Raw genomic sequence first — 53802 nt, forward strand, 5'->3', positions numbered from 1 at the left:
CCCACCGCCTTCCACATTCACCGGGGCAAGGCCGGCACGAACGGCCCCGTCGTCATCGACCTGCTGTCCAACGGCACCACCCGCGGCAACACAGCCTGATCCCCTTCGCGCGAAGCGCGCCTCTGCGAAGACCGCGCCCTTTGGGGGTCGAAGGGGGCGAAAGCCCCCTGGGAAGCACTGCCTGGAACCCCGAGCGCGAAGCGCCCAGGAGTGGAAGATGTCGCCTTCAGCGGCCCTGGTTGGCGACGGCCTCGATGGCGGCCTTGGCGGCGTCCGGGTCCAGGTATTCGCCGCCCGGCCGCTGAGGCTGGAAGTCGGAGTCGAGCTCGTACAGCAGCGGAATCCCCGTCGGGATGTTGAGGCCCGCGATCTCCTCGTCACCGACCCCGTCCAGGTGCTTGACCAGGGCCCGCAGGGAGTTGCCGTGGGCGGCCACCAGGACCGTGCGGTCGGCCGACAGGTCGGGGACGATCGAGTCGTACCAGTACGGGAGCATGCGGTCGACCACGTCCTTCAGGCATTCCGTACGGGGCATCAACTCCGGGGGAAGCAGGGCGTAGCGGGGGTCGCCGGCCTGGGAGAACTCGTCGTCGTCCGCGATCGGGGGCGGCGGCACGTCGTACGAGCGGCGCCACAGCATGAACTGCTCGTCGCCGAACTCCTCGCGCGTCTGGGCCTTGTTCTTGCCCTGGAGGGCGCCGTAGTGGCGCTCGTTGAGGCGCCAGCTCCGCTTCACCGGCAGCCAGAGCAGGTCGGCCTCCGCCAGCGCCAGCTGGGCCGTCTGGATGGCCCGGGTCAGCAGGCTGGTGTGGACGATGTCCGGGCGCAGTCCGGCGTCCTGGAGGAGCTTCCCGCCGCGGCGGGCCTCGTCCTCACCCTTGGCCGAGAGGCTCACGTCCACCCAGCCGGTGAACAGGCCCTTCGCGTTCCAGTCACTCTCGCCGTGCCTAAGCAGCACCAAAGTCGCCATATCGCCAATCCTATGGTCAGGGATTACCGGTCCGGGTCGGCGAAGCGGGCGAACGCCTGGAGGTTGGCCAGCGACTCCCCGCGCTTGGCCCGCCATTCCCACTCGCGCCTGATCGATGAGGCGAACCCCAGCTCAAGCGCCCGGTCGAACCAGTCGTCCGAGTACGTCAGCACGCACCCCAGGAGCCGGTCCACCTCCGCCTCGGTGACGGCGGCCAGTGGCAGCCGGCCCACCAGGTAGACGTCCCCCACGGGGTCGAGCGAGAAGTGCACGCCGTACATCGAGCCGTTCTTGCCGAGCAGCCAGCGGTAGAACTCGGTGTGGTTCTCGTCGGGCTGGCGGCAGAAGAACGCCTCGACGTGCAGCGCCTGCTCCCCCACGATCAACCACGTCATGGTGGCGAGCTTGTGCTGCCCGGGCAGTTTGACCAGGAACGCGCCCGGCCGCGGCTCGTCGTAGGTGACGTCCGCGGCCTTGAGCGCGGCTTCGACGACATCGCGCATGCCGACAAGGATAGAAGGCCGCCAGAACAAAGGTCGGGCTGGAAAGGGCTAGAAGTTCAGGGCGATAGGCGTTTTGTGCAGGTTTGCGATGGCGGCCGCGTACACCTCCACCAGGCGGGACGCGGTCGCCTGCCAGCCGAACGCCGCCGCGTGCGCGCGGGCTCCCGCCGACATCGAGTCGCGCCAGCGCGGCGAGACGACGAAGCGGCGCAGCGCCTGCGCCCACTGCGCCGGGTCGTGGCCGTCCACGAGGAGGCCCGACACCCCGTCCCGCACGGCGGTGCGCAGCCCGCCCACGGCGGCGGCCGCCACGGGGGTGCCGCAGGCCTGGGACTCCAGGGCGACGAGGCCGAACGACTCGCTGTACGAGGGCACGACCGTCACCGAGGCCGCCCGGTACCAGTCGGCCAGTTCCTCCTGGGGAGCCGGAGGAACGAGCCGGACGACGTCCGAGATGCCGAGTTCGGCGGCCAGCTCGGTGAGCAGGGACGGCCTGGCCAGGCCGTTGCCCGAGGGCCCGCCGACGCAGACCACGACCAGGCGCTCGCGCAGCGACGGGTCGTCGATGAGCATCCTGGAGGCGGCGCGGAGCAGCACGTCCGGGGCCTTGAGCGGCTGGATGCGGCCCACGAAGAGCAGGACGTGCGCGTCCTGCGGCAGGCCGAGCCGCCGGCGGGCGGCGCCCTGCGAGGCGGGCTGGAAGACGGTGAGGTTGACGCCCGGGTTCACGACGGCGACGCGCTCCTCGACGGCGCCGTACAGGTCGATCAGCTCTCGCGCCTCGTCCACGGTGTTGGCCACGAGGCGGTCGGCGACCTGCACGACCTGCTCCTCGCCGACCACGCGGGCCTTGGGCTCCGGGTTGTCGCCCTGGGCGAGCAGGAGGTTCTTGACCTTGGCCATGGTGTGCATGGTGTGCACGAGCGGCACGCCCCAGCGCTCCTTGGCCAGCCAGCCGACCTGGCCGGAGAGCCAGTAGTGGGAGTGGATGACGTCGTAGCGGCCCGGGTCGTACATGGCCTCGGTCCGCAGCACCCCGGACAGGAACGCGCAGAGCTGGCTCGGCAGCTCGCTGCGTTCCATCTCCTCGTACGGTCCCGCGGTGAGGTGGCGGACGAGGACGCCTGGGGCGAGTTCGGCCACGGGCGGGAGGTCGCGGGCGGTGGCCCGGGTGAAGATCTCCACTTCCACGCCGAGGTGAGCCAGCCGCTTGGCGGACTCCACGATGTACACGTTCATGCCTCCGGCGTCGCCCGTTCCGGGCTGGTCCAGGGGCGATGTGTGCATGCTGATGGTCGCGACCCGGCTGACCCGTCGTCGCCTCACTCGACACCACCTCCAGAAGGCTTATAACCGTCCAGATTTTTGCGACATTCCCGACACATGGTCATAACTGGGTATTTAGGGCGGTCGTCAACATGCCCGGGAGGGCTGGCAGGATGAGGAGCATGCGGAGAACGGCTGTGGTGACCGGGGCGAGCAGTGGGATCGGCGAGGCGACCGCGCGGCGGCTCGCCGCCGAGGGTTTCGAGGTGGTGGCGGGCGCGCGGCGGCGCGAGCGGCTCGACAAGCTCGCCGCGGAGGTGCCCTCGATCAGGCCGGTGACGTTGGATGTGACCTCCCAGGAGTCGGTCGACGCGCTCGCGGACTCGCTCGAGCGGTGCGACGTGCTGATCAACAACGCCGGTGGCGCCCTCGGCCTTGAATCGGTCGCGGAGGGGCACCTGGATGACTGGCAGCGGATGTACGACGTGAACGTGCTCGGCTCCCTGCGCATGACCCAGGCGTTCGTGCCCAAGCTCGTCGAGTCCGGCGACGGCGTGCTGGTGATGGTGACCTCGACGGCCGGCCTGGTGTCGTACGAGGGCGGCGGCGGCTACGTCGCGGCCAAGCACGCGCAGACGTCGATGGTCGAGACGCTCCGCCTGGAGCTGGTCGGGCAGCCGGTGCGGATCGTGGAGATCGCGCCGGGCATGGTGCAGAGCGAGGGGTTCGCGGTCACCCGGTTCCGCGGGGACGAGGCGGCCGCGGCGCGCGTCTACGAGGGCGTGCCCGGCCCGCTGACCTCCGACGACGTGGCCGACGCGATCGCCTGGTGCGTGACCCGCCCCGCCCACGTCAACATCGACCGCATGATCATCCGCCCGCGGGCCCAGGCCGCCCAGCACAAGGTGCACCGCGTCAGTGGCTAGACCGGCCGGGGCCGCCAAGGCGGGGGGCAGACCGGTCGGCGCCATCACCAGGGGCACGACCGGGCACAACCGGCTGCGGCGCTCCGACCGGTGGATCGCCGCCGCGCACGGCCGGCTGCTGCGGGCCGCCGAGCGGCCCCTCGTGGTGGATCTCGGCTACGGGGCGTCGCACACCACGACGCTGGAGCTGTTCACCCGCCTGCGCCGGGTGGCGCCCGGCGTCGAGGTGGTCGGGATCGAGATCGACCCGGCGAGGGTGGCGGTGGCCAAGCCGTACGAGCGGGAGGGCCTGAGCTTCCGGCTGGGCGGCTTCGAGCTGCCCGTCGGGCGCCCGCCGACGCTGGTGCGGGCCTTCAACGTCCTCAGGCAGTACGGCGAGGCGGAGGCGTGGCACTACTGGGACGTGCTCAGAGGCCGGCTGGCCCCCGGCGGTGTACTGGTCGAGGGGACCTCGTCCGAGAACGGGCGGCGCGCGATCTGGGTGGGGCTCTCTCCGGAAGGACCCCAGACGATCACGTTCTCGGCCCGTTTCGATGCTTTCGAGCGGCCTTCTGACCTGGCCGACCGGCTGCCGAAGACCCTCATCCACCGGAATGTGCCGGGCGAGCGGATTCATGCGTTCCTGAGCGACTTCGACCACGCGTGGGCGGTGAGCGCGCCGTACGGGGCCCATGGGCTGCGGCAGCGGTGGCTGGCCTCCGTGCGCGCGCTGTCGGGTTCCTGGCCCGTCGCCGGGCGACCGCCGCTCGGCGGCCCGGCCCGGTGGCGGCTCGGCGAGCTGACCCTCCCGTTCTCGGCGGTGGATCCCCGCGATCAGAGGCGCGCCTCGAACACGGCGTAGGCCGCGCTGTCGAACAGCACGAAGCGGACGTCCTCGACGGACGTGTCCGCCTGCCGGACCGTGTCCAGGGCGATCCGCGCGGCGTCGTCCATGGGCCAGCCGTAGATCCCGGTCGAGATCGCGGGGAAGGCCACCGACCTGGCCTCCAGCGTGTCGGCCACCCGCAGCGACTCCCGGTAGCAGGAGGCCAGCAGCTCCGAACGGTCCACTGACATGGAGTACACCGGCCCGACCGTGTGGATCACCCACTTCGCGGGCAGGCGCCCGGCCGTCGTCGCGACCGCCTTTCCGGTGGCCAGCCCCTTGCCGTAGTGGCCGGCCCGGAGCTTCCGGCACTCCTCGAGGATCTCCGGACCCCCGCGGCGGTGAATGGCGCCGTCCACGCCTCCGCCGCCCATGAGGGAGGAGTTGGCGGCGTTCACGACGGCGTCCGTCGGCTGCTCGGTGATGTCGCCTTTCACCAACGTGATGCGCATCTCACCGAGATTGGCATCAACGGCCGCCCCGCACCAGCACCGCGGTCCCCCTGCCGGCCATGCGCACGGCCAGCAGGACGAGCCCGGGCAGCGGCAGGAGCACGGCCACGGCTCCGGCCAGGCGCTGGTCGGCGAGGACGCCGGGCGCGCCGGACGGGGCCACGAGGGAGATCCAGTCGGCCGCGACCGGGGGCGCGAGCAGCAGGTACGTCCCGACGGCGAGGTGCGTCAGGGTCACGGCGGCCAGCAGGCGGGCGCGGTCGCCCCACGTCACCGGGTCCGCCCCGGTCAGGACGCCGAACACCAGCAGCCCGAGGCCGAAGAACAGGAGCTCGGTGAGCAGATGAGGGGCGTAGCCGGACAGCGACCACGACAGCCAGGGTGTGCCGTAGAGGAGGACGAACGCCCCGAAGTAGACGGCGGGATGCGCGAGGAACCGGTAGCGGCCGGTGACGGTGAACGGGGCGCCCAGGCAGAGCAGGAGCGGGGCGACGACGGTCAGCACCGTGTGCTGGACCGAGTGGACCGACAACATCGCCCGCGCGTAGCTCCCGACCCCGCCGAGCAGCACCAGCGCCGTCAGCGCCAGGCCCGCGTACCAGGCGATCGCGCGGCCTGCGGGCCAGGTGGCCGCCCTGCGCGCGCCGACCGCGTAGGCGACCGCGGGCAGCAACAGGAGGATCAGGAGGGTCGGGTCCAGGCGGAGCTCGGTGATCAGCGCTCCGGGGGTGAAGGGGGCGAGCGCGTACTCCAGGGCGGCCTGGTCGTGGCCGCCGCCGCCACCGGGCGGTGGCGGCGTGCGGGACAGGCCGATGGCCAGTCCGACGGCCGCCGCCATCACGATCACCTCGCCGGTGGCCAGGCGGATGAAGGTCCGGCGTACGGACCGGTCGGCGATGCCCGCGACCGTGCGGCGGCGATGGGTCCAGCCGAACAGGCCCAGGAGCACGAGGGCCGCGGTCTTGGCCAGCAGGAGCTGCCCGTACGCGCTCTGCCAGAGGTCGGACGGGGCGCTGAGCCGTACCCAGGCGCCGGCCACGCCCGAGACGGCCACGGCGGCGAAGCAGCACAGCGCGAGCGCGCTGAACCTGGGCAGCACCGCCGGCAGATCCGGGGACCGGCGGAAGTGGAGGAGCACCGCGACCAGGCCGCCGACCCAGACCGAGACCGAGACCAGGTGCGACATGAGGGCGGAGACGGCGATGTCGTGGTCGCCCGCGGAGGCCGCATGCCCGACGTAGGCGGGCGGCAGCAGCCCGAACACGGCGACCGCCAGCCGGACCGCCGAGGGCAGCCGCCAGGTGAGCCCCACGACGACCGTGGCGGCCAGCACCACGAGCAGGGCCTGGGTCTGCGGGATCGAGGTGCCGAACTCCAGCAGGTCAGGCGAGGCGAGCAGGGCTCCGGCGGGCAGCGGGATGAGGTTGGACAGGGTGAGCACGTAGCTCAGCCCGGTCGCCAGGGCCCAGCCGAGCGCCCACCAGCCGGCCGCGCGGCGGCAGGACCGGGACTCGGGCGAGGAGGCGGGGGCCAGGAGGGCGGCGACGAGCGTACCGACGCAGCCGACCGCGCACACGTCGAACCAGAACCGGGCCAGGGGCAGCCCCCACTCGGTGAACGGCCCGGCGGTGGGCAGCCCGGGAAGCTCCGGCTTGATGGCCCCGCCGAACCGCAGGACGACGACCAGCACCACCACGCCGGCGGCCACCGCCGCACCGGCGTAGGTCCTGGCCGACTTCCCTGCCGCGACCGATGGAACCGACGGGAACGCCCTGGCCATGGGTCAGCCCGCTTGCTTGGCGATCTCGGCCAGCTCCGCCTTCTGAGCCTTGATGATCTTGTCGGCCAGCTCGAGCGTGGGCCCGTGCTTGCCCGACTTCTTGACGGTCTCGGCCATCATCACGCCGTGCTCCAGATGGCCCGACAACGCCGACAGCCACTCCTTGTCGAAGCCGGAGCCGGCCTTCAGGTCCGCGCCCATCCGGTCGGTCGGCTCCGGCGGCACCGTCTCCTTCCAGGACTGCAGCCACGACGACATCATGTCGATGTCCGCCTGCTCCTCCGCGATGAGCTTCGTGCTCAGGTCACGGACGTACGGGGACTTTCCGCTCTTGGCCGCCACCTCGGCCAGCTGGATCGTCTGCTGGTGGTGCGTGATCATCTCCTGGCTGAAGACCACGTCAGCCTGATCGTGTGTCGTCGACGTGCTGTCCGCCGAGGCCGCGCACCCGGCCGCCAGCACCAGACCGAGCAGGGCCACAACCGCTGTACTCCAACGCATACACGGAGATACGCACGACACGGAGACGTGGTTCACACGACCCAAATGCCTGCTCGACAGGTTGTAGAGCTAGCCTGTAGGACGTGAAGGGTCTTGGCGAGCTTGAGCGCAGCATCATGGACATCCTCTGGGCGGAGAGCAGCGCGCTGACCGCCCGTGAGGTCGGCAGGCTCATCGCCGACCGCGACCTTGCCCCCACCACGGTGATGACCGTGCTCGACCGCCTCACCCGGAAGGGCTTCCTCCAGCGCACCCGGGACGGCCGCGCATGGAGATATCAACCGGCCGAAAGCCGCGACGCGTACATCGCCGAGCTTATGCTGGAAGCCTTGGACATGACGGGCGACCGATCGGCCGCCCTGACTCGCTTCGCCCAGGCCGTGTCGGGCTCGGAGGCGGAGATCCTGCGCAGAGCCCTTACGGAGCTGGAGGAAGAGTGATCACGGCAGCGGCGCTGGCAGCGCTCGCCACGGCGTGCGCGGTTGGCTCCTGGCGTTTCACGACTGCCCGGTGGACCTCACGCGCTCCTCGGCTGGCCATCATCGTCTGGCAGTCCCTGGGGGTGTCCTGGGGCCTGGCCACCACCGGCGCCATGCTCGCCTACGCGGTCCAGCCGTACGGCGAGGGGGTGCTGCCCGGGCTGTTCGCGTTCGCGCGGGGGGAGGCGCCGCTGGAGGCGTGGGACCCGCTGCACGTGCTGGCCCTGATCGCGGGGCTCACCGCCCTGACCGTGCTGATCGCGGTGCTGCTCACCGCGGGTGTGCAGGCGCTGCGCGCCCGCCGCAGGCACCGCATGCTGCTCGCGCTGATCTCCCACGACGACCCCGGCGTGCCCGGGGTGCGGGTGCTCGCCCACCCTGGCGCCGCCGCCTACTGCGTGCCCGGCCTGCGTTCGCAGGTCGTGGTGAGCGAGGGCGCGCTCAAGCTGCTGTCGGAGGACGAGATGGCCGCCGTGCTCGCGCACGAGGCCGCGCACGTGCGCGAGCGGCACGACCTGGTGCTGCTGCCCTTCGCCGCGCTGCGCAGGGCGATGCCCTGGTCGAAGGTGGTGGCCGACGCGCAGGCGCAGGTGGAGCTGCTCATCGAGATGGCCGCCGACGACCGCGCCCGGCGCTACTGCTCGCCGCGCAGGCTGGCGACGGCGCTGCTCAGGTTCGGTACGGCGGGCGCCATGCCGACCCCCCAGGGCATGCTCGGCGTGCACGCCAAGCACGTCATGGCCAGGGTCGACCGCCTGATCAAGCCGGCTCCCGAGCTGGCCGCCCCGGTGCGCTACGGCTACATCGCACTCTCTGTGACGTTGGTCACCTCGGCGCCTCTCCTGTGGGTCTTCCAGCTCTGACGTGCTTGCTGGCGTTAACCGTCCCGTTTGCAATTGCAAGCACTACGGGGCAGACTATGAGGCATGGCACTACCCAAGGTCGACTCGATCGGTGAATACATCCGCGAGCAACGGCAGCAGGCGAAGATCTCGCTGCGCCAGCTCGCGGCGGCGGCAGGGGTCTCCAACCCCTACCTGAGCCAGATCGAGCGTGGGCTGCGCAAGCCGAGCGCGGAGATCCTCAACCAGATCGCCAAGGGTCTGCGCATCTCCTCGCAGGCGCTCTACGTGCAGGCGGGCCTCATCGAGGACCGCGAGCCGCCGAGCGACGTCATCACGGCGATCAGGGCCGACACGCACCTCAGCGAACGGCAACGCCAGGTGCTGATTGATATCTATGAGTCGTTCCGCAAGGAGAAGCGCGCCGAAGACGAGCAGACCTCCCAGAATGCTCGCCCCCGGCACGACTCCGGATCGGACGACGAACCGCTGTCAGAGGAGTTTCTCGCCGCTCTTGAGCCCTATACGGCGACCTCCGGCAACGGCAACGTCACCCAGGAAACCAAGGAAGGTTAACCCATGACGCTCGCAACCGAGGTCAAGAAGCTTACGGAGTCCAAGCCGTTCTACGCCGTCGCGGGTGTCGGCGACTTCGCGGTCGAGAAGCTCCGCGAGCTGCCCGAGCAGTTGCAGAAGCTGCAGTCGCGCCGCACCGAGCTGACCAAGGACCTGCCGGAGATGGCCCGCGTGTACGCCGGCAAGGCCGAGAGCTTCGCCAAGGAGTTCCCGGAGAAGGCCCGCGGATACGCCGACCAGCTCGCCGGCAGGGCCACCGAGGCCTACGAGGACTTCGCCACGCGCGGCCGCCGGGTCGTCAGCAAGACGAGCGGCGACGCCGCGCTGGAGCTCGAGGAGGTGGCGCAGGCCGCCAAGCCCGCCACCCCGGCCAGGAAGCCCCGCACCACCAGGGCGAGGGGCTGAGCTGACGCGAAAGCCCGTCTCCCGAGGGAGGCGGGCTTTCCGCTTTGGGGTGCCCGTCTGTCAGGGTCGCCTATTAGGCTGAAGCCGATTTCATTGCGGCGTGGTGCGGAGCCAACAACATGAATTTGATCAACAGTGTCCTCAATCTCCTCTTCCTGGTGCTCGCCGCCGTCATCTTCGGCATGTCGGCGTACGCGCTCGTGCACGCGCTACGGGTGCCGACCGGCGCTTTCGTCTCGGCGGGCAAGCTGCAGAAGAACATCTGGCTGCTGATCCTGGCGCTGGCGACGCTGTTCTCGGTGGGCGGCGCCTGGAGCTACTTCATCGACTTCCTCATCGTCGGCGGCGCCGGCTTCATCGGCCTGGGCGCGCTGGGCTTCTTCTCGATCGTGGCCGCCATCGCCGCCACGATCTACATCGTGGACGTCAAACCGGCCGTCAAGGGCATGGGCGGGCGGGGCAACAACGGTCCCTACGGCCCCTGGTGATCGACCCGGGCGTTAGGCTGCCGACATGACCTACGACCTCCACGGGCGCACGCAGCGGCTGGAGCTGTCCGACCAGGTTCTCCTCGATTTCGAGGCCGTCGTGCTGGAGGCGACGCCCGAGGGGATCGTGCTGGACAGGTCGGCGTTCTATCCGGGCGGCGGCGGCCAGCCGGCGGATCACGGAGTGCTGATCTGGCAGGGCGTCGAGACGCGCGTCGTGGGGGTGCGCAAGGGCGACGACCTCCAGCTGATCCCGGCCGAGGGCGATCCCATCCCGCCGGTGGGCACCGTGGTCGAGGCGGCGGTGGCCGACGAGCGGCGCTCGGCCCTCATGCGTACGCACTCGGGGCTCCACGTGCTGTGCGGGGTGGTGTTCAGGGACTACGGCTGCCTCGTCACCGGCGGCAACATGGACGAGCTCAGCGCGCGGATGGACTTCAACCTGCCCGAGGTGCCCCCCGGGTTCAAGGAGGCCGTCGAGGACGCCTGCAACACCGAGATCGCCGCCGACCGGCGCATCGACGTACGCGTCCTGCCGCGCAAGGAGGCGTTCGACATCCCCGACATCATCCGCACGGCCACCAACCTGGTCCCGGAGACCGTCCAGGACGTGCGGATCGTCGACATCGTGGGCCTCGACACCCAGGCCGACGGCGGCACCCACGTGGCCTCCACCAAGCAGATCGGCCACATCAAGGTGGCCAAGATCGAGAGCAAGGGCCGCGGCTTCCGCCGGCTGCGCATCCAGATCTCCGACTAGTCGATCACCTTGGCGAGGCCGTCGAGCAGCGGGCCGAGCCCGAACTCGAAGAGCCGGTCCAGGTCGAGGTCGAAGTCGCCGTTCAGTTCGGCCACGACCCCGGCGAAGGCGCGATATTCCTCGGACTCGGCGATCCAGCGCAGGTGCTCCTCCTGCCCGGCCATGAACTCGTCGGCGCTGAGCCCCGTAGCGGCCTGGGCCTGCCGCTCCAGCTCGAGGTTGGCGGCGATGCCCTGCACGTAGCTGTAGACCAGGGTGTGCACGTGCATCTTGGCCGTGGCGTCGAGCCTCGTGCCCGCCAGCGCGGCCATGACCCACTCCGTGTGCCTGAGCAGGCTGGCCGAGGGCAGCGGCCTGGTCAGCGAGGTGACGCCGGCCATCCACGGGTGCGCGCGGTAGCCGGCCCACTGGAGGCGCGCCGACACCTCCAGCCTGGCCCGCCAGCCGTCCGGGGGCTCCCCGGGCAGCGGGAACTCGTCGATGACGGCTTCGACCATGAGCAGGACCAGGTCGTCCTTGCCGCCCACGTGGCGGTAGAGGGACATGGTGGCCATGCCGAGCCGGTCGGCGAGGCCGCGCATGGTCAGCTCGGGCAGGCCCTCGGCGTCGGCGATCTCGACGGCGGCCCGTACGATGCGCTCCCGCGTCATCTCATTTCCTGAAATATCCGGCCGCCGGGCCGCCGCCCTGCCCCCGCGCGGCTCCGCCACGATCGTCCCCACGCGCGGCTCGGCGACCACGACACCCTCCTGGGCCAGGAGCGCGAGCGCCTTGGCGGCGGTGGCCAGGGCGACCCCCCGGTCCCTGGCGAGCTGCCTGGTGGACGGGACGCGGTCTCCTGGGCGGAGCCGGCCGTCGGCTATGCGGCGCTTGATGTCGGCGACGATCTCGGCGTAGGGGGCTGCCATCCCATCCTCCTGTACTAGTACAGATCTCTCCATATTACCCTTGTGGGCTGCTGTCCGTACTGCGTACATTCAGCGTACAACGTCAACACCTGCGACAAGGAGCAGAACATGAAGGTCCTCATCTCGGGCGCGAGCGTCGGCGGCGCCGTCCTGGCGTACTGGCTGCGGCGGCACGGGTACGAGACCACGCTCGTCGAGCGGGCCCCGGCCCCGCGCAAGGGCGGTCAGGCCATCGACATCAGGGGCGCCGCGCTGGACGTGGTCGCGAAGATGGGCGCCATCGAGCAGATCAGGGCGCTGCGGACGACCATGCGCGGCATGTCCATGGTGGACGGCGACGGCAACGAGCTCATGCGCAGCTACGAGGAGACGGTCAGCGGCGGCCGGTTCGACAGCCCGGACATCGAGATCATGCGCGACGACCTGACCGCCATCCTCACCTCGGCCTCGGGCGCCGAGTACGTGTACGGCGACTCGATCGCCACCCTCGACCAGGACGCCGACGGCGTGGACGTGACGTTCGAGAGCGGCGGCCGGGGGCGCTACGACTACGTGTTCGGCGCCGACGGCCTGCACTCCAACGTGCGCAGGCTCACCTTCGGCCCGGAGGCGCAGTTCCTCAGCCACCTCGGCATGTACGTCTCCATCTTCACCACCGACAACTTCCTCGGGCTGGACCACTGGCAGACCTGGTTCCGCGAGGGCGACACGGGAGGCGCCCTCTTCAGCGACCGGGACGCCACCGTGATGCGGGTCAACCTGGGCTTCGGCGCGGGTCCGATCGACTACGACCACCGCGACGTCGAGCAGCAGAAGCGCCTGATCCAGGAGCGCTGCTCGGGGCTGCGCTGGGAGGTGCCCAAGCTGCTGGAGGCCATGTGGAAGGCCGACGACTTCTACTTCGACGCCATGGCCCAGGTCAGGATGGAGCGCTGGTCGAAGGGCCGGGTCGCGCTGGTCGGCGACGCGGGCTACTGCGCCTCGCCGCTGTCGGGGCAGGGCACCAGCCTGGCGCTGGTGGGGGCGTACGTGCTGGCGCAGGAGCTCGGCAAGGAGCCGATCGGGGCCTTCGACCGGTACGAGGAGCGCATGCGCCCGTACGTCGCGCAGAACCAGGCGCTCGCCCACGAGAACCCCGGCCAGGGTGCCTCGCCGGAGAGCGTTCAGCGGGCGGCAACCAGCATCACGCTGGACTGACAGTCACGAACCGATACGATTTGCCGCCATGGGTACCAGACTCACCATGGCCGCACTCGGGGCCACCGCTCTGACGTTGACCGCCGTACCCGCGTACGCGGCGGGCGCCGGGATCACGGACGAGGTGACGATGACCCTCGGCAAGAACGGCACCCTGCACGTGGTCGAGAAGATCAGCGGAGCGTCGGGTGAGCTCAAGCGGACGTTCATCACCAGGACGCGGTACGACGACGGCAACGACCGCGTCTACCAGATCTCGAACGTCAAGGGCGGCACCCTCGCCGGCGACGTGCTCACCGTGAAGGGCGACGGAACGGTCGAGTACGACGTCAAGGGGGCGGTGACCACCTCGGGCGGTGTCGAGGAGCTGCGCTGGTTCGCGGTGAACGGCTGGAGCCAGCAGGTCGCCAAGGCCACGGTCAAGGTGAACGGCCCCGGGCAGGTCCAGAACCTGTCCTGCTTCGCCGGCGAGCTGACCTCGGCCATCGGCTGCACCTCGGCCTCCATGGACCACTCGGCCACCGAGGCCGACTTCGAGCAGGAGAACATCGCCCCCAGCCAGGCCCTGACCGTGGTCGTCGGCTACCCCAAGGGGTCCAGCTCCGGCGTCCCCATCCTGGAGCGGCGCTTCTCGCTGGCCTCGGCGTTCACCCTGAACATCGTCACCGGCGGCGCCCTGGCCGGCCTGCTGGTGCTGCTGCTCGGCGGCGTCGTCCTGCTCTACTGGACGCGCGGCCGTGACGCCAGGGCCGCCGGCCACGCGCAGGGCCCGGTCGATCCGGTGCAGAACGGCCACTTCTCCCCGCCCGACGGGGTACGGCCCGGTCAGATCGGCACCTTGGTGGACGAACAGGCCGACGTGGTCGACGTGACCGCGACGATCGTCGACCTCGCGGTCCGCGGCTACCTGCGGATCGACGAGCAGCCGCGCCAGACGTACGACGCGCCCGACTGGATGCTGGTCAGGCTGCCGAACGCGCCGGTCAACGCGCTGCTGCCGTACGAGCGCGCCCTGTACGACGCCATCTTCGACGGGCGGGACGCGGTGCTGCTGTCGCAGCTGTCCGGCTCGTTCGCGGCCCACCTGGGCAAGGTGCGCGACGCCCTGTACGCCGACGTGGTCAAGCAGGGCTGGTTCGCCCGCCGGCCCGACACCGAGCGCACCAGGTGGACGACGATCGGCGTGGTGCTCATCGCGGTCGGCGTGCTGGCCACGGCAGGGCTGGCCTGGTTCACCACGTACGGGCTGCTGGGTCTGGCCGTCATCATCGCGGGCGGCGCGTTGGCCGTCGGCGGGCAGTACATGCCGGCCAAGACGGCCAAGGGCTCGGCGGCGCTGGCGCACACGATGGGCTTCCGGCAGTACCTGTTCTCCGGCGAGCTGGGGGAGGTGCCGGAGCAGCACCGGGTTGAGCTGTTCTCCCGCTACCTGCCCTATGCGGTGATCTTCGACGGGGTGGAGCACTGGTCGCGGGTGGTGGCCTCGGTCACGGGGAACGGCCACCAGTCCGACAACCTCTACTGGTACCACGGGCCCGCGGAGTGGGATCTGTCCAAGTTCGCCGGGTCGATGCGGACGTTCACCACGACGACCTCGGGCGCCATCTCCGCCACCCGCCAGTTCCGCACGCTCTGACGGAACCGGTTTCGCACGCTCTAACGGAACCGGAGCTCACCCACCGGCCGGCCGCCGCCGAACACCGGCGGTGCAGCCAGCTCGGCCAGCTCCGGCGCGTCCAGGCCCAGCGAGCGCAGGGCCGCGACCGTGGCCGGGACACGGGCGCGCTGGGACCCGTCCTCGATCTTGACGGTGCCCGCGCGCCCGTCCTCGAACACGAACGCGTCGAACGCCTCCGCCCCCGCCTTCAGCATGAGCCCCGGCAGAGCGCGCATCAGCTTGGCCTCGGGGCGGTCGGTGCCCGAGGTCCACTCGGGGTAGGTGCTCATCGCGTCGAAGATCTTGCGCTCGTACGAGTCGGGGGATGACATCGGGAACGCCCTGAACGCCTTCGTCACGCCCAGCATCGACACGAAGAACAGCGGCGCCCCGCACCCGTCCACCCCGGAGGCCGCCACCCGCTCCCCCGTCAGGTCCTCCACGGTCTCGCGGATCGCCCGCTGGAGCGGGTGCTTGGGCTCGAGGTAGGACTCGGTGGGCCAGTCGTTCAGGACGCAGGTGGCCAGCATGGCGGCGTGCTTGCCGGAGCAGTTCATGTAGACGCGGCCGCATTCCGTGGCACTCCGGTCGTACGGGTAGTCCTCGGGGCACAGCAGCGCCGACTCCTCCAGCCCGGCGCCCGCGAGGATCTTCCTGACGCCGTCCACGTGGAACGGCTCGCCCGAATGCGAGGCGCAGGCCAGCGCCAGCAGCTCCTCCTCCAGCCCGAGCCCCGAACGGAGCATGCCGAGCGCCTGGAGCGGCTTCATCGACGACCGTGGCGACGCGGGAACATGCACCGCGCCCTTCGCCTCGACCGGGCGTCCTTCCGCGTCCACCGTCAGCATGCGAGCCTGATGCGTGGACTCCACGAACCCGGACCGGACAACTTCCACAATCATCGACATTTCGCTTCCCCTTTCGGCATGAGTCTACGAACCCTTCTTCCTGGTCCAGAATGGGTTGCCATGCGAGCAGTGGTGCAGAGAGTGAGTTCGGCGTCGGTGGTGGTCGACGGTCAGACCGTCGGGGCCATCGACGAGCCCGGCCTGCTGGTGCTGGTGGGCGTCACCCACACGGACACGCGGGCCGAGGCCGCCAAACTCGCCGCCAAGCTCTGGGGCCTGCGCATCCTGCACGGCGAGAAGTCCTGCTCGGACGTGTCGGCGCCGCTCCTGGTGATCAGCCAGTTCACCCTGTACGGGGACGCCCGCAAGGGACGGCGGCCGACGTGGCAGGCCGCCGCCCCTGGGCCGGTCGCGGAGCCGCTGGTGGATGCCGTGGTGGAGGAGCTGCGCCAGTTGGGGGCGCACGTGGAGACGGGCGTCTTCGGCGCCGACATGAAGGTGTCGCTCGTCAACGACGGCCCGATCACCCTCATCCTCGACTTCTGACCGCCCACGCCTGGGCGCCTGCCACCAGGCGAGCCATCACCCGGGCGCCTGCCGCCGGGAGAGCCCTCACCTGGGCGTCTTCCACCGGGAGCCCTCACCCGGGCGTCTGCCGCTGGGAGAGCCCCCGCCTGGGCGTCTGCCACCGGGAGGGGCCTTCAGCGGATGCGGCGGCGGAGGGCCGGGTCGATGGAGACGTTGCGTCCCGCGTCCGGCGGCACGATGACCTCCTGCGCGGCCGCCACCCCACCGGCCAGCAGCGGCGCGTCCACCGGCACCGTCCGCTTGACCACCGCCAGCGCGATCGGCCCGAGCTCGTGGTGCCGGGCGGCCGACCCGACCACACCGACCTCGTGGCTCTCGAAGATCACCGGATCACCGTGCGCCGGCAGCGTGTCGACACTGCCGTCGAGGTGCAGGAACACCAGGCGCCGCGGCGGATGCCCGAGATTGTGCACCCGGGCGACCGTCTCCTGGCCGCGGTAGCACCCCTTGCTCAGGTGTACGGCCGCACCGATCCAGCCCACCTCATGGGGAATCGTCTTGTGATCGGTGTCGAACCCCAGCCGCGGCCGGTGCGCCTCGATCCGCAGCGCCTCGTACGCCCACAGCCCCGCCAACGGCTTGCCCAGGTGATCGGGCAGCTCGTCGCGCGGCACCAGGAAGTCCTCCGTGGCCGTGGACAGCACGGCCAGGTCGTCGGCCCGCGACACCTCGACCCGCAGCATGAACCGCATCCGGTCGAGATAGTCGATCAGGCTCTGCGCGGTGCCCGGCTCGACATGGGCCAGCATGCTCTCACCGTCGTCGACAAGTGTCAGGTGGTGCAGCACGTGACCCTGCAGGTCGAGATCGAGCGTCTGCGTCCACTCGCCCGGCTTCAGGGCGTCGAGTTTCTGCGAGGTCAGGTCGTTGAGCCATTTCAGCCGGTCTACGCCGGCGATGCGGACCACCTCACGGTTGCTGCGGTCGACGACCGCCTCACCCTTGGCCAGTGCACGCTGCTCGGCGAACAGATCGCCGTAGTGCGCGGCAACGTCGGAATCCGGCCCATCGGCCGCGACGGCACCGGGGAGATCGAGCAGAGGGCTACGCATGCCCTCCAGGTTATCGGCACTCACACCACCGCCCGAAAACCCCCACCCACTCGCCCACGTACAGCAGCCGCCCAACAACCGGAAGCGACCACTCACGTACTAACGGCAGCCGCCCAACACCTGGGCACACGACCACCCACCCACCTGCGGCAGCCGCTCAACCCTCGTGAACGACCACCGCCCCAACTCCCAGCAGTCACGACAGTCGCGGGAACGCCCGGAGGCGGCCTTCCTCCCGCCCGCTACCGGCAGTTGCGGCACCGTCCGAAGACGGTCAGATGATGCACGTCCGCGACGAACCCCAGCTCCTCGTCCAGCCCTTTGACCAGCCCGTCCGCCAGCTCGGGCCGTACCTCGAACACCTCGTCGCACCCCCGGCACACCAGGTGCACGTGATCGGCCTCAGCGGCCAGGTGGTAGGTCGGCGCACCGTGCCCCAGATGCGTGTGGGTCACCATGCCGAGCTCTTCGAGCAGCTCCAGCGTCCGGTAGACCGTGGAGATGTTCACGCCACGCGCGGTCTCGCGGACCTTGACGCAGATCTCCTCGGGCGTGGCGTGCTCCAACGTCTTGACCGCCTCAAGGACGAGCTGGCGCTGCGGGGTGACCCGGTAGCCCTTGGCGCGGAGTTCCTCATGCCACTGCGTCTCCGTCATGCCCCGAGTGTACGGCCCGGCGATATTCACTTGCCCCTTTCGCGCACAAGCGCATAGCGTCTTTGGTACGCGGAAAGGAGGTGGTCCAAACAATGGTGAATCATAGTTGGGCTAGCGAGGTGGTTGTCCGCTAGCGCTGCGGACTGTTGTCTCGTGACGTATGCGAATACGAGGCAACCACCGGGGCCCCTGGCAGCCGGAGGGCGGGACCATGATCCCGTCTTTGGTCCATCCGGCCCACCTGCCGAGCAGGTGGAGTTCGCCTGGGGCCCTTCTTCATGTCCACGTCGGGAAGCCGAGCCGTCGCACGCACCTTGGCGGACGGACGCCCCCGCTCGTGAAATCCCCGCCTGACGCTTCGGGCCGTGGCCATCACCGGCTCCAAGAGCACGACCGGGGCCACTCACCCGGCCACCGAGGAGACCTCGGCACGACCGCAGTCACTCACCCGCCCGCCGAGACCTCCGCACGACCGGCTTACGCACCCGACCACCGAGACCTCGACCACCGCAGAGCACCACCGGGGTTACTCACCCGACCACCGAGACCTCCGCCACTACAGAGCACTATCGGGGTTACTCACCCGGCCACCGATATCCCAGCCGCCGATGTTCCGGCCAGCGATGTTCCGGCCAGCGATGTTCCGGCCAGCGATATGCCGCCACCACGATCGCTACGCCATGAAGCGCGACTCGGGGGCGAGGGAGACAGTCTCGAGAGACGAAGGGACAGGCTCGAGGGGCAAAGGGGACAGGCGCGAGACCAAGAGCCCCGTTTAGCGCTCACCCCGTCAGTGCTCACCTCGCGCCGCGATGCCGAGCTTGTCGCACGCGTCCCGATAGAGCTGCACCACAGCCTTACGCACCTGGGCCCGCTCGGTGAGCGTCTCCCCCCAGGGCACCCGCACCCGTTCCCCACCATCGACCATGAACTCGATCGCCTCGGCATCCACGTCACTCGTCACCGCCGAGGTGGCGTCGGGCCGGCCGCCGAGTGCCCGCACGATGATCAGCGAGTCCCCGGCGTGGTCGTCATTCATGTGGCGCTTGATCGCCTCGACGACGTCAGCGGTGAAAGGCGTGCTCATATCGACTCAAGCTACCTTCTTCAGCTCCGCCGACATATGGTCCGTGAGCGGGTGACCCACGGCCGCCATCTCGTACGCCCACATCAGGTTGCCGTTGACCAACCCGTACAGCCGGTGCCCCGCCGTGTACTCCTTGGCGGTGCCGGTGCGGGCCACGACGTCCGTACGCAGCTCGATCTTGTGGAAGACGACCTCGCCGATGTAGATCTCGACGATCCCGGTCGGGTGGGCGAGCACCACCTCGATCTGCCTGTCGGGCTGCGGGCGCCAGTATCCCGATTCGGTGGCCAGCGGCTTGACCCGGTTGCCGTCCTGGTCGAGCAGCCAGGTGCGGCTCACGTAGCTCAGGAACGGCTTCCCGTTGTGCCCGAACTCGATCTCCTGCCCGAAGTTGAAGCTCTCGATCGTCGGGTAGCCGCCCACGCCGGCGCCTTCCCACCGGCCGAGCAGGAACGCGATGGGCTCCAGGGCGGGGTGCACCTCAGGTTCTTCCATGTTCCCCAAGCGTAGTGCTCCTGGCTCGCCGTACAGCCTCGGTGTACAGCTCGGTGGTGAGATCACCACGGCCGATGCCGACGTCCGCCATCACCTGCCTGATCACCCGCAATGCGCCGGGAACCGCGTCGGGCTCGACCACTGCCTCGATTTCGAGAAACGTACCGTCGAGTTCGGGAATGGTCACGAGCGTGGCCAGCAAAGAAAGCCCCGACTTCGAAATCCGGTAGTTCCTGCACCGCTTTTCATACCGGATCACTTCTTGCAACCCGAGTTTGCGCAGCACAGCCTCCATCGCCACCGGGTCCTCAACGCCGGTCTCGTACTCAGGCTTGGACCCGCTGACCGGATCGACGCTGGGATCCTTGAACGTGAGCAGGCTCACCGCGCCATCGTCCACCACCCTCACCCGGATCTCCCTCCCGTCGCGGGAGTACTGGAGATCGGGGGTGTCGTAGTAGACATCGCGGTAAACGTTGGCCGTCTCCGGCGCACGCTCCCGCAACGCGGCCCGTACGCCGACGGGATCCCGCACGACGGCCTTCAACTCGGCCTCGATCCACATGCTCCTCCTCCAGCCTCCCTCGTAGCAGCCCATGGAGCGGTGTCCTCCGGCGTCCCCTGCGGGAGCCTGTCGGGCGGTGTCCTCCGGCATCCCTTGCGAGAGCCTGTCAGGCGGCGCCCTTCGGCGGCCCCTGCAGAAGCCCATGGGGCGGTGTCCTCCGACATCCCTCGTAGCAGCCCGTGGGGCGGGGCCCTTCGGCGTCCCCTGCGGGAGCCTGTCGGGTGGCGTCCTTCGGCGTCCCTTGGGGGAGTCTGTTGGGCGGTGTCCTTCGCGGCGTCTCTTCGGTCAAGGTGAGGTCTTTCCTGCGCGGGCTTGTGTATTCAGTTGGAGTCCTTCGCCGGAAGTCGACGGGCGTTAGGGTGACGGGTATGGAACGATCACTGGTGATCAAGGTGACCGCCGGGGCAGATGCCCCTGAGCGGTGCAACCAGGCGTTCAATGTCGCGGCCGCCGCGCTCGCGAGTGGTGTGCCCGTTTCCCTGTGGCTGACCGGTGAGGCCTCGTGGTTCGCGCTGCCGGGCAGGGCCAAGGAGTTCAGCCTGCCGCACGCCGCGCCACTCACCGACCTCCTCGACGCCGTGCTGGCCGCGGGGCGCGTGACACTCTGCACCCAGTGTGCGGCCCGTAGGAACATCACCGTGGACGACCTCATCGACGGGGTCCGCATCGCGGGCGCGCCGGCGTTCGTCGAGGAAGTGGTCAGGGAAGGCGCCCAGGCGCTGGTCTACTGATCCTCCGGGTTGTAAGCCGCAGGTCACGCCTGAGGCTCATCCGTTGGCGTCCGAAAGACGAGGCGCGCGAAGACCAGGTGCCTGCCCGGAGTGCAGGGATATGCGTCGGCCCGGCACGCGTGACCGCGTGTGGCGGCCCGCGACCGTGCGCGACCGCGTGGCCGTGTGGTCGTATGTCATCCCGCGCGGCCGTGGGCGGTCGTGTGTGGCGCGCGGCCGTGCGTAGCCGTGTGGTGGCGCGCGGCGATGCGTAGCCGCGTGGCGGTGCGCGACCGTGCGTGGCCGTGGCGGGGCGCGACCGTGTGTGGCGCGCGGCCGCACATGGCCGTGTGGCGGTACGAGACCGTGTGACGGCCGTGCGTAGCCGTGTGGTGGCGCGCGGCGATGCGTAGCCGTGTGCCGGTGTGGCCGTGCGGCGGGGCGCGACCGGCGCGTGGCCGGGCATAGCCGTGCGTGGCCGTGTGGCGGCCCGTGGCGATGCATAGCCGTGTGGCGGGGCGCGACCGTGCGTAGCCGTGTGGCGGTGTGTGGCCGTGCACGACCGTGTAGCGGTGTGTGGCGGTGGTGGGGAGGGGGTGGGTTATAGGCCGTTGGGGTGGCGGTCGCGTACGGCGTTGAGTTCGATGTTCTGCTCCAGCAGTGCCTTCACCGCGCAAAGGACGATCGTGAAGCCGCCCGTCGAATCCGCCACGTGGGCGATGATCTCGTCGCCGGACCCGGTGAGCCCGCTCTCCGCCACCTCGACGAGAGTGGCGTCCTGTCCGTACGGGGTGAAGCGGAACTCGACGGTCAGCGGATGGTCGTCGTTCCATTGGAAGAGGATCCTGCTCCCCTCCTCCACCTCCTTGACCAGCACATTCGTGGAGATCCCGTACATCTCCCACGTCCACTGGAGCCGCGCACCCGGCGACATCCGGCCGGTGCTCTTGGTGAACCAGAACCTGGTGGTGACCTCCGGGTCCGCGAACGCCTCGAAGACCTCGGCGGGTGGCCTGCGGATGAGCATCGCGGTCTGTACGTCGGGGAGCTTGGTGAGTGTGAGCGTGTCAACGGCCATGGTCAGACTCCTTTCTCGTCCTGCGACTCCCGCCTGGCGGTCTCGGTGATGGGCGCCATCGTTTCGCCGGTTTCCAGCAGGGTCTTGAGGTTGGAGAGCAGTTCGGGCCAGCCTTGGCTGATCGACTCGCGTACGCCGCTGTCGGGCTCGAAGCCGCTGTGCACGATGGTCAGCTTGACCGTCTCCCCAGCCTGTTCGATGTCGAAGGTCACCTTGGACCTGGGCTCCGCGGTCACCCGGGCCAGTGCTTCGTCGCTCAGGCCGACGGCCTTGGCGAACTCCGGCGTGAAGGTGTGCCAGGAGTAGGCCAGGCGGCGGTGGGGGTCGGACTCGAGTACGACCTGCTCGGGGTCCTCGATGGTGACGCCGCCCAGCTTCCAGGCCATCGTCGAGCCCACCTTCCAGTCGGACTCGATCTCGACGCCCCAATAGCTGAGGGTGAAGGCGGGCTCGGTCAGGGCCTGCCAGAGCCGCTCCGGGGTGGTTTTGATGTATGTCGTGTAAACGAAGTCGTTGCTGGTCATGGGGCTCTCCAAAGCCGTCTTGAGGTCGGCGAGCGCGCCGGCTCGCCGCCGGTCGTACTGGTTGATCCAGCGATCGGCGATGGCGTTGATCGGCACGGCATTGAGGTAGTGCAGCTTCTCCCGGCCGCGCCACATCGTGGTCACCAGGTTGGCCTCCTCCAGCACGGCCAGGTGCTTGCTGACCGACTGCCTGGCCATGTCCAGGCCGGCGCACAGCTCGCGCAGGGTTTGCCCGTTGCGGGCGTTGAGGCTGTCGAGCAGCATGCGGCGACTGGGGTCGGCCAGCGCCTTGAACACCTCGTCCATTTAGCCCATCTACCGCCATCCAGGCCAGACATGCAGTCGATTGGCTGCATGTCTCGACCATAGGCAGCCGGATGACTGCATGTCAACCGGAGCTGATCGCGGCGTTGCTGGAGGCGGTGGAGTTCTGCGCGAAAAGCGGTATCGGTGGCCGACATCCGTGCGCCGGTATCGGTGGCCGATGGCGAAGTCGGCAAGGTGCGGGAGTCGTGGCGGGTATCGGTGGCCGATGGCGAGGGCGGCAAGGTGCGGGAGTCATGGCGGGCAACAGCTCCAACGCCCGTTGCGCGCCCGTCGGCTCTTGGCTTTCGGCCCGGCCGACATGGGCTCACCAACCATGCTCGGACACCGGCCCAGAACACGTCGATGCCGGACTGTCCTGACCCCGCCGTTCCGGCGGGCAGAGCGGGTTTGCCTAGGATCGGGAGTCGATCGAGGAGGCAAGAGGGTGGAGACGACCGGCGCGTTGGCGGAGGCCGAGTGGGAAGCGCATCGCTCCGCGGTCTTCGGGGCGGCCTACCGGATCCTCGGCACCGTGACGGAGGCCGAGGACGTGACGCAGGAGGTCTGGTTGCGCGCCGTCGCCGCCGACCTGTCCGAGGTGCGGGATCTGCGGGCCTGGCTGGTGACCGTGGCCGCCCGGACGTCCTACAACGTGCTGCGGTCGGCCCGCGTCCGCCGCGAGTCCTACGTCGGCCCCTGGCTGCCCGAACCCCTGCTGACCGGGCCCGACGCCGCCGCCCAGGTGCTCATGGACGAGTCGGTGAGCACCGCGATGCTGGTGGTCATGGAGACGCTCACCCCCGCCGAACGCGTCGCGCTGGTGCTGCACGACGTCTTCGACTTCCCGTTCGCCCGGATCGCCGAGGTGCTCGACAGCACGCCCGCCGCCGGCCGCAAGCTCGCCTCACGCGCGCGGGCGCGGGTCGCCGCGGTCCAGGAGCGGCCCCGGGCGTCCAGGGCCGAGACCGAACGGCTGCTCAGGGCGTTCAAGGCGGCCGCCGACGCGGGTGACCTGGCCGGGCTCGTCGAGCTGCTGCACCCCGAGGCCGTATACGTCGCCGACGGCGGCGGCGAGGTGACCGCGGCGCGCAGGCCGGTCCGGGGCGCGGCGCGGATCGCCCTGCTGGCGGTCAGGGTGATCGAGCTCAGGCGGCCCGACGCGTTCCAGGTCATCGAGGTGAACGGGCGCCCGGCCCTGGCGACCTACCACGGCGGCAAGCTGGTCTGGCTCGACACCGTGGAGATCGCCGACGGGCGGATCACGACGTTCAGGCGGCTGGTCAATCCGGACAAGCTCGCCCGCCTCGGTCACATCTGATCCCGCCGTCTTGTCTCCCTGCCGACCGGCCCCCGATCCCCGGGGGCCAGGCGCCCCTGATCCCCCGGGGGCGAGGCGGAGAGAGGACGGGACAGTGGCGCACGTTGTGATCATCGGAGGCGGTTTCGCGGGCGTGTGGAGCGCGGCGGGAGCGGCGCTGGCGCGCGGAGCGGCGGACCTGCGCATCACGCTCGTCTCGCCGAACGAGCACCTGGTGCTACGACCACGCCTGTACGAGCCGGAGCCGGACCTGGCCAAGGTGGAGCTCGGCAGGGTCCTCGGGCCGGTCGGCGTCGAGCACCTGCGGGCCTCGGTGAGCACGATCGACACCGGCCGCCGCGTGGTGGTGGCCGACGGCCGGGAGATCGGCTACGACCGCCTGGTGCTGGCGGCCGGCAGCAAGCTCGTCCGGCCCGAGGGCCTGCCCGGCGCCGAACGGCTCTTCGACATCGACACCCTGGACGGGGCCCGGCGGCTCGCCGACCACCTGCGCGACCGCGAGAACTACCGCGCCGTGGTCGTCGGGGCGGGGTTCGTGGGCCTGGAGGCCGCGACCGAGCTGGCCGCCCGGGGCCGGGTGCTGCTGGTGGACCGCTCACAGGTGGTCGGGCACCAGCTCGGCCCGGGCCCGCGCGAGGAGATCGAGACGGCGCTGGACAAGCTGGGCGTCGAACGCCGCCTCGGGACGACGGTGACGGAGATCGGCGACGGGTACGCCGTCCTGTCCGACGGCACCAGGATCGAGGCGGACGCGGTGGTCTGGGCGGCCGGGATGAGGGCCAGCGAGCTCACCCGGCAGATCTCCGACGAGCTCGACCGCCTCGGCCGCGTGCCGGTGGACCGGCACCTGCGCGCCCTTCCCGAGGTGTTCGCCGCCGGGGACACGGCCGCCGCGGCGTTCGACGCCGAGCACACGGTCATGCAGGCCTGCCAGCACGCCACCCCGCTCGGCAAGGTCGCCGGGTACAACGCGGCGGCCGACCTGCTCGGCGTGCCGCTGCGCGACTTCACCCCCGGCCCGTACGTCACCTGCCTGGACCTGGGCGGCGCCGGCGGGATCTTCACCCGGGGCTGGGACCGGAGGGTGATGGCCTCAGGCGCCGACGGCAAGGAGATCAAGACGCGGATCAACCAGGCAATCCACCCGCCGGTCGACGACGCCGCGAAGATCCTCGCCGCCGCCGACCACGTCTACCTGGAGTTGCCCTTCTTCCCTCCCGACGAGGAGACCGGTCAGCCGGGCAGGACGGCGGCCAGGCGTTCCTGGCGCAGGGCCTCGTAGCGGGAGTTGTCGAGAGGTGCCAGGTCGCCCACCCGCCACGACAGCAGCAGGTCGGCCAGGGCCGGGTTGCGGGCCAGGGCGGGCCCGTGGAGGTAGGTGCCCACCACGTGGCCCGCGTAGCAGCCCTCGAAGCCGTCTCCGTTGCCCACCCCGACGAGGGTCCGGGACAGGGGCTTGACGCCGGGGCCCAGATGGGTGATGCCCATGTGGTTCTCGAAGCCGGTCAGGGTGGGGAGGTTGAGCGCGGCGTCCACCTCGGCGGCCAGCTCGCCGACCGCTCGGGCGGGACCGCGGGAGCTGGCGATGTCCAGCAGCCCGATCCCGTCCACCGGCTGGCCCTCCTCGCCCCCGAACGTGCTGCCCATGATCTGGTATCCGGCGCACACCGCCAGCAGGGCGGCGCCGCGGGCGACGGCGCGGTGGAGGCCGCCGTCGCGGCGCAGGCGTTCGGCGGCCAGGATCTGGGGGCGGTCCTCGCCGCCGCCGATGAGGTAGATGTCGCCCGAATCCGGCACCGGGTCCGCCGAACGCACGTGGATCGTCTCGGTCGTAATCCCCCGGCGGTTCGCGCGCTGCTCCAGGACGAGCGCGTTGCCCTGGTCACCGTACGTGCTCAGCAGGTCAGGATAGATCCAGACGATGCGAAGGGCGCTGTCAGTCGGCACGGCCGAACTCCGTTCGGATCTGCTGGAAGGCGGTGTAGTTGGCGATGACGTCGACCCGGCCGGGAGGCTGCATGGCCAGCGCCTCCGTGAACGAGCCGCACAGCGTGAAGGGCACGTCCGCCACGTCGAGCCGGAGCGCCAGGTCGAGGCGGCGCTCGCCCGTCACGAAGACGGGGCGCCCGCGCAGGATGCGGTAGTCGACGTCCCACAGCCAGGAGGTGTCGCGCCCGTCGGGGCCGTTCGCGTTGACCGAGAGGATGATCGGCAGCTGCGGGTCGGACACGTCGAACGCCTCCAGCCACCCCGCCGGGTTCTTCGCCAGCAGCAGCCGCGCGTGGCGGCCGTCGCGCTCGACCGTGGTGTAGCGGCCGGCCACCGAGGTGACCTGGCGCAGCCGCGGCAGCGCCCGCTCCACCGGCACCCCGAACGCCTCGGCCACCGCCAGCGCCATCACCGCGTTGGACCGGTTGGCCAGGCCGGGCAGCTGGATGTCGAGCTGCCACCGCTGCCCGCGCGGATCGACGGCCACCTCGTCGTCGATCGCCCACTGCGGCTCCGGCCGGTGGAACGTGCACTCCTTGCACGCCCAGTCGGCGTCCTTACGGTCCAGCGGGCCACCGCACTCGGGGCAGCACCAGGAGTCTTCCTTCCACCGCTGACCGCCGGAGACCCAGGTGACCTTCGCCGCCGTGGAGGCGCCCCAGGTCACGAGCGGGTCGTCGCAGTTGGCGATGACGTGGGTGGGCTTGCCGGACAGCGCCCTGCGCCACTTCTGCGCGAGCAGCCAGATCTCGGCGGCGCGGTCCATCTGGTCGCGGCTGAGGTTCATCAGGCACACGACGCCCGCGCCGGTGGTGTCGAGGACCTCCGGCAGGTATTTCTCGTCCACCTCGAGCACCCCGTACGGGGCGGCCTTGTTCTGGGAGAGCGCCGAGACGTGGCCGGCGGGCATGTTGGCGCCCAGCGCGTTGGTGGCGACGTCGCCGAGCTCGAGAAGCGCCGAGGTGATCAGCCGCGTGGTGGTGGTCTTGCCGTTGGTGGCGCTGACCAGGGCCAGCTTGCGGTCGCGGGCCAGCTTGCGCAGGAGGTCGGGCTCAAGCAGCAGGCCCACTCGCCCGCCGATCACCGACCCGTCCCCGCGCCCGGTCATCTTGGACAGCGTCGCGGCACTGCGGCCCAGGGCGCTGGCGAGCTGGGCCCGCAGAGGAAGCTGGGTCATGCCCAAGGATCCTAGTCGGCATTGGCCGATAGTCTGGAGAAGCACACGAAAACGCGGCCCGGTCGGTAGCCCGGGCGAAGCTTCACCGTATCCGCCCTTCCATGGGATGTCCGGTGTGCCGGAAGCGGCCTCGACAGGCCGTCATTTCGGCATACGCGCATGGAGGGCGACGTGGTGACGATGTCGGTCTATCTGGACGGGCCGTTATGGGTCGGCGTACTCGAGATCGTCGAGGACGGCACGGTCCGGGCGACCCGTTTCACGCTCGGGTCCGAGCCCACCGATCCGGAGTTGTACGAGTTCCTGCGGCGGCACGGCGTCGCGCTGCTCGAACGGGCGGCCGCCGCACCTCCCGTCCCTTCGGAGGGACGAGAGGCCAAGCGGGTCAACCCCAAGCGGGCCGCGAAACTGTCGGCCCGGGCGGCGGCCGGGGTGTCCCGCCGGAGCACGGCCTCCCAGGAGGCGCTGCGGCTGGAGCTGGAGAGCCGGAAGACGGAGGCGGCGGACGACCGGCGGGCCCGGCGGCGGGAGGCGGCGGAGCACCGGCGGGAGGTGGCCCGCCGCAAGCGCCTCGAACGCCGCCGCGACCGCTGAGACTCGCCACCGTCATCGCCGAGACCCGCCGCCGCGACCGCTGAGGGCCTCCACCGTCATCGCCGAGACCCGCCGCCGCGACCGCTGAGCCCCGGAGGTCAGGACGGGGAGGGGGCGGCGTCGGCGAAGGCGATCTCCGGGGCGCCGCCGTGGTCGAACGGCAGGACGAAACGTCGCGGCCACGACAGCACGCCCTCCAGCCACCCCGCCCCCATCGTCTGCCCCACGTGCCGCAGCCGCGCCGACGACTCGATCCCGATCGCCACCGTCGTGATGTCCCGCTGCACCCCCTCGTTCTCGTCGTCCCCCAGGATGACCCGCCAGGCCAGCGCCCGGTTCCGGTCCACCTCCATCGACAGCGGGTGGTGCCGCAGCGCCTTGGCGCGGTGCCCGAGCAGCTCGGTGTGCACGAGGTCGGGGTTGGCGCCGTTGCCGTTCGAGGGCTGGCGGAAGAGGGCGTACTCCATAGGCGGCGCCGGGCTGCGCAGGTTGGGGGCCGCGTGGCCGTGCGGGAAGAGCCTGTCCACCTCGTGCAGCCACCGGACCTGCGGGATCACCCACGAGGCGCCCGGCCGGTCCCCGCCCCCGTCGAGCCCGGCGAGCAGCCGCGTGGCGGTCTCGGCGGCCTTCTCGGTGAGCAGGGCGGGGTCGAACCAGCTGCGCAGCGACCAGGCGCGCCGCTGCACCGAGCGTTCGATCAGGGTCGCCAGCAGGCACTCGCCGCGCCGCGCCGGCAGCTCGCCCCAGGCGGCGCCCAGGGCTCGCGGAACGCCGGGCAGCGGCCGGTTGCTGACGAAGGCGAGCACGACCGTGTCGCACCAGATGCGCAGCCAGGCCCACTCGGGGGCGTCGGCGAGCACGTCGGCCTCGCGCAGCTCCACCAGCGTGCACGCCTGCCCGGTGCGGCAGGACGCGCCGCACGCCGCGGACCGGCGGCCGCGGATGGGCGGCGGCGGGCCGGGCAGCACCTTCTCGCGGGACTCCCCCAGCGGCACCCGGACCCGCAGCGGCCGGTCCATCCCGTCGGCGAAGACCGCGGCCGAGCCCGGCTGCAGGGAGACCACGTGGCGGGACTGCTCGTCGCTGAGGTTCATGGCGGCGCCGACGAGCTTCCTGTCGTCCTCCGCCGGGAGCCGGTGCACGACCTTCAGCGCGGTGTTCTTGACGACGTCGGAGACCAGCTTGGTCGGGATCTGCTCCGCCACCACGATGCCCTCGCCGTACGCGCGGATCTCCGCCAGCAGCCCTGCCAGCAGTTCCACCGCGTGCGTGGAGGCCCGGCCGTGGCCGCGGTCGCGCAGCAGCCGGTGCGCCTCCTCGATCACGATGACGTGGCGCAGCTCGTGGGACTTCTCCCGGCGGGCCCGCATCCGCAGGTGCTCGACGATCCGGATGATCAGCGTGCCCATGAGGAACGCCTTGTCCTCGTCGTTGGCCACGTCCTCGATCGCCAGCACGACGTCCCGCTCCAGCAGGCCGCCGATGTCGGCGGGGTGGCCGCCCTCGAAGAAGCGCCCCGCCGAGCCGACCCGCAGGGACCGGAGCCGGAGCGAGATGAACCCCTCCACATCGGCCTGGACCTCGCGGCCGTAGCCGATCTCCTTGATCACGTCCATGGCGTGCTGCTGGAGCTGTTCGAGGGTGGGGATGCTGGGCGGGACGTTCGAGCCCGGCACGGCGCCGCCGGTGACGACGTCCCAGCCGGTGGCCTCGTAGACGCGCTGCAGCGCCAGCGACATGATCTGCGGGAACGGCTCCTCGGCGTCGAACGCCGCCATGAACAGCGCCCTGACCATGTCGATGTGGGCCTGGACGGGGTAGCCGGGCTCGGGTTCGAGCGGGTTGATGCTGAACGGCACGCCGTCCGGGGCCGACGGGTTGATGACGGTGACCGGGTCGTCGAGGCGCCCGGCCATGGCGGCGTACTCGGACTTGGCGGGCTCGATGGCCAGCCACGGGATGCGGGCCCGGCTGAGCTGCTCCAGCAGGTGGCGCACCGTCTGCGACTTGCCCGAGCCGGTGGCCCCGGTGACGAACGCGTGCCGGTTGAGCGTGGCCAGCGGCACCCGGAACGTCCCGACCCCCCTGTCCTGCCCGTCGAGGATCTCGCCCAGCTCCAGCTCGCCGCCGTCGGCCTCGGACGTCACGTCGAAGAAGCCCGACTCGAGCACGCGAACCCCCGGGACCTCCCGCCTGGGCAGCCCGGCCAGCGCCGCGAGCGCTCCGGCGGTGGCGGCGAACGGGGCGGCGGCGCCGTCCGTCGGGTCCTGCATGGTGATGGCGAGGGCCTCCGACAGGCCGTAGGCGGCGCCGTGCGAGCTGCGCAGCCGGTACGGGTGATGGCTCATCTCGACCGACCCGACCAGCACGGGAGCGATCTGCCGCAGCTCCTCGGCGGTGGCGCCCCCGGCCAGCACGCGAACGTTCCAGAGCCCCGCCTCCCTGAAGGCGTCCAGCTCCTGCATGCGCCGCTCGGCCCGCTCGGCGTCGAAGCGGGAACGCTCGGAGGCGTCCCCGTACTGCCTGAGCACGTTGAGCTGGGTACGCAGGTGCGCCACCTCGGCGTCGAGCAGGTCGGTCGGCTCGGCCACCACCAGCCAGGCGAAGGGCCGCGACATGAGCGTCACCAGCGTCGACTCGAACAACGTCGGCCGCCTGAGCTCGTCCGGGTCGAACTCGCGACCCTTGTTCCCCAGCGGCGGCGCCTGGCGGCCCGGGCACGGCGTCCACACCAGGTCCGCCAGGTCGGCGAGATACTCCTCGTCGAGCTGGACCCCGCGCGCCCCACCCGGGAACAGCAACGGCTGCGGCCCGCTCGGGCGGCCGGGCGCGTCGGTGGACCTGCGCGGCTGGCGCGGCGGCGACAACGGCCCGGCGTTGGTGATGAGCTCGAGCGGCGCGCCGGATCCCCGCGACAGCCACCCGATGACGAACGGCCGGTCGCGTTGCGCCGCCGACAGCACCGCGGGCAGCACGGTGACGAAATCCCACTCCGCCGACGAGCTTCGCGAAGGCGCTGCGATCGACTGGATTCGATACCAGGGCCCATTCAGCGACACACTCGGCTGCATTTCATTCCCCCACAGACGGTTCTTTGTTAAATTCCGCCAACCGTCAGCTCGTCACGTTGACATTGACCATGTCATTGCCTGCCCTTGCGCCAGTCCAGGCGTGGCGGTGGTGGCCCGAGGTTCGGTGGGGGTTCGCCGTCGGTGCCCTGTGCCTGGGGGTCGAGCGCGAGCACGGCCTCGCGTACGTCCTCCAGCTCGCCGAGCGTGGTCTTGGGGAAGGTCAGGATGGCGGGGTTCGCGTCGGCGAGGCGTACGCGCCTGCCCTGGGCCGTGGCGTCGGTGACGATCACGGAGGTCGTGGGGAGCTGCTGGAGCTGGTGCGGCTCGACGAGGAACTCGCGCGAGCGCTGCAGCACCCGCTCCTTCTCGGAGATCTTGTCGGCGGTCCTGCCCCACTCGGTGGACTCGGTGATGTCGCCGGCCAGATCCGCGAGGTTCTCGTCGCGGTCCTCCGCGCCGTCGTCGTCCATCTGGGAGATTGTGGAGGTGTAGCCGCCGTCGAGGCCGGGCAGCGAGTCGCTGATCGTCTCGGTGAGCTGGGCCAGCTCCAGCCGGTGCTCGGTGCCGACGTGCTCGCTGGCGACGCGCGCGTCCTCGGCGTTGCCCAGCCGCATGAACGCGACCGCCGCGTGCCCCCTGCCGAGCCGCTCCCGCACCGTTGGGGTCAAAGACCGATAAGTCAGGACCAGTCCGGTACGGGAGGTCTCGCAGGCGTCCATCAGCCGGTCGAGCACGTCGCCCCTGAGCTTGTCCGCGCCCGCCACGATGATCGTGTGGTACCAGGGCCGGTCCGAGGCCGGCGACTGGCGCAGGATGTGGGTGAGCGCGGTGGCCACGTACGTGCCGAGCACCCGGTTGCCGAAGGCGCCCGCCTGCCGGTCCATGCTCACCACCCGCAGCCGCGCCGGCGGCAGCCGTACGGCCTCCGTGCCGAGCGTCTCCAGCTTGCGCAGCTGCGACTCCAGCGCCCAGGCCCGCTCGATCACCACCCGCTCGCTCACCCCGCGCCCGAACAGCGTGCCGATGCGCTCCAGCTGGGTGGCCGTGATCAGCCCGAACCTCAGGTCGTCGCGCGGGTCGCCCACCTGCGCGAGCGCCCGCAGCGCGGCCGTGACCTGGCTGATCGTGGCGTTCTCGCCGAGCACCTCGAGCACCCGCTCCAGGATCGCGTTGTCGAAGCTGAGGTCGCGCGTGGTGCGGTGCTCCTCGCTCACGCTCACCACGTGCGCCAGCACGTCCGCGAACGCCTCCGGCTTGAGCGTGGCCCCCAGGTCGAGCTTGGGCAGATCGACCGGCAGCACCCAGACCAGCGGGTCGTCGCCGCCCTTGCGGGCCAGCTCGATCAGGTCCTTGGCGATCGCGCCCTCGGACAGGTCGAGCACGGTCAGGTGGCCGCCGCTGTAGAGCCGCGTGGCGCCGAGCAGCGTGATCAGCGCCGACCAGCCGGGGAGTGTGCCACCCGCCACGTCGATGCGGTCGATCTCGTCCGGCACGGCGACCGCGTACCACGAGAGCTGCCTGTCGTGGCGTTCCTTGGAGTCCTGCCACTCGCGGTATCGCTGGGCGTGCTCCTCCTGGGCGCGGAACAGCTCCTTGTCACGTTCCTCGCGCCGGCGCTCGTTCCTGGCCTGCTGCTCCAGCACGCGGTACTTCACCGCCCGGTCGCCCTGCAACAGCGCGTAACTGCAGATGCCCGCCACGCCTCCGGCGGCGGTGAGCCCGGCGATCGCGAACGGCCACGCGAGGTAGCCCGCGATCCCGGCGGCCAGGATGAGCACGGCCAGCACCAGCATGAACGTCCGGACGAGCCGCACGGGCTTGTTGAGCATGTCCTCCTGGAGCCGCTCGCGGCGCAGCAGGTCCGGGTCGACGGGGCCGGGCGGGTCGGCGGGCTCCTCGAGCGGAGAGGGGCGCTTGGGCGGCGGGCCAGGGTCGGAGTGCAGCAGGATGTACTGCCAGCCCAGGTAGATGCGGTCCGCCTGGAGCTGGGCATGCTCGGGATGCACGTCCGTCACGTGACCCTCCGGCCGCCGATATGTCGTTAGGAGTAAGGGCCAACCCTTTCCGCTCCGTGACAGCGTATGAGCTTCGAGGCCCGTAGCGGCAGGGTTTCTCGGCAATTCTCCCAGTCCGATGGGAGTATTGCGGCAGATGGGACAAGCGAGACCTACTACCATCCTTACCCATGACGGAACCCTCCGGCGCAAGCAGTGACAAGCCCAGACGCCCGGTAGTGGTGCCCGCCCTTGCCCTGGTGGCTTTCACCGCCATCGGCATCACCGCCCTCCTGGGCGGACTGAGCGAGGCCGCTGAGGAGCCCGAGGCGCTGGGCGCGGGCGCGGTGCTCGATCAGGGCCTGTACGCCACCAAGTTCGTCGAGTCGCGCGTGACGGTGCAGAAGGCCGAGTCGCAGTGGGACGAGGACAAGCGGTTCGTGGAGCTGGTCTTCGAGGTCACCAACAAGGGCGACAAGACCTACCAGGTCGGCCTGCCCCCGGCGAAGCTGGAACAGGCCTTCACGAGCGACTCCTTCGCCGGCTCCCTGGTGAAGATCTCCCCCGCCTTCCCCAAGGACGCGGGGCCGTTCACGTTCGCCCAGGCCAAGGGAGGCGAGACCGGCCAGCTCCACCCGGGGGTGACCAGCCAGGTCATCCTCCGCTACCGGCTCAAGGACAACGAGCAGCCGCCGGAGAAGATCACGATGGACGTCGCGTCGTTCGAGTACGAGCCCGGCTTCAACAGCAACGTCCCGCGCTGGCAGATGGTCTCCAACGAGGACCTCGACACCATGAAGTTCTATCCCGAGATCAAGGCGCGGGTGACTCTTGCGGTCAAGAAGGGTGACGCAACGTGACCGCCACGCAGCAAAGATCAACTGTCACGCCCGGTCGCCGCGGCAGGAGGGCGGGCCGCGGGCCGGGGATCGGCACCCGGCTGCTCAGCGGCGTCGTCGGGCTGGTGCTGCTGGGCGGCGCCGCCTGGCTGCAGACCCTGCACATGGCCGAGGGTGAGATCACCGACCCGATCACGTACACGGGCGCCAAGGGCCAGGTGGTGGACGCCCGGCGGTTCTCCCTGCGGCTCGACTCGTTCACGGCCGCGAAGTCGATCCAGAGCGGCAGCAAGACGATCGGGACCGACAACCTCTTCCTCGTCGTCAACGTCACGGCCAAGTCCAGCCTCAAGCCCTATCACCTGGAGCAGCCGGAGCTGCTGACCGCCGACGGGAAGAGGTTCGACGCCACCGACCGGGTCAGCAACGACCTCACGATGGCCATGTCATGGGTGCAGCCGGACATCTGGAAGAGCGGGCGGTTCTTCTTCGAGGTGCCGTCGTCCGAGCTGGCGGGGGCGCATGTCGTGTTCGGGCTGAACAAGGGGTTCGTGGTGGAGCCGTACCAGCCGGAGGTCGAGGTGGATCTCGGCCTGGACGACGAGGGCGCGCGCAAGCTCGCGGCCTCGCCTCAGGACGTCTACTCGACCGACAAGAAGTGATCTCAGGATGAGCACGAACGAGCGCGACTGGTTCTCGCCCAGGAACGACCCGCGGCGCGAGGACGATCCGGCCCCGCCCCCGCCCCCGCCCAGCCAGGAGCCACCGCCGGGGCTCGGCAACCACTCCGGCGGCGGCGCACCGCCGCCCGGCCAGGGACGGCGTTCCGGGCACGACCCGCGCCTCGATCAGGACCTGCTCGGCGAGGAGACGGCGCCGGTCCCCCGGGTGCCGTCCGCGGGCGACCTGCCCGGCCGGGGCGGCCGTGGAACGCCGCCGCCGGGCTACGGCGCGCCGGAGGGACGGCCGAGCGGGCCGCAGGAGGCGATGGGCTGGCCTGAAGCGCCTCGGGAGGCGATGGGCCGACCCAACCCGCCGCAGGAGGCGCTGGAGTGGCCCAGCGCGCCACAGGGCCCCACGCACCCCCAAGGCCCCGTCCAAGGCCCCTCGCACGCCCGGCCTCCGGCGGACGCCCAAGGCCCCTCGCAGGGCCTCTCGTACGGCCAGGGCCCGGCGCACGGTCAGAGCCCCGCCCATGGGGAAGGCCCGGCACACGCGCGAGGCCCGGCGCACGGCCAGGGACCGGCGCACGCGCAAGGTCCCGCACACGCGCAGGGCCCGGCGCGGAGGCCGGGGCTGCCGCCTCGCCCCACCCCGCAGCAGCCCCGCGCCCGGCACGCCGCGCAGCCCGACCAGCAGGTGTGGCCCCCGGCCCCCCGAGAGCCCGCAGGCGGCTCCACACAGCCTCTGCCGGCCGTCCCGGCCGCCCTGCCCGTGTCGCCGCAGCAGGGCCCCGGCACGCCCCTCCCGCGTCGGCAGAGCCCCGATCCGGAACCCGCGGCCCACCAGGTGTCCGCACCTGAGCCGTCGCCTGACGCCCCGCAGGAGGCCCCGCCCGGGTCGCGGCGGGCCGCCGCCCCGGGAGGCCGCAGGAAGCGCACGGTGCTGGTCGCCGTGGCCGCCGTCGTCGTGTCGCTGGTCACCATGGGCGCCCAGTCGTACGACGGCTACCTCTTCTACGAGAAGACCACCACGAAGGAGACCAAGGAGACCGTCGTCTCCGCCGGCCAGGCGGCCAAGGTGAAGAACATCGAGTGGCGGGCCACGGTCACCCGCATCGAAATGCCCGACAACCTCCCGTACGGCCCCGAGGTGACCGCGCTGAGGGTGGACATCACCAAGAAGATCCTCGACGCGGGCAGCGTCACCAAGACCGGCCTGTTCACCGATGCCAAGCTGGAGGACCGCGCCGGCCGCAGCTGGGTCGTGAGCGTCGATCCGCAGAGCGACCGGCCGACGGACCGGCTGGAGGTCGGCAAGGAGTACAAGATCCTGGCCGCGGCGGTGGTGCCGACCGCGGTGGCGGACGAGGTCGAGCTGTCCTTCAGGCCGAGCAACTACCGTTCGGACACGCCCACGGCGGACCTCTTCAAGCGGGACACCGTGGCCAACCTCGAGGGCGACGTCGACCTCCTGCGGTTCAGGCGGCGCTGAGCGGTCGCGGCCGGCGACCGCCCGGGGGTCGCCGGCTCAGACGTCGTCGAACGGCTCGCCCCTGAGCCGTGCTCTGGTGGCCGCGAGGTCGTACGTGGCCGCCAGCAGCGCCATCGTGAGCACGGCCACGACCGTCTCGCGCACGAAGCTCAGCGGCGGCCCCTGGAACTGCCACACCCACTCCCGCTCGGTGCCGATGACCCACCGCAGCCCCCGCTCGGCGTACTCCCCGCCGACCAGCAGGCCCACGTAGCACAGGCACATCATGCCGAACAGCGGGAGGCCGGCCTTGACCACCATCCGCAGGGAGTTGGCCAGCGGCAGCCAGCGGTCCCTGATCCCGCCGGTGAGCTGGTCGAACGACTTCTGGGTGAGGTCGTGGGTGCCCTCCAGCCGGTCCACGCCCCGCTCCAGGCGGGTGCCCTTGACCAGGGCGCGGGTCTCGTCGGAGTACGAGCCGAAGACGAGCATCGCCACGGTGAGCCAGGCCAGCGGGACGGCCACGGCGTCGAGGAAGAACGGCCAGGCGTCGCCGAGGAAGCCGGTGACGGTCTCCCACAGCGGCACGTTCTTCTGCGCCTCGGCCCAGAGCTCCTCCGTGCCGGCCACCACGTTGCGGTGCTCGACCCAGTCGGTGCGCGCGGTGCCGATGTAGAGGGTGGCGTTCAGGCCGTAGAAGACGAAGGCGAACTCCGAGAAGGCCGCGCAGAAGCCATAGAACTTGCCGTTGCCCTCGGTCTTCTCCAGGAGCTTGGCGAAGAGCAGCTTCAGCCCGAACATGACGGCCATCGCCCCCAGCGACACCCGCCAGTCGAGGTCCGTGAGTCCCCGGCCGACCTGGGACTGCTCCCCGAAGAAGGACGCCGACGTCTGGTCGTAGATGTGGTGGAACAGGTCCATCTGGTAGACGTCCCTGGCGTCCTCCGTCTGGAACCCCCACGCCAGGTAGAGCACGGCGAAGGCCGGGGCCACCCGGTCGAGCACCCGGAAGAAGCGCTCGTCCTGCATGCCCTCCTCGGTCTTCGCGCGCATCTCCCACAGGGCGTTGCGCAGCGAGTACAGCATGCCGGCGGTGACCGTCATCACCGACAGAATGATCAACGTGAGCAGCGTCATCACGAGGACCAGGCGAACCTGCCGGAAGTCGCCGTAGGCGACCTCGGTGGCGGCGTAGAGCAGGACGAAGCGGGTCAGCTGACCGGCGGCGTACCAGAGGATCAGCGGCAGGGCACATTTCCCCGCCAGCCGTAGGGCGTGCAGGGGCAGCGAATACGGCGACGGCATCCCCTGAGCCGGCGTAGGCCCAGGTCGGGGAGGTGCCGCCACACCTGTCGAACCGGACATCTGCAGAATCGTATCGGTCTGTCACACATGTCGCAGCAGCAACCCCGGAAAGCGCGATGCTCCGCATGCCAGTTCGGGTGTGGTCCCTGGGCAGTGACAAAAGAATTATCGGCGGGGAAATGGCGGTCCCGCAGCGGGGCGCGTGCCATTGCTCTATGGAGCCACGGCCCGCACTCGACGCCGATCCCCACGTCGTGGGAGATCGCCTCCGGCGGCTGCGGCACGAGCGCGGCGTGTCTCTGTCGGAGCTCGCCAAGCGCGCGGGCATCGACAGGGAGACCCTGTCGGACGTCGAGACCGGCAAGGTCGACGCGACGGCGGAGACGCTCTGGGCGATCACCGCGCAGCTCGGGGTGCCGATCGGGGCGATACTCGACGCGCCGCGCGAGCCGCAGATCATGCGGGGCAGGGCGATGGAGGCGGAGCTGCTGGAGGTGTTCGAGGACGACCGGATCACGTACGAGCTCTACCGGGTGACCGTCCCGCCGGGCCTCACCCAGACCTCACCCGCCCACCACGAGGGCGTGAGCGAGCACGTCACGGTCTTCACGGGCACGCTCAGCGCGGGCCCCATGCGCGAACCGCTCACCGCCGGGCCGGGCGACCACATCTCGTGGATCTCCGACGTGCCGCACGGCTACCGCGCGCACGGCCCCGACGTCGTACGCGCCACGCTCCTCATGCGCTACCCGATCAAGCCTTAGGCACTGGCGGGCCGGCACGTGCGGCACGGCCGGTAGCCGGCGGCCCTGGCCTGGGCGATGGTGCGGAAGCCGTGCCGGTGCCGCGGCGTGATGCGCCGGGCGTTGTGGCAGGTCGGGAAGCACACCACGCCCGTGGTGTCGCTGGCCAGGTAGAACACCCGGTCCCCCGCCAGCTCCCGCACCCGCTCCAGGTCGGCGCCCTCGGCCAGCAGCAGCCGTTCCTTGGCCGCCGGGCCGAACACGTAGTCCCCCGCGACGCCGTCCGACCGGGTGACGCGGTGGCACGGGATGAGCAGCGGCACGGGGTTGCGGCCGAGCGCCGTGCCCACCGCGCGCACCGCCCTGGGCCGGCCGATCCGCTCCGCGATCCACGAGTACGGCCTGACCTCGCCGCGCGGGATCGTACGGACCGTCTCCAGCACGTCGCGCTGGAAGTCGCTCACCTCGCGCAGGTCCAGCCGCAGCCGGCCCAGGCGCCCCGTGCGCAGCGCGGGCAGCAGCCCGGCGGGCGGGCGTTCGGCGGGCAGCAGCGGGCGGGCGAAGCGCCCTCTGAACGCCTCGGCGAACCCGTCGCCAGGGCGCACGTAGGCCACGCCCTGGTCGGTGAACGCGACCCGCAGCTCCCCGATCGGGCTCGGGACGCGTACCCAGCGGGCCGCGATCCGGTCGAGCAGTCCCTCGGGCGCGTCGGCGGCCAGCGCCGACAGCCCGGCCAGCAGTGGATCGTGGGTCATCGGGCACCTCCCAGTGCGCGCAGCCGCCGCAGTCCCCGCGACACGTGCGACTTGACCGTGCCCTGGGGGATCCTGAGCACGGTGGCGATCTCGCTGACCGGCAGGTCGACGACGTGCCTGAGCACCACCGCGACCCGCTGCTCCTCGGGCAGCAGGCCGAGGAGCCCGGCCAGCTCGTCGCCGGTCTCGCGGCGCACCGCGGCCTCCTCGACGTCCTGACCGGGGTCGACTTCCTCGATCGGGTGGTCCCGCAGCTCCGGTGGCGGCTTGCGGGACCTGGTCCTGGCGCAGTTGCGCCAGACGTTCATCAGGATCGTCATCAGCCACGCCCTCGGCTGGAGCGTGGCGATGCGGTCGCGCTCATATCCGGCCAGCGCCCTGTACGCACGCAGGAACGCCTCCGCGGTGAGATCCTCGGCGTCGGCCCAACGTCCGCTCAGCCGCAGCGCGGTCGAGAAGACCAGGCCGCGGTAGGCGCCGTACAGCTCGGCGAACCCCTCGTCGAGGTCGTCGAGCAGCGCCTTGCGCACCGGGTCGGGACAGTCGGTTTCTCTCACGTTGGTACAACACCGGCGCGCCCGGATCCGTTGCACCGAAAAGACCCGCGTCCGGTCCGGACGCGGGTCTTTTACCTCAGCAGCCTCAGACGGCGACCGCGAGCGAGGAGACCTCGCCCAGCTTCGCCTCGACCTTGATGTCCCTGGTGACGCCGCCGCCCGCGATGATGCGGACGGTCCAGTCGCCGGGGGCGGCGAAGAAGCGGAAGACGCCCTCGTCGGACACCACGACTTCGCCGGTGAACTCGCCGGAGTCGTCGAGCAGACGCGCGTACGCCGTGCCGGCGCCGGTCACCACGCCCTGGATCACGGCCTGGGTGGACAGGTCGATCCCGGCGGGCAGAGTGATCGTCTGCTCCGGCGCTCCGCAACCCTGTGCAGCAGTCATCAGCGGGCCTCCCCCAGCTCGATCGGCACGCCCACGAGCGAGCCGTACTCGGTCCACGAACCGTCGTAGTTCTTCACGTTGTCCTGCTCGAGCAGCTCGTGCAGCACGAACCAGGTGTGCGCCGAACGCTCGCCGATGCGGCAGTAGGCGATGGTGTCCTTGCCGAAGTCGACCCCGGCCTCGCCGTAGAGCGTGCGCAGGTCGTCGTCGGACTTGAACGTGCCGTCGTCGTTGGCGGCCTTGGACCACGGGATGTTGCGGGCAGTGGGCACGTGGCCGGCGCGCTGCGCCTGCTCCTGCGGGAGGTGCGCGGGAGCGAGCAGCTTGCCGGTGAACTCGTCGGGCGAGCGCACGTCGACCAGGTTGAGCTTGCTGATGGCGGCGACCACGTCGTCGCGGAAGGCGCGGATCTTGGTGTCCTGCTCCTGCGCCACGTACTGCGTCTTGGCCCGCTCCGGCACGTCCCGAACCAGCTCGCGGGAGTCGAGCTCCCACTTCTTGCGCCCGCCGTCGAGCAGCTTCACGTTCGAGTGGCCGTAGAGCTTGAAGTACCAGTACGCGTAGGCGGCGAACCAGTTGTTGTTGCCGCCGTAGAGCACGACGGTGTCATCGTTGGAGATGCCGCGGTCGGACAGCAGGGCCTCGAAACCGGTCTTGTCCACGAAGTCGCGGCGCACCGGGTCCTGCAGGTCCTGCCGCCAGTCGACCTTCACGGCGCCACGGATGTGGCCCTTGTCGTAAGCGCTGACGTCTTCGTCGACCTCGACGAGGACGACTCCGGGGGCGTCGAGGTTGGCCTCGACCCAGTCGGCGTCCACCAGGGCGGCGGAGCGGCTCATTTGGAAACCTCCATTTTGGCGGCGGGCAGTAGACGGCGAATGAGCAGGTACATTTCGCAGCCAAGGCAGAATCCGAAGGCTGCGTTGAGGAAGGCGGCGAGGAGAGCCGCCGCCGTGGCCGCGAGGGCCAGCGGCGTGATCCCGGTGAGATATCCGACCAGGCCCGCGATCGCGAAGACCAACCCCACCGCCTGCGCGAACCGCGGCGGGCGGGCGTCCTCGGTCTCCTTCGGGGCGCTCTTGACGAGCGCCTTGAAGAGCATCGTGTACGGCGAGCGCGCCACGACTCCGAGTGCGAAGACCATCGCCTGGACGGCGAGAAGCCAGGCACTCCCCGTCACCAGGACGAGGGCGAGGACCAGGGTGGTGATGGCCGCGCCGAAGCGCAGCGCTCTAGGATCGGCACGCATCGCGGGATGCTCCTGAAGGGTCGACGGGGCGGACCGGATGTCCGCGGGATCGTCCTCAGGCAGCGCGACAGAGCGCGGTGGTCACGCGGCAGAAATCAACCGCGCGCCGCTTCGTCAGCAGCTCTGTCGTTGGGTACATGCCGAAGACACTACTCGGCGTCTCGTCATCTGTCACATCTCGTCCGGTTGGTGAGACGATTCGTGAGACGACGACGGCGACACGGCCGCGGCGAGGGCCGCCAGGACGTCCGCCTTGCGGGGCTGGCCGGCGGCCCTTTTCACGATCTTTCCGCTGGTGTCGAGCACCAGGACCGTCGGGGTGCGCATGATGTCCAGCCGCCGTACGAGGTCGAGCCGGGACTCGGCGTCGATCTCGACGTGGGTCACCCCCGGCACGATCCCGCTGACGTCGGCCAGGATCCTTCTGGTCGCCCGGCACGGCTGGCAGAACGCGGTGGAGAACTGCACCAGTGTCGCCCGCTCGCCCAGACCGGCGCCGAGGTCGGCCTCGGACAGCCGGTCACCACCCGTGTCACGCACCCGTCCGTCGCGGCGCAGGCGAACCACCCCGATCACAGAGCCGAGCGCCAGAGTCGCCAGCGCCACCCACCAACCAGTCATCTCCCGATGCAACCACGCGCACCCGCGTTTACTTCCGCACCGGGATCCTGATCAGCACCTTCTCCTTCCGGTCGACCACGTAGAACGCGGTGATCTCGGACATGGGCAGCGTCGTCGACCGCTTGAAGACGGCCTTGTCCTGGTACGCCTCGCGGCTGATCGTCCAGCTCTCCGTCAGCTCGTGCCGATCGCCGGCCACGACGAGGAGGCTGCAGGTCGTGTCGACGGGCACGCCCCGAACGCTCACGTCCAGCTCCGTGCCGCTGCCGCCGGGCCAGACCGACACGGTGGCGGAGTACTTCTCGGCCCTGTTCACGCCGGAGAACTTCAGGCCCTCGGCCATCTTGAACGGCGAGGCGGACGGCGCCGCCTTGCTGGGCCGTTTGGCCTGCGGCGTCGGCTCGGCCAGCCGGCTCAGCGGCGCCTGGTCGGACTCCGAGGCCGAGTCCCGCATCGTCTGCGGCTCCTCGGTGGACATGGGAGCCGCCACCCCGGAGGCCACCTCCTGCTTGGTGCCGCTGTTGACGACCGACACGATCGTGCCGCCGACCCCCAGCAACGCGACGGAGGCGGCCGCCACCAGCAGCAGCCGGCCGCGCCTGTTGCGCTTCGCGCTGGCGTTCAGCAGCCGGTCGAGCACCTGCCGCGGCGGGCTTGCCACCAGCTCCACGTCTCGTTCGGACACCTTGCCAAGAAACGAGGCCACGCCTTCGAGGTCGAGCAGCTCGCGGCCGCACTCCTCGCAGGTCGCCAGGTGGTTGTCGATCTCCAGCGCCTCGTCGGGGTCGAGCGCGCCCAGCGCGTGCGCGCCCAGGGCGAGCCTTACCTCCTCGCACGTCATCATGGCGCCAACCCCCGCTCCTCGAGGGCCAGTTTGAGCGCCCGCAACGCGTAGTAGGTGCGGGATTTGACCGTGCCCGGCGGTATGCCCAGCGTCGCCGACGCCTCCTTCACCGATCGCCCCCGATAGTAGACCTCCAGCAGCACCTCACGGTGCTCCTGCCTGAGCACGGCCAGCGCCTCGGCCACCGCCCACGACTCGACGGCGCGCTCCAGGTCGTCGTCCGCCGGCATGACGGCCAGCGCCTCGTCCCCGGTCTCCTGCGGTCTGGCCTTCTTGGCCCGATGCTGGTCGACAACAAGGTTCCGGGCCACCGTGAACAGCCACGCGCGCACCGGCCGGCCCGAGAGGGCGTCGGGATGTCGCCAGGCCCGCAACAGGGTCTCCTGCACGACATCCTCCGCCCGCCCGGAATCACCGGTCAGCCGCAGGACGTAGCCGTAGAGTGGCCCGGCATGCTCGTCGAAGAGGGTTCTCACGAGTTCCTCATCCGCGGTGCCGGCTGCGCTCACAGGCCCGCCTTCGTCGGGCCCGTGAGCGCTGCGCTGCTGTGCCGATTGGCTCGCTCGCTGCGCTCTCTCACGTACCTCATCACGTACGTCGGGCCGGACCGGTTCAGACTCATCCACGGATCGGCACGTCAGACGCTTCGGCGGAGATCTCCAATCCTTCGGCCACGCTCTTGACCCCGGTCACCTTCACGTCGAAGGGCAGCTTCCCCTTGAACTTGATCGTGTAGGAGACGAGCGACGCGAGCTGGTCGGGCACGCCCTCGATCTTCTCGGCCTGGATCTTGATGCCGCCGTCGACCAGCTCGACCCGCATCTCGGCGTTGAACTTCACCTTGTTCACCCCGACCGTCACCTCGCCCGACGCCGTGAGCCGCTCACCGTTGCCGCCGATCTTGACGCCGCTGGGGGCGTACTTGTCGATCGTCGCCCTGGTCAGGGTGCCGGTGATGGCCACGCGCCCGGCCTGGATGTTGGCTCTGTTCTGCAGGACGTCCGCCAGGGGAGCCGTCACGTCGTAGGCGACACCCCGGAGGTTCTTGATCGGCACGGCCATCGTGGTGAACGTGCCGAGATTGAACCGTACCTCCGGATAGTGCCCCGAGATGGCCTGCGTGAGAAAAGGGATGCCCTCAATTGTCACGGTCGGCTTGTCGGACAGGTCGGTCGCGGCCGCGATCCGGTTGGCGAGATCGCGCTCCACGCCCGCCACGGCGACCCGGTCGACGGCGACAAGGAGAATGACCAGCACGATCAGGAAAATGATCAGCTTCCGCATGGGGCTCCCTGTCTGTGGCGGGGGTCAAGAGCCTATCGACTGGCCTCACTCATTCCCCCATGGAAGGCCCCATCACCCGCCGGCGAACGGCGGCAGCACCTCCACGGTCGCCCCGTCGGCGAGAACGACCTCGTCATGAGGCCGTTTGCCGACCGGAGAGCCGTCCACGAGGAACGAGCAACGCCTCACCACGGGTGCCAGATCTCCATGGTTCTGTGTGATTTTCGTCATGAGTTCACCAAGAGTGACCGCGTCGAACGGCTCCTCCGCCACTCCGGCCGCCTCCTTCGCCGCAGCCCAATAACGTACCTTTCCCATGGCCATGGGCACCTCACAATCCCTTTCCGGTCTATTGTGCGTCGCCCTTAACAAGGTTGTTTCGAGAGACGCGCTGTTCACCTGCTGGACGCGCAATGGACGCGACTTACTCGTGGGATATCCTCACCTACGGGACCTGGGCGATGAAGCCCCCGGGTCCTTGCGTGTTTGAGGAGGCCGTAATGAGCAACCTGCTCCTGCTGACCAACGCCCTCGAGCCGTCCGCCGAGGTGCTTCCGGCGCTGGGCCTGCTGCTCCACTCGGTCCGGGTCTCACCAGCGGAGGCGTCCGCCCTGATCGACACACCTCCCGCCGACGCGGTCCTCGTCGACGCGCGGAAGGAGCTCGTGCAGGCCAAGAGCCTGTGCCGGCTGATCCGCACGACCGGCATCGACTGCCCGCTGCTGGTGATCGTCACCGAGGGCGGGCTGGCCGCGATGACGGCCGAGTGGGGGGTGGACGACGTGCTGCTCGACAGCGCGGGCCCGGCAGAGGTGGAAGCGCGCCTGCGCATGGCCACGGGCCGCATCTCGCAGGCCGCGACGGAGGAGGTGCCCGACGAGATCCGCAGCGGCGACCTGTCGATCGACGAGGCCACCTACACCGCGCGGCTGCGCGGCCGGGTGCTCGACCTCACGTTCAAGGAGTTCGAGCTGCTGAAATACCTCGCCCAGCACCCGGGCCGGGTCTTCACCCGCGCCCAGCTGCTGCAGGAGGTCTGGGGTTACGACTACTTCGGCGGCACCAGGACGGTCGACGTCCACGTGCGGCGCCTGCGCGCCAAGCTCGGCACCGAGTACGAATCCCTCATCGGAACGGTCCGCAACGTCGGCTACCGCTTCGTCCCCGACCGGCAGGACACCGCCGCCGTCTGATCGTTGACAGAGGCACCCACCGATATGACACATTGTCGTTGAGGTTGTTTCGCGTCTGTCATACGAGGACACCGCCGTCCCCAGATTGGTGGTGTCGGGGTGGGTCTGTTCCGGTCGTTGGTGGACGAGGGCGCCAGGCCCCGCGTCTTCCGGCGTAACGAGACCATTTGCTCGCCGTTGCGGCCCGCCCACCGGATTTACCTCATCGACCACGGCTACGCCCGCGAATACACCCCCGCGGGCGAGCGCGAGGCCATCCACGACCTGCGCGGCGCCGGCGACCTCGTCGGCGAGCTGGCCTTCTGGAACCCCGCCGAGCGCGCCAAGGTGGACGCGCTGACCGAGGTGCGGGCCTGGCCCATCGACATGCGCCGGCTGCGCGAGCACGCCGCCGCCGGCCCGGCCGTGGCCACGGCGCTGGTGCAGGAGCTGTTCGCCAGGAACGTGGCCGCCCGCAGGCACGAGTCGCTGGCCCGCGCCCCCGTCGCCGCCCGGCTGGCGGTGTGGCTGCTGCACCTGGACGAGCGTTACGCGCTGGCCGCGGAGTCCGCGCCGCCGCTGTCCATGGAGACGCTGGCCGACCTCGTGGGCAGCTCCCCCGACGTGGTGCAGCGCCAGCTCACGCAGTGGGTCCAGCGGGGCTGGCTGGTACGGCCCGGCTACCGGCGGCTGCGCATCGCGGACCCGTCCGCGCTGCGCGATGTGGCGGGCGGCTGGGAGCACCTGTCGGAGCCGTGGCAGGGACGGGTGACGCCGTTCCTGACCAGGCCGGGGGCGCTCGCGGAGCCGCTGCCTCTCGGCGAGGTGCCGAAGCCGCGCCAGCTCCCCGCCGACGTGTCCGACTTCACCGGGCGCCAGCAGAGCCTGGACCTGCTCACCGCCTGGCTGGAGCGGCCCAGGCGGACGAACACCATGATCGTGCAGGGCCTGCCGGGCGTGGGCAAGACCGCGCTGGTGACGCACTGGGGGCACCTGCACGCCGGCCGGTTCCCCGACGGCCAGATCGTGATCGACCTGCGCGGGCAGTCGCCGAGCCAGCCGCCGATGACCCCGGCCGAGGCGCTCGGGCAGATCCTGCGCTCGCTCGGGGTCGGCGAGCACATGCCCGCCGACGACGAGGCCGAGCTGACGCTCCTCTACCGCAGCAGGATCGCCGGGCGCAGGCTGCTGCTCATCCTCGACAACGCCGCCGACCCGGCGCAGGTGCGGGCGCTGCTGCCGGGCGGCAAGGACTGCGTGGTGCTGGTGACCAGCCGCACGCGGATGGCGCCGCTGCGGGCCACCGGGCACGCCGACCTCATGGACCTGCCGGTGCTCGACCCGGGCAACGCGGTGGCGCTGCTGGTGGCCGTGCTCGGGGAGCACTCCCCGCGGGCCGCCGACCGGGACGCGCTGGCCGAGCTGGCCAGGGTGTGCTCGTACCACCCGTTCGCGCTGCGGATCTCGGCGGCCAAGCTGGCCGAGAGCCCCGGGCTGAGCGTGCAGGAGCGGGTCCAGGAGCTGCGCAGGCCGGGCACGCTCCTGGTGGGCGATCCGGAGGAGGCGTTCAGGTCGGCGCTCGACCTGGCGTACGAGTCGCTGAGCCCGGGGCAGCGGCGCGCGTTCCGGCACGTGGGGCTGCTGCCGGGCCGGGACTTCACGCCCGAGGTGCTGGCCGCCGCGCTCGGTGCCCCGGTCAGCGAGGCCGTGGTGGCGGTGGAGGGGCTGCACCGGGCGTATCTCGTCGAGCCGCTGGCCGGGCCGCGCTACCGGGTGCACGACCTGGTCAAGCGGCTGGCCAGGGAGCTGGGCCGGCACGCCGAGGCAGGCGTGCGGGAGGCCAGGGCGCGGCTGCTCGACCACTACCTGGCGGTGGCGACCGACCCCGTGACGGCGCCCGAGTGGTTCGAGGCCGAGCGGCGCTCGCTGGTCTCGGCCGTGCGGCTGGCCGAGGAGAGCGGCGCCCAGGGGATGGCCTGGCGGCTGGCCGAGGCCGTGTTCGAGCCGTTCAGGAAGCTGCGGTACAACGAGATCAACCTGGAGATCCAGCAGGCCGGGCTGACCTCGGCGATGCAGGTGAGCAACCGGCGGGCGATCGCGCGCATGCGCAGCAACCTGGGCTCGATCCACCGGGACATCGGGCCCTCGACGCTCGCGGCCAGGTTCATCGGGGAGGCGCTGGAGGAGTTCGCCTCGCTCGGCGACGCCGAGGGGCGGGCCCGCGCGCTCAACGACCTGGCCGAGGTGCACGGCATCGCGGGCCACAACGAGGAGGCCCTGCGGTGCGCGGACGAGGCGCTCGACCTCTACCGCGAGATCGGCGACCTGGCCGGGGTGGCGAGCTGCCTGCACACGCTCTCGCGGCTGCACCTGTCCCAGGAGCGCTACGAACTGGCGTTGCAGCACGCGGGCCAGGCCCTGGAGGTACGCGAGGAGCTCGGCGACCGCAGGGGCACGGCGCAGAGCCTGATCATCCTGGCCACGGTGCAGCGGGACCTGGGCGAGCCGAACGCGGCGCTGTCCGAGGGCCTGGAGGCGCTGTCGATCTGCCACGAGCTGGGCGACGAGCACGCCGAGGCCGAGACGCTGCTCTGCCTGGCCGAGATCTACGACCTGCTGCGGCTGCCGCACGACGCGCAGCGGGACGCCGAGCGGGCCCTGGCCGGGTACACGGCGACGGGCGACCAGCACGGCTGCGGGCGCGCCCTGTGCGCGCTCGGCCGGATCGCGCGCAACGGCTCCCGGTACGACGAGGCCCTCGCCTACTACGAGCAGGCGCTGGCCGTGCAGGTGGAGCTCCACCACGAGCAGGGCAAGGCGGAGACGCTCGGGGACATCGGGCTGGTGCACTGGCGGCTGTCCGACTACCTGCGGGCCGACGACTACCTCAACCAGGCGCTGACGATCAGCCGGGTGATCCGCGACGAGCCGGTGGAGGCCCGCATGCTCAACCGGCTCGCCAGGGTGCGGCGGCGGCAGGGGCTGCCGCACGTGGCGTTCGTGTACGCGCTCGAAGCCCTGGACATCGTGCAGGGCCTGGGCAACCGGCGGGCCGAGGCGGACGTGCAGGAGACGCTGGCGAACACGTACCTGTCGCTGGGGCAGCACCAGCCCGCGCTGCGGGCGGCCAAGTCGTCGCTGGCGATCAGGGAGGAGCTGCGGGACAACCGGGCCAGCGCGCTGCTGTCGATGGCGCAGGCGCTGCACACGGCGGGCGAGCCGCAGGAGGCGCTGAAGCTCGCGTGGGAGACGGTCGAGCTGCAGAACGAGACCGGCACGAAGGACCGGTGGGCGGCGGCGCTCACGACGCTGGCCATGGTGCTGCTGGACCTCGGTCTGGCCGGGGAGGCGCTGGTCCACGCGCGCCAGGCCAGGGACGTCCATCTGGAGTGCGGGACCAGGCGGGACCTGGGGTGCGCGCTGCGGGCGCTGGGGCTGATCTCGGCCAGGCTGGGGAACCGGGGCCCGGCCGGCGGCTATCTGCGGGAGGCGCTGCGGCTGCTGGAGGAGGTGGGGGACGTCTTCGAGGTACGCCGGGTGTCGGAGGATCTCCGCGAGCTGGGGACCAGCCCCACGTCCTGAAATATCGCTAAAAGTCGTGAAATCTCGGATGTGAGGTCGCAGATCTTCTCCGGAAATTTCCGTTAGCTGGTGCTACCAGCTACTCCAACGGGGGTGATCCGGATGCTCAAGAACCATCTGCGTCGAGACCTTCAGTGGCTCAAACGCCAGGCGCGCAAGGACCGGCGGATCACTGTTGTCCTGCTCACCGGCGTGCTGGCCGCCTGGGTCCGCCAGCTCCCGCCGTCGGACCTCCTGGGCGGCTCCCCGATCCTGCTGGCCCTCTCCCTGGGGCTGCTCGGCGGGTCGGGGGCGGCCTGGCTGATGTCGGCGTACTTCGTCACCAGGACCCTCAAGGCGCGCAGGGAGCCCGCGGAGGAGCTCCGGTGGATCTCCAGGATCAGCCGGGGCAAGGAGTGGGCCTTCTGCTCGCTGAGCGCCTACGTGGCCTGGCACCTGCTGCAGTTCGTCACCGCGGTGGTGCTGGGCTGACTGGACGACGGCGGGGCGCCACCCTCGGAATGGGGCGGGGTGGCGCCCCGCCGTCATGCTCGGGCCGTCACGCCCGGCCCAGCCGGGCCTCTTCCAGCGCCTTGACGTGGATGCTCGTGTCCGCGAGCACGAACTGCACGATCTCCGCCGTGTCCAGCTCGGCCAGGCCGAGGTCGACGTCGGCGTGGGCGTCGCACCAGTCGACGATCGGGCGGGGGCTGGCGAGCGGGCCGGCGAAGTGGACGAGGCTGACGTACCAGCGGTCGCGTACGCGTCCGTGCTCCAGGTCCCGCACCCCGCGCGAGGCCATCGCGGCCGCGAACCGCTCCCACAGCCTGACCAGCGTGTCGTCCTCCGGATGGCCGCAGACCAGGACGCCGCCGGGATGCGGGCTCACGCCCGCCAGCCGCACCCGCGCGGCCGGGACCCCCTTCGCCGCCTCGGCCAGGGCATCCCGGTAGACCGCGCGGAGCGGGTCGCCGGCCGGGATCCGGTCGCGGTAGGGCTCCAGAGACCTGAGCGTGACGTGCAGGGTCCGCCTGCCGTGCACCCAGTGCCCCGGCGCCTCGATGGTCCCGGCCAGCGCCGCCAGCCGGTCCAGCGCCTCGCCCGAGGGGCGGAGCACGGCCGCCGCTCCCCACCGCCTCGCGCCCTCCACCATGGGACTGTCGTGGGTCGCCCGGCCCGCCAGCAGAGCCGCCCGCCCCTCGATCCGGAAGTCGGCGAAATCGGACATCCGTGCAGTATGCCTGATCACGCCATACCGGCGCGGATAGACCAGGGCTTGTACGGGCAGTGGCAGGTGGACGGGGAGGGAGGTGGGGCACGTGCCCGGCGATCTGGTCGTTCCCGACACCGCTCATGGAGTGGTGGTGTTCGCGCACGGCAGCGGCAGCAGCCGGCTCAGCCCGCGCAACCGCTACGTGGCCGGGGCGCTCAACAAGGCGGGGCTGGGCACCCTGCTGTTCGACCTGCTCACGCCCCAGGAGGAGGCCGACAGGGCGAACGTCTTCGACATCGCCCTCCTGGCCGAGCGGCTGCTGGAACGTACGCGACGGCTGCGCGAGCAGGAGGACGCGGCGGGGCTGCCCATCGGCTACTTCGGGGCCAGCACCGGCGCGGCGGCGGCGCTGTGGGCGGCGGCCGAGCCGGACAACGCGGTCTCCGCGATCGTCTCGCGCGGCGGGCGGCCCGACCTGGCGGGGCCTCGGCTCGCGGCGGTGCGCGCGCCCACGCTGCTCATCGTGGGCGGCCGGGATCCGATCGTGGTGAAGCTGAACGAGGAGGCCCAGCAGCGTCTGAGCGCCGAGAGCCGCATCACCGTCGTGCCCGGCGCCACCCACCTGTTCGAGGAGCCCGGCGCGCTGGAGACCGTGGCCGAGCACGCCAGAAACTGGTTCACGACCCATTTCAGGAGTCCCGCATGAGGTTCAGGTGGTCGACCGTCTGTCTGGAAGCGCTCGACGGGCCGGCGCTGGCCGCCTTCTACCGCGAGCTGCTCGACTGGCGGGTCAAGGACGAGGAGCCCGACTGGGTGCTGCTCGCCGCGCCGGAAGGCGGCCCCGGGCTGGCCTTCCAGAGCGACCCCGGCTTCGTCCGCCCGGCCTGGCCCGCGCCGCCCGGCGGGCAGCAGATGATGATGCACCTGGACATCGAGGTCGACGATCTCGAGGCGAGCAGCGCCCGCGCCGTCGAACTGGGTGCGACCGTGGCCGATTTCCAGCCACAGGACGACGTACGCGTGCATTTCGACCCGGCAGGGCACCCGTTCTGCCTCTGGGTGAGCGGGTAGCGCCGGATCGACACGTTGCGGAAGCGGTCAATTACGTTGCCGTGATCCACTGTTTGTGAAAACGTCGAATGGTGGTCGAGGTCGCGCCGGTTCTTGAGCTGTCCGGCCTCGCCTGGCAGGCGCACGGCACGCGCCGCGCCCTCGCGCCCGATCCCCTGACCGTCGGCCCCGGGCGCACCGCCGTGGTGGTGGCCGCCGACTGCGCCGAGGCCGACGCGTTCACCGACGTCCTGATCGGCCTGGAGATGCCCGACGACGGCCAGATCCGCATCCACGGCCAGGAGATCACCATGCGGCTGCCCGCCGAGCGCGAGATCGGGCTGGTCCCGGCCGGGGCGGGCCTGCTGCCGCACCTGACCGTCGAGCAGAACCTCGCGCTGACCGCCCGCGACGACCAGGCGTCCCCGCCCATCCGCGGCATGGTCGCGTACATGGCCAAGAAGACCGACATCCAGGGCTTCCTGCGGTCGCGGCCGCACGAGCTGGCCCACGACGAGCGGCTGCACGTGGCGCTGGCGCGGGCCCTGTGCCGGCGGACGGCGGTCAAGGTGATGGTGGTCGAGGACCGCACGGGCTGCGGGCCCTGCCACGCGGCCGTGAGCGCGGCGCTGGGCACCGACCCCAGCCTGGCCGTGCTGGTCGTCACCGACGACCGGACCAGGGTGGCCAGCCTCGCCTCCCCCTCGCGCTTCTGGGAGATCGCCGATGCCCCTGACCCGTAGAGCGTTGCTGGCCGCGTTGCCGGCGGCGGCCCTGGCCGGCTGCGCCCGCGAGCGGCCGCTGCAGGTGGCGGTGGTGTGGAGCGGTGACGAGCTGCGGCGCTTCCTCGGCGTGGTCAAGGAGTACGGGCGCCCGGTCCACGTCTTCTCGGCGGGCGACAACATCGCCGCCGTGCTGCGCGGGCCCGCGGAGGAGGTCGTCCCCGACGTGGCGGTGATCCCGAGGCTGGGCCTGCTCTTCGATCCGATGATCCGGCCGCGCATCCGGCCGTGGACGGGAGACCACCGGCAGCAGGAGTTCTGGCGCGGGCTCGTGACGCCGCCCGGGAGCCACGAGGAGCTGGGCGCCTGGTTCAAGCTCGCGCACAAGTCGCTCGTCTGGCACCGGGCCGGGGAGTACACGCCGCCCGCCGACCTGACCTCCTGGCAGCCCACCCCGGGCAGCCTGGCGATCGGGGCGGCCGACGGGTGGGTGCTCAGCGACTGGTTCGAGAACGTGCTGCTCGCCTTCGCCCCCGAGGTCTACGGCGGCCTCTTCCCGCCCGGCCTGCCGGGCAACCCCGACTGGTGGAGCGCGCCGCAGGTCGCGGACGCGCTGGAGCTGCTCGGCACGATCTGGCGCGGCGCGTTCACCCCCGAGCAGGCCCGGCGGGCGCTCACCATGCAGTTCCACGACTCGATCTTCGACGTCTTCGCCTACCGGACCGCGGGCGTGGTGGCCGCGCCGGACTTCGCCCTGCCGGTCATCGAGCACTACGGCGGCAAGGGCGTCGCGGCGCACTTCCGCTTCCCCGCCTACGGGAGCAACCTGCCCCCGCTGGTCGTCGGCGGCGACGTGGCGGTGGCGATGCGGGCCGGGCCGGCGCACGCGATCGACTTCGTCAACTGGCTGACCAGGCCGCGGGCGAGCGGCGAGCGCGACGCGCTGACCGGCTGGATCGCCGACGGCGGCTTCCTGACGCCGTTCACGCCGCCCTCCCACCAGCTCCTGCGCGGCCCCGCCCAGGAGCTGAACGCCGCCGTGAACGCCCACTACGACCTGTCCGACCGGCTCATCGGCGGCCTGGAGGGCGGCGACGGGCGCGGGCTGTGGCGGGTGCTCACCGAGCTGTTCACCGACGTCGCCGTCAACGCGGTCGATCCCGCCACGGCCGCCGGCGCGGCCCGCGACAAGCTGGTCGCGGGCAGCAAGGAGGGGGCCCTGTGAGCCGGCGGAACGCCTTCCTGTTCGAGGCCGCCTCGCACCACGACGCCAGGATCCCGCTGGTCGGGCACGGGATCGGCCGCCTGCGCGCCTCGCTCTACCTCCTCCTGGCGGTCCTGCTGTCGGCGGGCGTCATCCTGGTGCCGCTCTGCGCGACGGTCGTGCTCAGCCTCTCCGCCGGGCCCGGCGCGTACGACGTGCTGCTCGACGGCCGGGTGCTCCAGTCGCTCGGCAACTCGTTCATGTGGCTGGTGCTGGCCGTGGTCGTGTGCGCCGTCGGGCTCGGCCTGGCCTGGCTGGCCAGGAACGCGGGCCCGGTGCTCGGCGGCGTGCTCCGCTTCCTGCTGGTGCTGCCGGCCGCGGTGTCCCCGCTCACCACGGGCGCGATCTTCCGGCTGATGTTCGACACCAACCCGCGCCGCGGCCTGGTCAACGCCCTGTTCGGCACGGAGGTGGCCTTCCTCGGCCCCGTGTGGATCTGGCTGGTGTTCGGGCTGGCGCTGGTCTGGCAGTGGGCCGGGGTCGCGTTCCTGGTCTTCCACGAGGCGCTGGCCCGGCTGCCCACCAACCTGCTGCGGATGGCCAGGGCGTTCGGCGTCGGGCGGCGGCGCAGGCTCTGGTCCGTCGTGGTTCCTGCGCTCGCCGGGCCGGCGGCGCTGGCGTACCTGTTCGCGCTGGCGGCGGCGGCCCGCGTGTTCGACGTCGTGCTGATGGGCGCGCCCGGGTCGATGCAGGCCGAGATCGAGGGCGGCGGGCTGTTCTGGTGGCGGCACCACGGCGACCTGGGCGACACCCGGGCCTCCGCGCTCTCCGTGGGGCTGTCGGTCCTCGTGGCCGTGATGGCGGTGCCCGCCCTGTTCGGGCTGCGCGGGCGGGTGACCTGGGCCGAGCCGGTGGTCCCGCCGCAGCCCAGGAAGGGCTGGCGGATCTGGCTGCTGTGCGCGGCCGTGTCGGTGCTCTGGGTGCTGCCGTTCCTGGTGCTCGTGCTGACCTCGCTGCGCGACCCGGTCGCCGCGGCGCTGTCCGGGTGGTGGGGCGGCGGTCCCTGGACGCTGGGCTCGTACACGGAGGCGCTGGCCGACGGCGGGTTCGCGGGCGCGCTCGGGACCACGTTCCTGCGGGCCGTCGTGGTGGTGTGCCTGGTGCTGCTGGCCGCCGTGCCGGCCGCGTACGTGCTGGCGCACGAGCACCTGCTGCCGCGCCGGGCCTGGCGGCCGGTGCTGCTGGTCGCGGTGGCCCTGGCCGTGCTGCCGCCGCAGGCGTTCGCGGTGCCGCTGCAGCGCTGGCTCAGCCCGGTCGTCGGCACCGCTCCGGCACTGGCCATCGTGCACGCGGCGCTGGTGATCCCGCTGGCGGTGCTGGTGCTGTACAACGCGTTCGTCCACGTGCCGGCTCCCATGCTGGCGCGGGACCGCTGGGAGCTGTTCCACGTCGTACGCGAGGCGCGCCCGGCCCTGGTGCTGGCCGCGGTCCTGGCCTTCGTCCTGGTCTGGAACGACACGGTCGTCGGGCTGCTG

59 protein-coding genes (1 of these 59 only partly in view) are annotated in these 53802 nt (G+C 71.0%); 28 read left to right on the forward strand and 31 right to left on the reverse strand.

Annotated elements, in window-relative coordinates; genetic code table 11:
* Positions 1-99, forward strand: a 99-nt coding sequence (locus tag AB0L65_RS43935; RefSeq protein ID WP_364259278.1) for a CHRD domain-containing protein, incomplete at its 5' end; no start/stop codon positions are given.
* Between the two features lie 127 nt (positions 100-226).
* Here the strand turns inward: AB0L65_RS43935 and AB0L65_RS43940 are convergent.
* From AB0L65_RS43940 to mshA, 3 genes are read right to left on the reverse strand one after another with little or no spacing between them, the layout of a single operon-like run.
* Entirely contained in the window at positions 227-970 is a 744-nt protein-coding gene (locus AB0L65_RS43940; RefSeq protein ID WP_363962087.1) for a phosphoglyceromutase, read from the reverse strand.
* Between the two features lie 23 nt (positions 971-993).
* Entirely contained in the window at positions 994-1473 is a 480-nt protein-coding gene (locus AB0L65_RS43945; RefSeq protein ID WP_364258829.1) for a YbjN domain-containing protein, read from the reverse strand.
* Between the two features lie 48 nt (positions 1474-1521).
* On the reverse strand, positions 1522-2760 hold the full coding sequence (gene mshA, locus AB0L65_RS43950) for a D-inositol-3-phosphate glycosyltransferase (RefSeq protein WP_350733436.1): 1239 nt from the start codon (positions 2758-2760) through the stop codon (positions 1522-1524).
* 161 nt (positions 2761-2921) lie between these two features.
* Between mshA and AB0L65_RS43955 the strand changes: the two genes are divergently transcribed.
* Together AB0L65_RS43955 and AB0L65_RS43960 are read left to right on the forward strand one after the other, a co-directional pair.
* The gene (locus AB0L65_RS43955) at positions 2922-3665 is read left to right on the forward strand and encodes an SDR family NAD(P)-dependent oxidoreductase (protein ID WP_364258832.1); all 744 of its coding nucleotides are present in this window, start codon (positions 2922-2924) and stop codon (positions 3663-3665) included.
* Positions 3658-4506 carry a class I SAM-dependent methyltransferase gene (locus AB0L65_RS43960; protein ID WP_364258835.1) on the forward strand — a complete coding sequence of 283 codons (849 nt, stop codon included), beginning with the start codon at positions 3658-3660 and terminating at the stop codon, positions 4504-4506. Before AB0L65_RS43955 ends, AB0L65_RS43960 begins: the two co-directional genes overlap by 8 nt.
* Here AB0L65_RS43960 and AB0L65_RS43965 read toward each other — a convergent pair.
* From AB0L65_RS43965 to AB0L65_RS43975, 3 genes are read right to left on the reverse strand one after another with little or no spacing between them, the layout of a single operon-like run.
* Positions 4479-4982, reverse strand: a complete 504-nt coding sequence (locus tag AB0L65_RS43965; protein ID WP_350733246.1) for an O-acetyl-ADP-ribose deacetylase — start codon at positions 4980-4982, stop codon at positions 4479-4481. The two genes, AB0L65_RS43960 and AB0L65_RS43965, sit on opposite strands and share 28 nt — an antisense overlap.
* A 16-nt stretch (positions 4983-4998) precedes the next feature.
* Positions 4999-6762, reverse strand: coding sequence for a cytochrome c oxidase assembly protein (locus AB0L65_RS43970; protein ID WP_364258838.1), 1764 nt, complete (start codon positions 6760-6762; stop codon positions 4999-5001).
* Between the two features lie 3 nt (positions 6763-6765).
* Positions 6766-7242 carry a DUF305 domain-containing protein gene (locus AB0L65_RS43975; protein ID WP_364258841.1) on the reverse strand — a complete coding sequence of 159 codons (477 nt, stop codon included), beginning with the start codon at positions 7240-7242 and terminating at the stop codon, positions 6766-6768.
* A gap of 104 nt (positions 7243-7346) precedes the next feature.
* Between AB0L65_RS43975 and AB0L65_RS43980 the strand changes: the two genes are divergently transcribed.
* The 6 genes from AB0L65_RS43980 (at position 7347) to AB0L65_RS44005 (ending at position 10813) form a co-directional block, all read left to right on the forward strand.
* On the forward strand, positions 7347-7703 hold the full coding sequence (locus AB0L65_RS43980) for a BlaI/MecI/CopY family transcriptional regulator (RefSeq protein WP_350733241.1): 357 nt from the start codon (positions 7347-7349) through the stop codon (positions 7701-7703).
* The gene (locus AB0L65_RS43985; RefSeq protein WP_364258844.1) at positions 7700-8605 is read left to right on the forward strand and encodes a M56 family metallopeptidase; all 906 of its coding nucleotides are present in this window, start codon (positions 7700-7702) and stop codon (positions 8603-8605) included. The genes AB0L65_RS43980 and AB0L65_RS43985 overlap by 4 nt, the downstream gene beginning before the upstream one ends.
* A gap of 63 nt (positions 8606-8668) precedes the next feature.
* The gene (locus tag AB0L65_RS43990) at positions 8669-9160 is read left to right on the forward strand and encodes a helix-turn-helix transcriptional regulator (protein WP_350733238.1); all 492 of its coding nucleotides are present in this window, start codon (positions 8669-8671) and stop codon (positions 9158-9160) included.
* 3 nt (positions 9161-9163) lie between these two features.
* Entirely contained in the window at positions 9164-9565 is a 402-nt protein-coding gene (locus tag AB0L65_RS43995) for a hypothetical protein (protein ID WP_364258846.1), read from the forward strand.
* A gap of 119 nt (positions 9566-9684) precedes the next feature.
* Positions 9685-10053: a DUF2516 family protein gene (locus AB0L65_RS44000; RefSeq protein WP_192789781.1), complete on the forward strand. Its 369-nt coding sequence runs from the start codon at positions 9685-9687 to the stop codon at positions 10051-10053.
* 25 nt (positions 10054-10078) lie between these two features.
* Entirely contained in the window at positions 10079-10813 is a 735-nt protein-coding gene (locus tag AB0L65_RS44005; protein ID WP_364258847.1) for an alanyl-tRNA editing protein, read from the forward strand.
* Here the strand turns inward: AB0L65_RS44005 and AB0L65_RS44010 are convergent.
* Positions 10810-11721, reverse strand: coding sequence for a TetR/AcrR family transcriptional regulator C-terminal domain-containing protein (locus AB0L65_RS44010; protein WP_364258850.1), 912 nt, complete (start codon positions 11719-11721; stop codon positions 10810-10812). The genes AB0L65_RS44005 and AB0L65_RS44010 overlap by 4 nt on opposite strands.
* A gap of 108 nt (positions 11722-11829) precedes the next feature.
* Here AB0L65_RS44010 and AB0L65_RS44015 point away from each other — a divergent pair, with 108 nt between their 5' ends.
* Positions 11830-12918 (forward strand): FAD-dependent monooxygenase, encoded by a 1089-nt coding sequence (locus AB0L65_RS44015; protein ID WP_364258853.1) that lies wholly within the window; start codon positions 11830-11832, stop codon positions 12916-12918.
* A 28-nt stretch (positions 12919-12946) separates the two neighbouring features.
* Positions 12947-14554 (forward strand): DUF2207 domain-containing protein, encoded by a 1608-nt coding sequence (locus AB0L65_RS44020; RefSeq protein WP_364258856.1) that lies wholly within the window; start codon positions 12947-12949, stop codon positions 14552-14554.
* 20 nt (positions 14555-14574) lie between these two features.
* Here the strand turns inward: AB0L65_RS44020 and AB0L65_RS44025 are convergent, their stop codons facing one another.
* On the reverse strand, positions 14575-15483 hold the full coding sequence (locus AB0L65_RS44025) for an asparaginase (RefSeq protein ID WP_364258859.1): 909 nt from the start codon (positions 15481-15483) through the stop codon (positions 14575-14577).
* A gap of 60 nt (positions 15484-15543) precedes the next feature.
* On the opposite strand from AB0L65_RS44025, the gene dtd reads away from it, so the two are divergent.
* Complete coding sequence (gene dtd / locus AB0L65_RS44030; protein WP_364258862.1) at positions 15544-15969, forward strand: D-aminoacyl-tRNA deacylase; 426 nt, start codon at positions 15544-15546, stop codon at positions 15967-15969.
* A gap of 155 nt (positions 15970-16124) precedes the next feature.
* On the opposite strand, the gene AB0L65_RS44035 is transcribed toward dtd, so the two are convergent.
* The 5 genes from AB0L65_RS44035 to cyaB all read right to left on the reverse strand — a co-directional run bounded on the left by AB0L65_RS44035 (position 16125) and on the right by cyaB (position 19899).
* Positions 16125-17063: a folate-binding protein gene (locus AB0L65_RS44035; RefSeq protein ID WP_364258865.1), complete on the reverse strand. Its 939-nt coding sequence runs from the start codon at positions 17061-17063 to the stop codon at positions 16125-16127.
* A gap of 242 nt (positions 17064-17305) precedes the next feature.
* The gene (locus tag AB0L65_RS44040; RefSeq protein WP_185070409.1) at positions 17306-17719 is read right to left on the reverse strand and encodes a Fur family transcriptional regulator; all 414 of its coding nucleotides are present in this window, start codon (positions 17717-17719) and stop codon (positions 17306-17308) included.
* Between the two features lie 790 nt (positions 17720-18509).
* Positions 18510-18806, reverse strand: coding sequence for a DUF2470 domain-containing protein (locus tag AB0L65_RS44045; protein WP_364258868.1), 297 nt, complete (start codon positions 18804-18806; stop codon positions 18510-18512).
* 6 nt (positions 18807-18812) lie between these two features.
* Complete coding sequence (locus AB0L65_RS44050; protein ID WP_350733220.1) at positions 18813-19301, reverse strand: FABP family protein; 489 nt, start codon at positions 19299-19301, stop codon at positions 18813-18815.
* Positions 19288-19899, reverse strand: coding sequence for a class IV adenylate cyclase (gene cyaB, locus AB0L65_RS44055; protein ID WP_364258871.1), 612 nt, complete (start codon positions 19897-19899; stop codon positions 19288-19290). The genes AB0L65_RS44050 and cyaB overlap by 14 nt, the downstream gene beginning before the upstream one ends.
* A 335-nt stretch (positions 19900-20234) precedes the next feature.
* Here cyaB and AB0L65_RS44060 point away from each other — a divergent pair, with 335 nt between their 5' ends.
* Positions 20235-20597, forward strand: coding sequence for a DsrE family protein (locus tag AB0L65_RS44060; protein WP_185070406.1), 363 nt, complete (start codon positions 20235-20237; stop codon positions 20595-20597).
* Between the two features lie 580 nt (positions 20598-21177).
* On the opposite strand, the gene AB0L65_RS44065 is transcribed toward AB0L65_RS44060, so the two are convergent.
* On the reverse strand, positions 21178-21654 hold the full coding sequence (locus tag AB0L65_RS44065; RefSeq protein ID WP_364258874.1) for an SRPBCC family protein: 477 nt from the start codon (positions 21652-21654) through the stop codon (positions 21178-21180).
* Between the two features lie 2 nt (positions 21655-21656).
* Positions 21657-22484, reverse strand: coding sequence for a metalloregulator ArsR/SmtB family transcription factor (locus AB0L65_RS44070; RefSeq protein ID WP_364258877.1), 828 nt, complete (start codon positions 22482-22484; stop codon positions 21657-21659).
* A 445-nt stretch (positions 22485-22929) separates the two neighbouring features.
* Here AB0L65_RS44070 and sigJ point away from each other — a divergent pair, with 445 nt between their 5' ends.
* The gene (sigJ, locus tag AB0L65_RS44075; protein WP_364258880.1) at positions 22930-23802 is read left to right on the forward strand and encodes an RNA polymerase sigma factor SigJ; all 873 of its coding nucleotides are present in this window, start codon (positions 22930-22932) and stop codon (positions 23800-23802) included.
* Positions 23803-23896: 94 nt separating this feature from the next.
* Positions 23897-25084, forward strand: coding sequence for an FAD-dependent oxidoreductase (locus AB0L65_RS44080; RefSeq protein WP_364258883.1), 1188 nt, complete (start codon positions 23897-23899; stop codon positions 25082-25084).
* Here the strand turns inward: AB0L65_RS44080 and AB0L65_RS44085 are convergent.
* Positions 25036-25749 (reverse strand): glutamine amidotransferase, encoded by a 714-nt coding sequence (locus AB0L65_RS44085; RefSeq protein WP_364258886.1) that lies wholly within the window; start codon positions 25747-25749, stop codon positions 25036-25038. The genes AB0L65_RS44080 and AB0L65_RS44085 overlap by 49 nt on opposite strands.
* Complete coding sequence (locus tag AB0L65_RS44090) at positions 25739-26968, reverse strand: MurT ligase domain-containing protein (RefSeq protein ID WP_364258889.1); 1230 nt, start codon at positions 26966-26968, stop codon at positions 25739-25741. Before AB0L65_RS44090 ends, AB0L65_RS44085 begins: the two co-directional genes overlap by 11 nt.
* 159 nt (positions 26969-27127) lie before the next feature.
* Here AB0L65_RS44090 and AB0L65_RS44095 point away from each other — a divergent pair, with 159 nt between their 5' ends.
* Positions 27128-27562 carry a YjdF family protein gene (locus tag AB0L65_RS44095; RefSeq protein WP_364258892.1) on the forward strand — a complete coding sequence of 145 codons (435 nt, stop codon included), beginning with the start codon at positions 27128-27130 and terminating at the stop codon, positions 27560-27562.
* Positions 27563-27660: 98 nt separating this feature from the next.
* Here AB0L65_RS44095 and AB0L65_RS44100 read toward each other — a convergent pair whose 3' ends face one another.
* Together AB0L65_RS44100 and AB0L65_RS44105 are read right to left on the reverse strand one after the other, a co-directional pair.
* Positions 27661-30537 (reverse strand): ATP-binding protein, encoded by a 2877-nt coding sequence (locus AB0L65_RS44100; RefSeq protein ID WP_364258895.1) that lies wholly within the window; start codon positions 30535-30537, stop codon positions 27661-27663.
* 167 nt (positions 30538-30704) lie between these two features.
* Positions 30705-32648: a hypothetical protein gene (locus AB0L65_RS44105; protein ID WP_364258898.1), complete on the reverse strand. Its 1944-nt coding sequence runs from the start codon at positions 32646-32648 to the stop codon at positions 30705-30707.
* Positions 32649-32818: 170 nt separating this feature from the next.
* On the opposite strand from AB0L65_RS44105, the gene AB0L65_RS44110 reads away from it, so the two are divergent.
* The 3 genes from AB0L65_RS44110 to AB0L65_RS44120 are packed head-to-tail and all read left to right on the forward strand — an operon-like array spanning position 32819 to position 35620.
* Positions 32819-33487, forward strand: coding sequence for a hypothetical protein (locus tag AB0L65_RS44110; RefSeq protein WP_364258901.1), 669 nt, complete (start codon positions 32819-32821; stop codon positions 33485-33487).
* Positions 33484-34128, forward strand: a complete 645-nt coding sequence (locus AB0L65_RS44115; protein ID WP_364258904.1) for a hypothetical protein — start codon at positions 33484-33486, stop codon at positions 34126-34128. The genes AB0L65_RS44110 and AB0L65_RS44115 overlap by 4 nt, the downstream gene beginning before the upstream one ends.
* Positions 34129-34135: 7 nt before the next feature.
* The gene (locus AB0L65_RS44120; protein ID WP_364258907.1) at positions 34136-35620 is read left to right on the forward strand and encodes a hypothetical protein; all 1485 of its coding nucleotides are present in this window, start codon (positions 34136-34138) and stop codon (positions 35618-35620) included.
* A gap of 36 nt (positions 35621-35656) precedes the next feature.
* Here AB0L65_RS44120 and AB0L65_RS44125 read toward each other — a convergent pair whose 3' ends face one another.
* Entirely contained in the window at positions 35657-36904 is a 1248-nt protein-coding gene (locus AB0L65_RS44125) for a hypothetical protein (protein WP_364258910.1), read from the reverse strand.
* A gap of 215 nt (positions 36905-37119) precedes the next feature.
* On the opposite strand from AB0L65_RS44125, the gene AB0L65_RS44130 reads away from it, so the two are divergent.
* Entirely contained in the window at positions 37120-37668 is a 549-nt protein-coding gene (locus AB0L65_RS44130; RefSeq protein ID WP_364258913.1) for an XRE family transcriptional regulator, read from the forward strand.
* Here the strand turns inward: AB0L65_RS44130 and AB0L65_RS44135 are convergent.
* The 10 genes from AB0L65_RS44135 to AB0L65_RS44180 all read right to left on the reverse strand — a co-directional run bounded on the left by AB0L65_RS44135 (position 37665) and on the right by AB0L65_RS44180 (position 43669).
* Positions 37665-38402, reverse strand: a complete 738-nt coding sequence (locus AB0L65_RS44135; RefSeq protein ID WP_364258916.1) for a methylated-DNA--[protein]-cysteine S-methyltransferase — start codon at positions 38400-38402, stop codon at positions 37665-37667. The genes AB0L65_RS44130 and AB0L65_RS44135 overlap by 4 nt on opposite strands.
* Complete coding sequence (locus AB0L65_RS44140; protein WP_364258919.1) at positions 38399-38959, reverse strand: RNA polymerase sigma factor; 561 nt, start codon at positions 38957-38959, stop codon at positions 38399-38401. Before AB0L65_RS44140 ends, AB0L65_RS44135 begins: the two co-directional genes overlap by 4 nt.
* Before the next feature lie 85 nt (positions 38960-39044).
* Positions 39045-39347, reverse strand: a complete 303-nt coding sequence (locus AB0L65_RS44145) for a DUF1416 domain-containing protein (RefSeq protein WP_364258922.1) — start codon at positions 39345-39347, stop codon at positions 39045-39047.
* Positions 39347-40186, reverse strand: a complete 840-nt coding sequence (locus tag AB0L65_RS44150; RefSeq protein ID WP_364258925.1) for a sulfurtransferase — start codon at positions 40184-40186, stop codon at positions 39347-39349. Before AB0L65_RS44150 ends, AB0L65_RS44145 begins: the two co-directional genes overlap by 1 nt.
* Entirely contained in the window at positions 40183-40596 is a 414-nt protein-coding gene (locus tag AB0L65_RS44155) for a DUF4395 domain-containing protein (RefSeq protein WP_364258928.1), read from the reverse strand. Before AB0L65_RS44155 ends, AB0L65_RS44150 begins: the two co-directional genes overlap by 4 nt.
* A 171-nt stretch (positions 40597-40767) precedes the next feature.
* Positions 40768-41217, reverse strand: coding sequence for a thioredoxin family protein (locus AB0L65_RS44160; protein WP_364258931.1), 450 nt, complete (start codon positions 41215-41217; stop codon positions 40768-40770).
* Positions 41218-41245: 28 nt separating this feature from the next.
* Positions 41246-42061, reverse strand: coding sequence for a zf-HC2 domain-containing protein (locus AB0L65_RS44165; protein ID WP_364258934.1), 816 nt, complete (start codon positions 42059-42061; stop codon positions 41246-41248).
* Entirely contained in the window at positions 42058-42570 is a 513-nt protein-coding gene (locus tag AB0L65_RS44170) for a sigma-70 family RNA polymerase sigma factor (protein WP_350733182.1), read from the reverse strand. The genes AB0L65_RS44165 and AB0L65_RS44170 overlap by 4 nt, the downstream gene beginning before the upstream one ends.
* A 109-nt stretch (positions 42571-42679) precedes the next feature.
* The gene (locus AB0L65_RS44175) at positions 42680-43345 is read right to left on the reverse strand and encodes a DUF2993 domain-containing protein (RefSeq protein WP_364258937.1); all 666 of its coding nucleotides are present in this window, start codon (positions 43343-43345) and stop codon (positions 42680-42682) included.
* 72 nt (positions 43346-43417) lie between these two features.
* A complete protein-coding gene (locus AB0L65_RS44180) occupies positions 43418-43669 on the reverse strand; it encodes a MoaD/ThiS family protein (protein WP_364258940.1) in 252 nt (83 codons plus the stop codon).
* Positions 43670-43845: 176 nt separating this feature from the next.
* On the opposite strand from AB0L65_RS44180, the gene AB0L65_RS44185 reads away from it, so the two are divergent.
* From AB0L65_RS44185 to AB0L65_RS44195, 3 genes are all read left to right on the forward strand, one after another.
* The gene (locus AB0L65_RS44185) at positions 43846-44538 is read left to right on the forward strand and encodes a response regulator transcription factor (RefSeq protein WP_185070386.1); all 693 of its coding nucleotides are present in this window, start codon (positions 43846-43848) and stop codon (positions 44536-44538) included.
* Between the two features lie 99 nt (positions 44539-44637).
* Complete coding sequence (locus tag AB0L65_RS44190) at positions 44638-48099, forward strand: tetratricopeptide repeat protein (RefSeq protein WP_364258943.1); 3462 nt, start codon at positions 44638-44640, stop codon at positions 48097-48099.
* A 102-nt stretch (positions 48100-48201) separates the two neighbouring features.
* A complete protein-coding gene (locus tag AB0L65_RS44195) occupies positions 48202-48570 on the forward strand; it encodes a hypothetical protein (RefSeq protein ID WP_357725317.1) in 369 nt (122 codons plus the stop codon).
* Positions 48571-48637: 67 nt separating this feature from the next.
* On the opposite strand, the gene AB0L65_RS44200 is transcribed toward AB0L65_RS44195, so the two are convergent.
* Complete coding sequence (locus AB0L65_RS44200; RefSeq protein ID WP_364258946.1) at positions 48638-49306, reverse strand: hypothetical protein; 669 nt, start codon at positions 49304-49306, stop codon at positions 48638-48640.
* A gap of 91 nt (positions 49307-49397) precedes the next feature.
* Here AB0L65_RS44200 and AB0L65_RS44205 point away from each other — a divergent pair, with 91 nt between their 5' ends.
* The 5 genes from AB0L65_RS44205 to AB0L65_RS44225 form a co-directional block, all read left to right on the forward strand.
* Positions 49398-49997, forward strand: a complete 600-nt coding sequence (locus AB0L65_RS44205) for an alpha/beta family hydrolase (protein WP_364258949.1) — start codon at positions 49398-49400, stop codon at positions 49995-49997.
* On the forward strand, positions 49994-50362 hold the full coding sequence (locus AB0L65_RS44210; RefSeq protein ID WP_363962050.1) for a VOC family protein: 369 nt from the start codon (positions 49994-49996) through the stop codon (positions 50360-50362). Before AB0L65_RS44205 ends, AB0L65_RS44210 begins: the two co-directional genes overlap by 4 nt.
* 68 nt (positions 50363-50430) lie before the next feature.
* A complete protein-coding gene (locus AB0L65_RS44215) occupies positions 50431-51084 on the forward strand; it encodes an ATP-binding cassette domain-containing protein (RefSeq protein WP_350733168.1) in 654 nt (217 codons plus the stop codon).
* Complete coding sequence (locus tag AB0L65_RS44220) at positions 51068-52288, forward strand: hypothetical protein (RefSeq protein ID WP_364258952.1); 1221 nt, start codon at positions 51068-51070, stop codon at positions 52286-52288. Before AB0L65_RS44215 ends, AB0L65_RS44220 begins: the two co-directional genes overlap by 17 nt.
* A protein-coding gene (locus tag AB0L65_RS44225) for an ABC transporter permease subunit (RefSeq protein ID WP_364258955.1) crosses the window boundary here: on the forward strand, positions 52285-53802 show its 5' portion. The gene runs 180 nt beyond the window's last position; only the first 1518 of its 1698 coding nucleotides appear in the window; it begins with the start codon at positions 52285-52287; the stop codon falls past the right edge of the window. The genes AB0L65_RS44220 and AB0L65_RS44225 overlap by 4 nt, the downstream gene beginning before the upstream one ends.

It is taken from the genome of Nonomuraea sp. NPDC052116, assembly GCF_040680035.1.
Lineage (GTDB): Bacteria > Actinomycetota > Actinomycetes > Streptosporangiales > Streptosporangiaceae > Nonomuraea > Nonomuraea angiospora_A.

Bases quoted from the DNA above. Each gene is read 5' to 3' on its own strand.
- AB0L65_RS43940 (WP_363962087.1), bottom strand. From the start codon at position 970: ATGGCGACTTTGGTGCTGCTTAGGCACGGCGAGAGTGACTGGAACGCG.
- AB0L65_RS43945 (WP_364258829.1), bottom strand. From the start codon at position 1,473: ATGCGCGATGTCGTCGAAGCCGCGCTCAAGGCCGCGGACGTCACCTAC.
- mshA (WP_350733436.1), bottom strand. From the start codon at position 2,760: ATGCACACATCGCCCCTGGACCAGCCCGGAACGGGCGACGCCGGAGGC.
- AB0L65_RS43955 (WP_364258832.1), top strand. From the start codon at position 2,922: ATGCGGAGAACGGCTGTGGTGACCGGGGCGAGCAGTGGGATCGGCGAG.
- AB0L65_RS43965 (WP_350733246.1), bottom strand. From the start codon at position 4,982: ATGCGCATCACGTTGGTGAAAGGCGACATCACCGAGCAGCCGACGGAC.
- AB0L65_RS43970 (WP_364258838.1), bottom strand. From the start codon at position 6,762: ATGGCCAGGGCGTTCCCGTCGGTTCCATCGGTCGCGGCAGGGAAGTCG.
- AB0L65_RS43990 (WP_350733238.1), top strand. From the start codon at position 8,669: ATGGCACTACCCAAGGTCGACTCGATCGGTGAATACATCCGCGAGCAA.
- AB0L65_RS43995 (WP_364258846.1), top strand. From the start codon at position 9,164: ATGACGCTCGCAACCGAGGTCAAGAAGCTTACGGAGTCCAAGCCGTTC.
- AB0L65_RS44000 (WP_192789781.1), top strand. From the start codon at position 9,685: ATGAATTTGATCAACAGTGTCCTCAATCTCCTCTTCCTGGTGCTCGCC.
- AB0L65_RS44005 (WP_364258847.1), top strand. From the start codon at position 10,079: ATGACCTACGACCTCCACGGGCGCACGCAGCGGCTGGAGCTGTCCGAC.
- AB0L65_RS44010 (WP_364258850.1), bottom strand. From the start codon at position 11,721: ATGGCAGCCCCCTACGCCGAGATCGTCGCCGACATCAAGCGCCGCATA.
- AB0L65_RS44015 (WP_364258853.1), top strand. From the start codon at position 11,830: ATGAAGGTCCTCATCTCGGGCGCGAGCGTCGGCGGCGCCGTCCTGGCG.
- AB0L65_RS44020 (WP_364258856.1), top strand. From the start codon at position 12,947: ATGGGTACCAGACTCACCATGGCCGCACTCGGGGCCACCGCTCTGACG.
- AB0L65_RS44025 (WP_364258859.1), bottom strand. From the start codon at position 15,483: ATGTCGATGATTGTGGAAGTTGTCCGGTCCGGGTTCGTGGAGTCCACG.
- dtd (WP_364258862.1), top strand. From the start codon at position 15,544: ATGCGAGCAGTGGTGCAGAGAGTGAGTTCGGCGTCGGTGGTGGTCGAC.
- AB0L65_RS44035 (WP_364258865.1), bottom strand. From the start codon at position 17,063: ATGCGTAGCCCTCTGCTCGATCTCCCCGGTGCCGTCGCGGCCGATGGG.
- AB0L65_RS44040 (WP_185070409.1), bottom strand. From the start codon at position 17,719: ATGACGGAGACGCAGTGGCATGAGGAACTCCGCGCCAAGGGCTACCGG.
- AB0L65_RS44045 (WP_364258868.1), bottom strand. From the start codon at position 18,806: ATGAGCACGCCTTTCACCGCTGACGTCGTCGAGGCGATCAAGCGCCAC.
- AB0L65_RS44050 (WP_350733220.1), bottom strand. From the start codon at position 19,301: ATGGAAGAACCTGAGGTGCACCCCGCCCTGGAGCCCATCGCGTTCCTG.
- cyaB (WP_364258871.1), bottom strand. From the start codon at position 19,899: ATGGGCTGCTACGAGGGAGGCTGGAGGAGGAGCATGTGGATCGAGGCC.
- AB0L65_RS44060 (WP_185070406.1), top strand. From the start codon at position 20,235: ATGGAACGATCACTGGTGATCAAGGTGACCGCCGGGGCAGATGCCCCT.
- AB0L65_RS44065 (WP_364258874.1), bottom strand. From the start codon at position 21,654: ATGGCCGTTGACACGCTCACACTCACCAAGCTCCCCGACGTACAGACC.
- AB0L65_RS44070 (WP_364258877.1), bottom strand. From the start codon at position 22,484: ATGGACGAGGTGTTCAAGGCGCTGGCCGACCCCAGTCGCCGCATGCTG.
- AB0L65_RS44090 (WP_364258889.1), bottom strand. From the start codon at position 26,968: ATGACCCAGCTTCCTCTGCGGGCCCAGCTCGCCAGCGCCCTGGGCCGC.
- AB0L65_RS44095 (WP_364258892.1), top strand. From the start codon at position 27,128: ATGGAGGGCGACGTGGTGACGATGTCGGTCTATCTGGACGGGCCGTTA.
- AB0L65_RS44110 (WP_364258901.1), top strand. From the start codon at position 32,819: ATGACGGAACCCTCCGGCGCAAGCAGTGACAAGCCCAGACGCCCGGTA.
- AB0L65_RS44120 (WP_364258907.1), top strand. From the start codon at position 34,136: ATGAGCACGAACGAGCGCGACTGGTTCTCGCCCAGGAACGACCCGCGG.
- AB0L65_RS44125 (WP_364258910.1), bottom strand. From the start codon at position 36,904: ATGCCGTCGCCGTATTCGCTGCCCCTGCACGCCCTACGGCTGGCGGGG.
- AB0L65_RS44130 (WP_364258913.1), top strand. From the start codon at position 37,120: ATGGAGCCACGGCCCGCACTCGACGCCGATCCCCACGTCGTGGGAGAT.
- AB0L65_RS44135 (WP_364258916.1), bottom strand. From the start codon at position 38,402: ATGACCCACGATCCACTGCTGGCCGGGCTGTCGGCGCTGGCCGCCGAC.
- AB0L65_RS44145 (WP_364258922.1), bottom strand. From the start codon at position 39,347: ATGACTGCTGCACAGGGTTGCGGAGCGCCGGAGCAGACGATCACTCTG.
- AB0L65_RS44150 (WP_364258925.1), bottom strand. From the start codon at position 40,186: ATGAGCCGCTCCGCCGCCCTGGTGGACGCCGACTGGGTCGAGGCCAAC.
- AB0L65_RS44155 (WP_364258928.1), bottom strand. From the start codon at position 40,596: ATGCGTGCCGATCCTAGAGCGCTGCGCTTCGGCGCGGCCATCACCACC.
- AB0L65_RS44160 (WP_364258931.1), bottom strand. From the start codon at position 41,217: ATGACTGGTTGGTGGGTGGCGCTGGCGACTCTGGCGCTCGGCTCTGTG.
- AB0L65_RS44165 (WP_364258934.1), bottom strand. From the start codon at position 42,061: ATGATGACGTGCGAGGAGGTAAGGCTCGCCCTGGGCGCGCACGCGCTG.
- AB0L65_RS44175 (WP_364258937.1), bottom strand. From the start codon at position 43,345: ATGCGGAAGCTGATCATTTTCCTGATCGTGCTGGTCATTCTCCTTGTC.
- AB0L65_RS44180 (WP_364258940.1), bottom strand. From the start codon at position 43,669: ATGGCCATGGGAAAGGTACGTTATTGGGCTGCGGCGAAGGAGGCGGCC.
- AB0L65_RS44185 (WP_185070386.1), top strand. From the start codon at position 43,846: ATGAGCAACCTGCTCCTGCTGACCAACGCCCTCGAGCCGTCCGCCGAG.
- AB0L65_RS44195 (WP_357725317.1), top strand. From the start codon at position 48,202: ATGCTCAAGAACCATCTGCGTCGAGACCTTCAGTGGCTCAAACGCCAG.
- AB0L65_RS44200 (WP_364258946.1), bottom strand. From the start codon at position 49,306: ATGTCCGATTTCGCCGACTTCCGGATCGAGGGGCGGGCGGCTCTGCTG.
- AB0L65_RS44210 (WP_363962050.1), top strand. From the start codon at position 49,994: ATGAGGTTCAGGTGGTCGACCGTCTGTCTGGAAGCGCTCGACGGGCCG.
- AB0L65_RS44215 (WP_350733168.1), top strand. From the start codon at position 50,431: ATGGTGGTCGAGGTCGCGCCGGTTCTTGAGCTGTCCGGCCTCGCCTGG.
- AB0L65_RS44220 (WP_364258952.1), top strand. From the start codon at position 51,068: ATGCCCCTGACCCGTAGAGCGTTGCTGGCCGCGTTGCCGGCGGCGGCC.